Raw genomic sequence first — 57671 nt, 5'->3', positions numbered from 1 at the left:
TTAAGTAATTATGACCTAACCCGGTTTGATGGACAGCCGGTTAAAAAGTGTATAGTATAAATAACTGGGAATGCTGAAACCAGCGGGTGAGGCAAGAAGAACATATGCAACCAGCCCCCAACCATGTGTGGGCTGCCGATATCACCTGTATACCCACTGGTGAGCGGCAGCTGTACTGCATCACCATCGCGGCAGCCTACGCAAGCCGTGCATACCAGCAGCTTAGCTTATTGTCTAATTTATCAGGGAAAGATTATAAATATACTGTAAAATAAAATGTCGTCGACCCCCGGTAGTGTAATTTTCCCGGGGGATCGACGACATTTTTCAGCAGCTCCAATGTATTGATTTAACTGGTATGTTGGAAAAATCTAAGATGAAATGCTTGTTTTTGGTATTAGTATTGTGTAAACTAAAATACAGGTACTGAGCGCTTTTTAATGGGTTTCTAGCCTACCTATGAGGAATTGAAACTCTTGGCTTTGCGCTTGTCTGCTTCCAGGCCGCTGAGTTTCTAGCCTACCTATGAGGAATTGAAACTCGATTTCACAGTGGCCGACACATTCATGACCGGCCAGTTTCTAGCCTACCTATGAGGAATTGAAACCAAAATCGCAAAAGACGTGGCGGCCGCCCAGTGGCAGTTTCTAGCCTACCTATGAGGAATTGAAACTTTTGAATGGGAGTGTAAATTATTTTGTGTAAATGGGTAATTCCGTTGAATAGCGGTTAACCTTATAGACCTCGGCTTTATTATTTTACTTAAATAGGAATATTAAACTTAATTCTAGCCCCACCCATCTCATTATTTCCTGCTGTAATGCTGCCGCCTAATTTTTCTACAAGAGTTTTTACAATATATAATCCTAATCCATAATGTCCTTTTTCCTTCGACCTAGATTCATCACCCTGATAAAATCTTTTAAATACATTCTTAATATCTCTGCTGCTAAACCCGCACCCTGTATCATCTATTAAAAAACTCAGCATATTTTGCTCTATATTAACCTTTAATATTATTTTGCCATTGATTTGAGTATACCTTAAACTATTAGAGATTATATTATCTAAAATTTGACTTAACGCATTTATATCTGTGGAAATTACAAATTCATCACTTATTTTTTTATCTTTTTTCATTATGAAATCTACTTTTCTAAGATTACAAATTCTATCAAAATCACTTGATTTCTCATTTAAAAACTCTACTATATCATACTTCTTAATTTCTAACTTGAATTCTTGCTGCTCCAGCTTTACTACTTCATCTATTTTTTCTATAAGTTTTATGATTCTATCCACATTTTTATCCATAAGATTTAAATATCGCATAATTTTATCCTCATCAAATTTATCAGAATATAAAATACCTTCTATATATCCTTTTATTATAGTTAATGGCGTTCTCAAATCGTGTGCAATTGCTCCAAGCATATCTCGTCTATCCTGTTCCAGCTTCCACTGATTTTCAAGGGTTACTTTAAGCTCACTTCTCATATTTTCAAAGGCAGAACACAATTTTCCAAGTTCATTATTACTTTTATAGCTGATTTCAAATTCCAAATCCCTATTCTTTATCTTATTAGCCCCTTCCAAAAGTTCATTCAAAGGCCCACTCAATTTTCTATTAAACCTTGAAACAAAAATAGTTGTAAATAATGTTATAAATACAAATGGTGATACAACCACGACATATTCCAAATATTGAACCAAAAAATTATATTTCGGATTTTTAGCCGATGGCTTAATATAATATCTCAGTATAACCATCCCTATATCAATTCCATTTTTCGATATAGGTATATACTCAACAACTTCTCCATCAAAATATCCCTCAACCGATTTATCTCTTTTACTTATATCTTTAAACGGCAAATCAACAATATTATTTTTGTAATTTCCATATATCATTTCTCCTCGAGAATTTAAAACTTGATACTCCATACCTTGTACCGGTATTACTTTTTCAAGTTCAGTTTTGAAACCTTTATCCAGTATTTTATCACCGGCTTCCTCTAAATATTTTTCAATAAACGGCACTTTAGACTCATAGTAATCAGCTCTAAGTACAATTCCTCTTGACAAAAGAACTAAATTAATTGTAACCAATATAGCTGTACAAATAAAACTTAAAATTATTACCGCTAATATATAAATAATTAATTGTTTCTTTAAAGATGCATCATCTACATGAGCTATTTTTCCCATCTATACCCTACTCCCCATACTGTTTTAATGTAATCTCTTTTAGAATCATATTCGCTGATTTTCCGTCTTATTTTTTTTACATGTTCAGCTACCGCTGCTGCATCACCTTCAGCATCATAGCCCCATATTTTTTCATAAATCTGTTCCTTCGAAAATACTTGTCCGCAGTTAATTGCCAAAAGCTCAACTATCTTATATTCTTTTTTCGTCATGTGTATTATCTCATTTTTAAAATATACCTTTTTGCCTTTTAAATCTATAGATAAATCACCAAAATACAAACTTGATCGTTTATTATTATAACTCCGTTTTTCTCTTCTCAGATGAGCCTCTATTCTTGCTTTTAACTGTCTAAGACTAAATGGCTTAGTAATATAATCATCTCCTCCAATAGTAAGTCCTTTGATTATATCCTGCTCCTCACATTTAGCTGTCAAAAATATTATTGGACAGCTCACTATATCTCTTATACTGCCGCATACTTCATATCCATTTAAGTTTGGCATCATAACATCGAGCAATATTAAATCAGGATTACATTTAGCCTTTTCAATTGCTTCCTTACCATTATAAGCACAAAGAATTTCATAATTCTCTTTTAAAAAATCCTTGATAAAGAAAACAATATCTTCTTCATCATCAACAATTAAAATTTTTTCCTTCATTAAATATTCCTCCTAAAAATTAACCATTATAAATAAAAGAATATCATGAGCATTAAAACAATACTCATGATACTTAATTTAACTGCTGTATTATAAAACATATCATGTTTTATCATTTTATCATAATTTTCACTAAAAGTAGTATCCTTTTTTATTCCATATAATCTCACTAGATAATGCTGTTATCAGAATTATTCCGGCTGAATTTATGAAAAATTGGGCTGTATTAATTCCACCTAATACTTTAAAAATCTCATCTGTACTAAACAACAAAAATGAAAATCCATCCCACACATAAATAGAACCAACTATTACTGCAATTGTCGCAATAACAGCTAAAACTGCATTTGGTGCTAAAACACTCACTAAACTTGCTATTCCGAGAATACAAAGTAAAATCATATATTCAATCATATAGAATTTTATATTATAAATCAGTGCTGAAATTAGTCCATGTTTACCTTGAACATTAATAAGCTCTGTATATTCAGTTTGCGGCATTAAAGTAAATCCAAATACGGTACTTACAATGAAAATACTTAGCACAAATATAAAAAGTGTTATACTAAGTGCAGTCCACTTAGAAACGATATACTCAAATTTGTCATAAGCTCTAATCATATAAAGTCTAAATCCACCTGACGTTTTTTCATAATTCAAACAGTCAATAAAAATAATAGGACAAATTATACATGCAAGAATTATATGTCCTTCTCTAAGTACAAAAGGTGAAAAATTCAAGGAATTTAATTTAATATAAGCATCTGTCCCATAAAACCCTACTTTATAAAAATTAATAAACGCACATATTATAAATATAAATACTATATTTAATATGAATAAAATACCAGTTCTCTTTCTGCCCCATATTCTTTCCAACTCACTTAAAATCAACGCTTTCATGATAAATACCCCCATTTTACATAAATGAATCTTTTCTTCTTAAATATAAATATGAAAACATAGAAAATACCGCTGTATACACTAAAATAATAAACATAATCCACAAATTTAATTTGCTGCCTGATAATAAGAAATATATGCCCTTATATTGAATATGAATTATAGACGAAAACATAATCTTTGCCGGCGGTGCACATCCTAAAATCTGGGCAAAAATCTTAACTATTTCTGTACCCATAGCTAAAAACAATACAATAGCAATATTAGCTCCCACTGCAACTGTAGTACTCCTGCTTATCAAAGATACAAAAATACACATACTGGCTACAGCTATCATGGTTGCAAAAGCTAAAAGATAGTACTTTAAACAATATATGACTGCATCCTTTGCAAGAAATATATCCTCTCTAAAGAAAAACCTTGTCGTGTTATTTTTAGGCAAAAAAATATAACCTTCTATAAAACTGAAAATAAAATAGCATAATAGAAACAAAAACATTGCTGTAAGTATGACTATATACTTTGCAGACAGTATCTCACGAATATTATATCTTCGTATCATAACCATTCTCAGCTGACCACTTCTATATTCCTCAGTTATAGATAACACAACAAACAATATCAGAAAAACATTTACAGCGCTTATAAGCTGTTCTTGAAGTGCAGCCACAGGAAAATTCAAAAAATTAGTATATTCTGGACTCGTTTGTGAAATTACCATATTCTTTTTGGTATAATACGATATTGCTGCATATACCATAAAAGGAATTGCTGAAAAACAAAGCCACGTACTTTTCTTCAACCACAGTCTTTCCCATTCGCTCTTAATAAGTTCTGCCACTCTATTTCACCTTGCTTAATCCTTGATAAGTTCTATAAATGCATCCTCTATTCTATTCCCGCCGCTGGTTAAAGTAATAAGTTCATCCTTTGTTCCTTCCCATATAACTTTTCCGTTATTGATTATGATAAACTTATCGCAAAACAACTGTAATTCATCAAGTAAATGACTTGATATAAGGAAAGTTACCCCTTTCTCATCCCTAAGTTTTTTAATCAACTCTCTTAACTGCTTCATTCCTAAAGGATCAAGACCATTTGAAGGCTCATCCAATATTATAATCTCTGGGTTCCCAAGCAGTGCTTGAGCTATGCCCAACCTCTGTTTCATCCCCAATGAGTAGGTTTTCACCTTATCGTCTCCTCTGTCCCTTAATTCTACCAATTCTAATACTTCTTCCACTTTGCGAAGCTGTTCCTTTCTAGGAATATCATTATGCAGACGAGCTAAATTCCGAAGTACTTTTCTTCCTGTCATGTAAGGAAAAAATATTGGAGCTTCTACAATTGCTCCTAAATTTTTTAAAGCATTTTTTCTATCCTTAACTATGCTGTTTCCGCATATAAATATTTCCCCGCCAGTTAAATCAATTAATCCCGTCAGCATTCTTATCAATGTTGTTTTTCCTGCACCATTTGGTCCTATTAAAGCACTTATTTCTCCTTTCGATACTGTAAATGAAATGCTTTCTAATATAGTTTTTCTGCCAATTTTCTTTGTTACATTTATAACTTCGATCTTTTTCTCTTTCATAACTAAGCCTCCTGAAATCTCTAATTTTATCTGTCAATTATAATTTAAAGCTTAATTTTAAAGATTTTATAAAGATTTAAAAATTCTTTTATGAAAAGTAAAACCCCGCAGCTAAACAGAAATTATTCTGCTTATACTGCGAGGTTTTAGATTAATGTCTGAACGCTTTATGAATTTTGGCAGCATTAACATCCTAATAAATTTCGCTGTACATTTTGCAATTGAACTGAAAAATACCCTATCAGTTCACTTTCATAAGCATCTCCTATAATTTTATATCCACTCTTTTCTATAAAATCTATTAACTTTTTATAAGAAATAAAAGAAAATCGGCATCAAAAATGACTGTCAACTTTGTCGACAGTCTAAAACTAAGCTAATACTGCTTAGTTTTTTTATAATTATCTACATAATTTTTTCCCCATTTATCCATTTGCTCTAATATAGGCATTAATTTTTTTCCTTCTTCTGATAAAGAATATTCTACCATTGGAGGAATTTGGTTATAAACTTTTCTATTTATCAATCCATCTTCTTCTAAACTTCTTAATTGTTGTGTTAGCATTTTTTGTGTAATCTCAGGAATGATTCTTCTAAATTCATTAAATCTTATAATTTCATGATTACCTAAATTCCATAATATAATGGCTTTCCATTTCCCACTTATTAATTCTAAAGTAATTTCTATTTCACATCTATAATTACTACAACTCACTTTATTAGTTCTATCTTTAGGCATATATTATTATCCTCCCTCCCTTTAGGAAATTTTAAAACTTTTAAGAAATTTATCTAATGTAACACAAGAGAAAACTCCTATTATAAATTAATATTTTTTCCAAATTAAAACCTTTTAATTAGTTTCTTTTTTGTAACTACCTTACGAAAAAGTGCCTTCTTCATATAAATTTACTATGTGTATATAATCTAAGACACAAGCAAAAAAAAATAAATTAAAAAAATCTAGAGAAATTATATCAAAAATGAGGAGGAATTAAAATGGCAAGATTTACAATACCAAGAGATGTGTATTTTGGAGAAGGTGCAATAGGAGAATTAAAGAATTTAAATGGTAAAAGGGCTGTTATAGTAATTGGTGGCGGTTCAATAAAGAGAAGTGGAGCGTTAGATAAAATTGAAGGTTATTTAAAAGAAGCTGGGATGGAAACAAAACTTATAGAAGGTGTAGAATCTGATCCATCAGTTGATACAGTAATGAATGGCGTAAAAGTAATGAAGGAATTTGAACCAGATTGGATAGTTGGAGTAGGTGGAGGTTCACCAATAGATGCAGCAAAAGCTATGTGGATATTCTATGAATACCCAGAATTTACATTCGAAGAAGCTACAAAACCATTTTCATTACCAACGTTAAGAACAAAAGCGAGATTTGTAGCAATACCAACAACTAGTGGAACTGGTACAGAAGTTACATCTTTTTCAGTTATAACAGATAATAAAACTGGAGTAAAATATCCAATAGCTGATTATAATATAACACCAGATATAGCAATAGTAGATACTGATTTAGTACAGACAATGTCACCAACATTAGTAGCACACACAGGAATGGATGCATTAACTCACGCTTTTGAAGCATATGTTTCAAAAGCAAGAACAGTATTTACAGATGCACTAGCAATAAAATCCATCGAAATGATGAAAGAAAATCTAGTAAAATCATTTGAAGGAAATAAAAATGCAAGAAATGAAATGCACTTAGCACAATGTCTTGCAGGAATGTCATTTTCAAATGCAATTTTAGGAATAGTGCATAGTATGGCACATAAAACAGGAAAAATATTTAATATTCCTCATGGATGTGCAAATGCAATATATTTACCATATGTAATTCAATTTAACAAGAAAGCTGCTGGTAAAATTTATGCTGATATAGCAAGAAGATTAGGGCTAGCAGGAAACAGTGAAGATGAATTAGTAAGTTCATTAATAGAAATGATAAGAGACTTTAATAGGAAAATGAATATTCCACTTACATTAAGAGAATTCGGAGTAAGTGAACAAGACTTTAACGATAAGCTTGAAGAAATCGCTACAACTGCAGTATCAGATCCATGTACAGGTACAAATCCAAGAGAAATATCAGTAGAAGAAATGAAAAAACTATTTGTTTGTGTTTATTACGGTAAAAAAGTAGACTTTTAACTTTATAATAATAGCTTATAAAGAAAGGCTAAGAATTCTGATGAGTTCTTAGTCTTTCTTAAAATAATACTATATAATCTAATGAATATTTACTCAGGATGTGATTTTATGGCTCAATATATTATAGCAGAAGCTAACAGATGCTTACAGTGTAAAAATCCTAAATGCAGCAAGGGATGCCCTGTTAATACTCCTATAAACGAAGTAATTAATCTATTTTTAAATGGTAAGATTTGTGAAGCAGGAGAAAAGCTGTTTTTTAATAACCCTCTTTCATCTATTTGTTCCTTAGTTTGTCCCCATGAAAAGTTTTGTGAAGGTAGTTGTGTACTTTCAAATAAGGGAAATCCTATTCAATGGAGCTCTATTGAGCGCTATATATCAGATTATTATTTAAATAAAATGAATATGAAGCCAAATATTGACCCAAATAAAAAAATAGCAATAATAGGATCAGGACCTGCAGGAATTACAATCGCATTTATCTTAGCAGCTAGAGGATATGATATTACGATATTTGAACTCCGTGATAAAATAGGAGGAGTTTTAAGGTACGGCATACCAGCTTTTAGACTGCCTAAGGACATTTTAGATAGGCTGAAAGAACAATTAGTTAATATGGGTGTAAAAATAAGACCGAACACTTTGATAGGTCCTGTTATTACAATTGATGATCTCTTTAGAGATGGATATAAGGCAATTTTTATAGGCACAGGAGTTTGGAATCCAAAACCCCTAAGACTTAAAGGTGAAAGTTTAGGACATGTACATTATGCAATAGATTATTTGAAAAATCCCGATGTATACGATTTAGGTAAAAAAACATGTGTAATCGGTGCAGGAAATGTAGCTATGGATGTAGCAAGAACTGCTTTAAGAAAAGGTGTTAATGAAGTTTATATAATGTATCGAAGAGGCGAAGAAGATATGCCGGCTAGCAAGCATGAAATAGAATATGCTAAATTAGATGGAGTCAAATTTGAGTTTTACAAAACTCCTATAGAATTAAATGACAAGGGAGTTAAATACTTAGAAACAAAGAAAGTTAAAGAAGATGGAGAAGAAAAATTAATTACATTAGAAAATACCGAAGGGGTATTCGAAACAGATTCCATTATTATTGCAGCTAGTCAAGGACCAAAGGCTAATATAGTTTCACATACTAAAGGAATAAAAATAAATAAATTCGGTTTAGTAACAACAGATCGGTGTGGAAGAACTACTAGAGAAGGTGTTTTTGCATCTGGTGATGTAGTAACTGGAGCTAAAACTGTAGTTGAGGCAGTAAAATTTTCTAAGAAAGTAGCGGATGCAATAGATGAGTATGTATCTAAAAAGTGAGTGTAAATTATTTTCAGTATTTAGGAATCGCTTAAATTTAGAATCACCACCGTTCATTATAATTATTGAACTTCGATGAGTAAACCAGACAGGTGTAAGTCGTTAACACAGTAAAGACGGCTGGATAAAGCCGTCTTTTCGCGTTATTCTGTAACGGAGTGTAACCAGTAAAACAAACTAAACAGATTTAAGTAAAAACAAATGAACAATATTTATCACAAACTGCCGATTCCTGTATGATAGAGCTGGAAAAAATAAATCATATGGGGAAGAGCCAGATGAAAAAAGAAGAAAGGTGGAAAATGCACTTCAAAATTCAAAATTTCAATTACATAGCAGCCATTTTTCTACATTCTTCAGCACACTGACGGCAGATTTGTGCACACTTTTGACAATGTTCATCTTTAAACATTTCACATTCTTGTGCACATTTATCACATATTTTTGCACACAATTCACAATGCTCTTTGGAAAATTGACCGCTCATTGACATCGTCGCTGCAGACATCTGGCACATCATGGCACATTCAACCAATATACTTACACAATTTTTTCTTGCATTTAAATCTGCTTCATTAAGGCATTCATTAAAGCACTCATAACATGCTTGTGTACATTTTGTGCATGCATCTATACATGCTTGAAATTTATTAGTTTTATCTGTTACAGCACCCATTACTAACACTCCTTCATTTTTTTAATATCCTTTCAAGCATATTGTCTATTGTGCAGACGCTTTTTATACCTAATTTTTTTAAATTAAACGGGGCTGTAACACCAGTCTACAATATCAATTTAAGTGCGTTTTGCCAGTGAAATTTTAAATTTCTCTTTATCAAATTCTTTTCCATGTCCTGGATAATATTTTAGACAATTGTAACTATTTATTTTTTTCCAGCTTTCGATAAGTAATTCTTCATCATTGGCAAAAGGTGGATAAACTGAACCAGGTAATAAATTAAACATGGTATCCCCTGTAAAACAGTACTTTCCTTCTAAAATTATACATATGGAACCTCTCGTATGGCCCGGTGTATGAATAACTTCTCCTTCTACTCCATACGTATTTAAATTAAAACTATCATCTATTATAATGTCAGCCTTAATTGGTTGGAATTGTTTCTTAGAGAGAAAAAACTTATTTGAGATATTTGAGATAGCTTTTGAAAAAGCCATAGTTCCCTTTGGAAAATATGTAAAACCATTAGCTAAATCAGCTTGTTCACTTGTATGGACTAAAACCGGTGCAGTTGATTCTTTTTTAATTTGATAAAGGCTGCCAACATGATCATAATGAACATGAGTAATTATGATAAGTTTAATATCAGATAAATTAGCTTTGAATCTTTTTAAAGCACATTTAATATTCTCATGTTTATTTTGCGTACCCGCATCAATTAAAATATACCCTTTATTCCCCTTAATCAAATATGAATTAGATTTTCCCATTGGAACTCTTATAATATGATCCAAAAAAAACACTCCTTTACAGAACTCTAAAATGAAGTCCTTCCAGCAGGACTTTTACCCTGTACAAAACAAAAACTTGTTTTCCTTACTTTGTATCAGTGAGTACCCGGCAAAAGCGGGTTATGCTGCCTGTAAAGTATGGCAGCTTTCAAGGGGAAGTATTGGATAAGCTTATCTCCGGTGCATACAAATTTTGTATCGCTGAATTATCTTTTAATTATACATCGCAGCGCTGCCATATATGCAGGCAACCGGCCAAATCAGGCCGCTTTCCAGTGTGAAGCCTGTGGCTAGCAGGTAAATGCAGGTTTTAATGCAGTATGAATATTGCTGCAGCCGGCTAACATGTGGGCTGCAGTAGGCTGCAGTGAATCCAGCCCAGCTGCAAAAGGCTGCCGCCAGGTGTAAACTCGCAGGCGGTTAACCGGGGAGCAATGAGAAGCCGCCGTTCCACACAAGGCTTGGAGTTATCACCGGAAGCCGCACGACCTTGTGCCCGCGGTAGTTACTACTCTAAACCCTTGATTTTTCTAGTAAGCAAACAGTTTCCACATGGCACGAGCCGCTTGGATTGATGTCTTGGGCTGATTTTTTGCACCTTACGTTTACGGGAACATATCAATGGGTTTTTGGCTGTTTTTGAAAATCCGAGGTATACGGGAACATATCAATAATATAAAGAAAAAAATTAAAATTTTAATCCTTGTATTTTTTAGCATTCATTGTGTACAGCATAAATAGAGCTGAAGGTAATACCCCTTCACGTAACCCGATTCGGCTGATTTCATTAAAGCCTCGCATCAACTCGTCTTCATTTTTAGGATTGCCTCGTTCTTTTTGTTCTTCCAGTTCTTTTCTTACCATTGCACAAAGCTGATCCGCTCTAAATTGAGGAATGGAATTTACTTCATCGATAATCTTCTCTTTCGGAATTAGGTCAAACGATAATGCATTAAAAACCTCAATGAACTTATCAATCATTGGATCATCCGGTATCGGATATGAACAATTGTATTTTTTCTTTTCAGCGTCTAAAGATTTCCATAAATCTTCAACACTTAAAAGCTTATAAGGTTTATTAATAGAAACATTTTTATCTTTTTCAGAATAATAGTAAAAACAAACCTTATCTAATTTGCTTTCATTTATGCATTTAAATATATGGCTATCATTATTTGGAGATAGTCCTATGATATGCAATTCACCTTCTAAATTTGACAGCTTCTCAAAATGATAATCTGTACCAATTCGAAGCGTGGGGTTATGAATATATGTAATAACATACTGATAGGCATTCTTATCTTTTTCTTTCAGAGCCGCTATCTGTTTTTTAAATTCATCTACATTAAGCTTTGATAGTTCAAGCCAACGATTCAATTCGTTTGTACACTTTATAATATCTGATGCTCGTTTAAATTTGAGTTCACCACTATAGTCAAGAAGCGCATTACAAAAGCAATGACGAAATTCCTCTATGACAATCGTCGGTTCTCCTGCCTGATGGCGGATATATCCTTGGATAGTACCCGGGTCTTCACTATCAGCAAGAGAAGAATAATCTCCATGCAGATGAAACACCTCTCTACCTGTTAGCGCTTCTATATTACGATCGTAATTGAGAGAAAAAATATAATCGAAGCTTTTCAAAAACTTTTTTACCTTTTTATTCATACTTTGATAAACACTATTGAGCAGCCCTTCATTATATATTGCATCAAGAATCATTCGCTCAAATCCTTGCTTAGCTGACTGCCACTGATCTTTAATGTCTGAATTTGTAATAAAGAATAACCTTATTAATAGAAACCAATCCTCAAGCATAATCTCATAGTATTTTAGGATAGGGGCAATATATCTGTTCTTAAAATCTTTGATGGCTTCTTGGTCATCGACATTTCCAATACCATCGTAATCACCGTTTAGTATTTTGTTCGCAATGTCTACAAACGCTCTAAAGATTCTCTCAATTTCTTTTCCGGAAACTAAGCCTCCAAATAGCGGATCGTATCTATTAGATCTTGCATTGAATATTATCCTCTTCATAATAAAATCATTTGAATAAGCTTTACCGCCAAATTGAATGTTGATTCCATTTCCCAATAGAACGGATTTCATATGAACCTAAATTCCCCCTGCTAAATACTATATTATTATTTTTTTAAAGCAGCCAAAACAGTCTCCAAATATTGCTGCCAATATCCTTCGTCATCGCCTTCCATATCATGAAGCCAATAATACATAAACAGAATTTCAAGTTCCTGCTTTCTTCCTTTTATAAAAGGTTTTTTCGGCATTCTTCTGTATAGTGAATCAATATTAAAGAGATTACTTTTCTGCTTATAATCATAGTCATACTTTCTCCACGTATATTGACTCTTCTTTCTATGTGTCGAAGGCCAAATTTCCTCATTATCATAAAAACTATTTATCCAATCATATGCGAATGCGAGGAGATTAACCTGATATTTTGTCCATGTATTATTGATCCAATCACTAATTTCTTCGGTAATTGTCGGCACTCCAAACTCAAAATGCTTTTGGCTTTGAACCCGATGATAATCTTTGATAAAAAGGAAAAGCATTTCAGTCTCATCCTTAAGAAATGGCAGTTTCTTAATAAGTTTAGTATAGCAATCATATGAAATATTTCTAAACTCGCTGTCCGTATTATATAGGAAAAACAGTTCATGCTCCCTCATTATATTACCGATATACCTGTGGATCTGTTTTCCATATTCATCGTAAATACCAACCGCCCATTCTCTAACTTCAGGCTCATAATTTTGAAGTTGCTTACGATACTTGTCTAATTTTTCACTATGAAGCACTGTTTTTTCTTCGGCTTCAGTAGTATTCAAATAGTTGTTAAAATACTCAAATACGTAATCCACACAGATTTTTAAATTTTGAGAACGTGCTTCAATATCAAATTCATTGAGTCTATCCTCTTTTTTTCTACGGGCAATATACTCTTCAATACTTAGCATTTGCTCACCTCCTAAAATAGCACAGACTCTATTTGATTAGGAATTAGATTCGGCTTCTGTTTGCTTGACGAATGGTTCTTTCATTAATCAATCGCTTCACTCGATACTTTTCATTATCTCCTTCATGCTGTCGATTAAATAGTCCTTTTCAGGATCTGATGGTTCTTTGTTTTCTAGTAAACTGGTTATATAGGATTTAATAATATCTTTAGATTTGACAAAGCTAACGTTTCCAGGCAAGTTGCTGAGTATCAATTGAGCGTCTATAAACGCGCCCATACTATTAATAACTTGATTTATTAATTTTTCCGCTTGTTCGATATTCCCATTTTTCATTGCTTCTTTTGCAGAAATACTAAGGCTACGAATATCTTCTCCCCATATTGCATATCTTGATGGGGTTGCCTTGCAGTCTTCATCACATGAGTCAAAAATCGCTCTTTCTAATCTGGCCATGAACATTTCTTCACTGTCGTACTCTTTTACTCTCTTGATTACTACGGGAGCATTTCTGTCGTTAGATTTATAAAAGTTTATCACAGCCCGCATCAAAAATTCTATTTGAGCCAATATTTATCATACCTTTCATCTTAACAATCGCTTAATACTTTTTAGGGAATTTTTCCTTTCCAAGCTGCCACAGGTACTTATCTATGTCTTTCAGGTTATAGGGAGCAAGATTATAGAACTTGCCGAATTCCAGTAATATGTTTTAAACTTAATGTAATCCTTCAAATCGTCATTGCTAAACCTATAAAAGCCATCAACGTCTCTAAAATAGCGAAGAAGCCTATCCACATAACTATCATAGATAAGGAAGTCTAAATGCTTATGATGGCTGCAGTATTTTGTTGCGAAGGAATAGAAATTTTTCACTGTACCGTTATCCATATTGACTTTGGCAATATCATTTACCAAAGTCACATCCCCTGCCATAAGCCTGTCATCTATATCTAAATTGATGTGGATAAATTCCCTCAGAGTAGCCGTTTTACAAGAGGTTCTGGTATTTTGCAAATTCGCAAAATACGCAGAATCCCTTGTTTTCTATATGCACTTAATGTGTTTTTGTTAGGCTTTTTAAGATGCGTATCGCCGGCATGGGCACCTTCCTGCAGGAACAGCCCACCGCCCTGACCGAATACGACGAACCGCTTGTCCGGCAGCTGATTGAAAAGGTCACCGTCTACGAGGACCGGTTCACTGTGGAATTTAAGTCTAGTGTAACGGTGAATGTAGATAGATAATGACTTAAACGAAAAAGGTACTCTACGTCGCAATTCCATAAAGCAAGGCTCCTCATCACTGGATTTTCTCCGGTGATGAGGAGCCTTTTTGATAAGCGCAATTAACGTCCTCTGTGCTTATCTTGTTTCTTTTGCTTTTTCAGTTCAAACATACGCTTAGCTTCAGCCAGTTTCTGTTCTCGACTTTTCACCTTACGTTCCTGCTTGTTCTGTTCCTGCTTTAATTTTAGAGCTTACTGCGATTTTGTGCCAATTCCAGTATCCTGTAATTGTTTTTTCACATCTCGCTGTACTCTCTTAGGATTTCTTTTAGTTTCCTTTACAACACATGCCACAGTAGGACTGAATTGCAAACTGTAATAGTGTTTCAAAATAAACTCATAAATCTCACCATCCTTCGGTTCAGCACCAAAGGTCACTTTGCTACGGATAGCTTACCATCTTCGAATCGTTCAAAGATGCCTACCCAGAACAATTTCTCAAAATACACTGTCAGCTTGCCACTTGCTTTGCCCATGACAATCCCTCCTTACAAGATTTCGATGAGCAAAGAACGGACAACCCGGAGGGGCAAGTTACTTACCCTGCAGATGCAGGACGGCCGGGCTACCTTCCGGCTCTGGAATGCCAATGGCACTCGTTGCGTTTCTATCTTTGCTTTAAATTTGTTTTTCGCTTAGAAAAGCTGTCCCGGAAGTTTCAATTTCTCCTTATGTATGAATGCCTTATCGAACTCCTCGGCTTCTGCTTCATCTACAAAATATACCTGCGGTGTAGCATACTCTCCGGTAATTCCATCAAGATAGCCCGATATCAATTCCTTACATAAAAAGAATGATGCATCTTCACCTTCAGGCAATCCATGATAACGGATGCCAAACTCACTGGCAAAAGTAAATCCGCTCTTTCCATAGAAGTCGATATTTCCTTCCAAGCATACTGCACCCGCACCAAAATCTGCTGCTTTTTCAAGAGAATAGTCCAACAGTATTTTTCCGTAACCCTGTCTTTTAAATTCCGGCGCTATACAGATAGGCCCCATTGTCATGATGGGAATATCCCTGCCATCATCGGCTTTAATATTCGCTCTCATAAAAATGTTCTGGCCAATCAGCTTACCGTCCTTCTCCATTACAAAGTCCAGTTCCGGCACAAAAGCTACATCAGTTCGCAGCTGGTTCAATACATAATGCTCCAAGCATCCCGGACGGTATACATTCCAAAATGCCTCTCTTACAAGGTTTTCGACCTCACGGTATTCTTCTTCTCTTTCTAAACGAATGATATAGTCATTTTTATTCATTAATTTTTCCTCCTGATGATTGTTAACTGCAATACTGGGAGGTTTGTGTGAGACTGTATTTACGCAAACCTCCCGGTTAGCTTACAATCTCCAAGGTGTTGTTTTTCTTCAAACAGCAATCTCCTTTTATCAAAATTCGTGTCTACATACGTGTTAAGCGAAAAATATGCTCCAAGACTACAAGCAAACGAAGATACATGTTTCCACTTTTCAAAAACGTAATTTGCTATCACATTCAAGTCATGCATTTCGTTCCAAACATCGCATCAACATGTACATGTATTATTGTAGTTCTTTCTCTATACTCTGTCAAATCAAAGCTAAGTGTCGGGCAAAAAGCCACCGTTAATATGTTAATATAATCGGTGGATATCTTTATAATTATATTTCAATATCAATCACGACCCCAGACTTAAATCCTATAATTAACTTATCATCAAAGACCATCACCTTTTCAATAAGCCGCCTTACTAACTGCTCATCATATTCCTCCATCTCATAGGACTGCTCATTTAAGAAGGCTGTCATCTCCGCGATTCGTTGCCTTTTTCCTTCACGCTCTGCATTTTCAACCAGTACATTTTGCTTCAGTTCCCGCAAGCGGTAAATTTCATCAGCAACGTCGCTATAATCCGATTTTGAGTTTGCTAGCTTGAGAAGCTCGTTTTGCAGCTCATCCAATTTAGTATCAATATCGGTTGTAGTCTTATCATAGTTTTCATTAAGCACAGTTTCTATATTCGTTTTTAGTGTAGCAATAAAGGTACTTTTTTCACCAATGACAAGATTAATTGCTTTTATGATTTTCTCTTTTAGTATATCTTCAGATATGGTTGATGCATCACAAAATGAACCTGTATTCTCTAATCTACTAACACATCGCCAAACTATTGATTTTTTCCCTCGATTGTTCCAAATACTTTTACGCAAAGGATAAGACTATAGGAACACGTTCAAACTTTAATTATTACATAAGAAAGCATAAATTAAAAAGTAAAAACAAATCTGTAGTTCATCCAAGATATGAAACTAAGCCAGGAGAACAACTGCAGTTTGATTTCAAAGAAGACATAACTATGATTTCAAAAAATGGAGAGATATTTAAATTTAATATTCTTACAACAACGTTAGGATATTCAAGAATGCATAAATTTACTTATAGTAAATCAAAGACAAAAGAAGATGTATTTAGATGTCTTATTGAATCATTTAAATATTATGGAGGAGTTCCAAAAAGATTACTTACAGATAACATGAGTAGTATAGTAAATGTAAAAACAAAAAGTTTACTGAGGAGTTTAGACAGTTTTCAAAAGATTTTAAATTTACACCAGAAAAATGCAATGTTCGATCTCCTCAAACTAAAGGAAAAGTAGAGTCTGCTAACAGGTTTATAAGTAGGTTAATCCCTTACAATTATGAATTCGAGAATGAAGAAGAATTAGTTGAAATAATAAATAGATTAAGTGATGAAGTAAATAATGAAATAAATCAAACCACAGGAGTAAAACCTATAATGCTTATAAAAAAAGAAAAAGAATACCTTTCTCCTTTACCGAATAAAGAAATAATTGAATCTTGCTTGTTGAAAAAATAACAGGCAAATCTTACAGAGTTAAAGACAAAATATTTACAAGTAATTCAAAAAATACTTAGTCAAAAGTGTTAAAAGTTATATTTGCAAATATGTTAAAAATTATATTGACATTAACATCTCTCCTTGACAATCTACAACAACACACTCGATGTTTCAAAACTACCCAAACATATTATCCCTACCATGCAGCTACTCCTTTCAAACAATTTCGCAAATATCCAATTCTGCGAAAATCCTTACCCCCCTCAAACAAAAATCCCCCAAACCATAGTCTGAGGGAACATAAAACACACATCCATATTTAGTTAAAAACCTTCAAAGTCTTTGATTTCAAGCTATTTCTTCTCTATCTTCACGACGCACTCCACATGCGCAGTCTGGGGAAACATGTCCACCGGCTGTACTTCTTTTATTTCAAATCCATTACTGTTCAGGTAGGACAAATCCCTGGCCAGTGTGCCCGGATCGCAGGATACATATACTATCCCGGGCACTTTCATTTCTGCTAAAACACTTAAAACTTCCCGCCCGCATCCCCTGCGCGGGGGGTCCAGCACCACCACATCCGGCCGGTATCCTTCCCTGCTCAGAAGCGGCAGCAGTCTTTCCACTTCCCCCTGGTAAAACTCGACGTTATCAATACCGTTTTCTTTGGCGTTCTCCTCCGCATCTTTCACCGCTTCCGGTACTATTTCCAGTCCCATTACTTCACCGGCACAACCTGCCATAAACAGCGCTATGGTGCCGATTCCGCAGTAGGCGTCCAGCACCTTTTCCTTTCCCGTTAAACCGGCATACTCCCTGGCCTTATTATAAAGCACCAGAGTCTGGGCAGGGTTTACTTGGTAAAAGGAATTGGGGGATATATTAAACTTCAACCTACCCAACCGGTCTGTTATAGTTGGTTTTCCGGCCAGGGTTTTGTTCTTTTCTCCCATCACCACCCGGCTGCCGGACTGATTGATGTTCCGCACCACCGATGCCACCCGGGGGTGTATATGCTGTATTTCTCGGGCCAATCTGTTTTCTTCATCCCACCTGCCGCTGCCGGTAACCAGTACCACCATCACTTCTCCGGTAACCGCCCCTTTGCGCAAAACCACATGGCGGATCAAACCTCTTTTATTCTGCCAGTTAAATACCGGTACCCGGTATTTATTCAGCAGTTCTTCCACCGTTTTTGCCGCTTCATTTAATTCATCATCCACCAGCAGGCAGCGGTGTGCTGAAAGGGGCAGTAAACAGTGGCTTCCCTGTTCAAAATAGCCAAGGGTTACCCGGCCGTTAATTTCCTGCACCTGAAAATGTACTTTATTTCTATAATGCCACGGCCGTTCCATCCCCAGGGTGGGAAGAACTTTGACATCTTTTAGCTTTCCTATCCTGCTCAAACTGTCCTTTACCTGCCCGGTTTTATAACGCAGCTGGGCTTGATATTCAATGTGCTGCAGTGTACAGCCCCCGCACCTGCCGTAAACAGCGCATTGAGGTCGGCAGCGTTCATCTGCCTGTGCTATAATATCTAACAGCCTGGCATGGGCATAATTCTTTTTACGACGCACCACCTGCACCGCTGCCTTTTCCCCCGGTACAGCACCGGGGACAAAAACAGCCATGCCGTCGGGAAGGCGGCCAACCCCTTCCCCCTTGTGCGTCAATCCCGTTATATCTATGGTTATATTTTGGTTTTCCCTATTACCCAAAATAGCACCGCCTTAATTACAGATGTATAATTTGATGTATAATTTATAATAACATTATCTTAGATAATTTTGCTAATTCAGTTTAAGAAAAAGTTTAAATTCTGTACCGGGGGAGGCCAACAACATTGAGTTACTGCAGCAAAGTACTGGTAGTAGTGGCACTGACTATTTTTATTGATACTTTTATAGAAGGAATCATTGTTCCGGTTTTTCCAATATATATAGAGCAGCTGCATGCTTCTTCTTTTCACCTGGGAATAATTTTTTCCATGTATCCCGCCGCTTTATTACTGGTGGCCATCCCCCTGGGAATAATGTCGGACAGGCAGGGACGGAAAAAATTAATGGTTATTGGTATGCTGGGTTTAACTATTTCCACTGTCGCTTATGCCTTTTCTAAATCCGTTTTGGCCCTGGCATCCATCAGGTTTCTACAGGGTGCCGCGGCAGCGGCAAGCTGGACCATCGGGCCGGCATTAATTGCTGACATTTTTCCACCGGAAAAAAGAGGTGAAAAGCTGGGTCTGGCCATGGTGGGGATGAATTTTGGCTTTTTAACCGGCCCGGTGGCCGGCGGTTTTCTTTACGACTGGGGTGGGTATGCCTTTCCCTTTTGGGTATGTGCATTAATGTCGGCAGTGGTACTGCTGCTTGTAATTTTAGTTATTAAAGAACCACAGCAGAAAAAATATACCGGTAATAATATTCAAATCAACGACGTGTTTGGCAACAAATTACTGTTACTGGGAACAGGGCTGGTAATAGCTGCTTCCATAGGCTTAGGGTTTATGGACCCGTTACTGCCCGGATATTATGCCAGCAAATTTGCCGCCACTCCCGGAACCATCGGTTTATTGTTTGGAACAACCGCCGCCAGCAGCATTATCGCCCAGCCGGTTTTCGGGCGCCTGTCAGATCGCTGCGGCCGCATCCCGCTGATTACAGCCGGTTTAATAACCACCGCCATAACCATACCCCTGTTAACTTACACCACTTCTATACCGGCTGCCGTGCTGGTAATGGGTATTTTGGGTATAACATACGGGTTGATCTTTGCACCCAGCGGTCCTCTGCTGGCCGACGCGGTAATGGGTGACAAAAGTTCCATTAGTTATGGTGCTGCCTTCGGCCTGTACAACACTGCTTTTTCCCTGGGGTATGTTTTTGGCCCGCTGATAGGCGGTGGATGGGTGGAAATTTGGAGTTTAGAAAGTTTACTACTGGTTTATTCTGCAGTACTGCTCATGTACGTGGCGGTGATAAAAAAAGCGGCCTGCTCTAAATAATAAAGCCTGGGAACGGCCAGTTAAACCCAGGCTTTTATTTATTTAACTTAAAATTCGGCGCAGCCCCGCCTCTTTAGCCTTCTTTACTGCCCACCTGTGCTCGCGATTGTACACCGGCCGGTTTAACTCCGGGTACTTACCGGCTCTATGGGCAGGATAATACTGCTTCATAATATGCAGGTAGGTATCGGGCGAAATTTCATTGGCTAAAAACTGCACCACCTGCTCACTGCCGGCTAAATCTTCCGGCATTACCAGGTGCCGCACCAGCAAACCACGCCGGGCGATATTTCTATCGTCCTTCTGTAAATCCCCTACCTGCCGGTACATTTCTTTAACCACTTCTCTGGCCACAGTAAAATACCGGGGCGCCGAAGCATATTTTTTACCGTTTTGGTCATCGGAAAATTTAATATCCGGCATATATATGTCTACTATTCCATCAAGCAATTTTATCGTCTCCAGATCATCATAACACCCGGTATTGTATACCAGCGGTAAATTTAACCCCTCTTCCACCGCCAGCACCAGTGCTTCTAATATCTGGGGAACAAAGTGACTGGGGGAAACCAAATTGATATTATGGCACCCCGTTTGCTGCAAGCTCAGCATTATATCAGCCAGTTCACTGGCGGTTACATCACGTCCTTCCCCGTGATAGCTGATTTCACAGTTTTGACAAAACTCACAGGACATGCTGCAGTAACTGAAAAATATTGTACCCGAACCGTTTTGGCCCACCAGCACTTCCTCTTCTCCCCAATGACTTCCATAACTGGCCACAACCGCTTCACGCCCTGCGCGGCAAAAACCCAACTGACCTTCTAAACGATTAACATGACAATGCTGGGCACACACTGTACAATCTGCTAATTTTTCCACCGCCAGCCTGGTACGGCGCTTAAGCTCGGTAATAGACATTTTACGGTAAGCAGGTTGAAACTCTTTGGTCAAAATCCCACCACCTGTTAAAAATGTATCAGCATGAATATTTTACCCTAAAGTTTCCCAGCTTTATCCTAATTTTATGTTATACTTTTGGCTGCGATAAATTAAAGCAGACCGGGTAATGCCCAGTAACTGGGCAGCTTTGGTTTGATTACCTTTACTTTTCTCCAAGGCCTTTAATATCAACTCTTTTTCCACCTGCTCCAATGAAATACCGCTGTCCGGGAAATTTACTATCGTTTCCACAGCAAACTGATTATTATCAGCCTTTTGCTGTAATTCTATGGGTAAGTGCTCAGGTAAAATTTTGTTTCCCCGGCATATTATAACCGCACGTTCAATAACGTTCTGCAGTTCGCGTATATTGCCCGGCCAATCATAATTTACCAGCAGTTCCATAGCTTCCGGGTCAATATCCTTTACCGGGTAAGTTCCCATCATGTATTTTCTTAAAAAATTATTAGCCAGCAGCGGAATGTCATCCCTGCGCTCTCTTAAGGGGGGCAGGTGAATATGAATAACATTTAATCTATAATACAGGTCTTCTCGAAATTCCCCTTTTCGAATAAGTTCACGAATATCCCTGTTGGTGGCCGCAATAATCCTTACATTAACATGCAGCGTTTCCGTGCCGCCCACCCGTTCAAAAGACCTTTCCTGTAAAACTCTCAGCAGTTTGGCCTGCATGGCCGGGGACATTTCTGCGATCTCGTCCAAAAAGATGGTTCCTTTGTCCGCCAGTTCAAAACGTCCCCGTTTTAACGCCACAGCACCGGTAAAAGCACCTTTTTCATGCCCAAACAGCTCACTTTCCAGCAATTGTTCCGGCAGGGCCGCACAGTTAACCGGTACAAAGGGGTAGTCCCTTCTATCGCTGGCCTGGTGTATTGCCAAGGCAGTAACCTCTTTACCGGTACCGCTTTCGCCGGTTATCATTACAGTGGCGTTGGTTGCCGCCACCCGCTCAATCAACAGAATAACTTCTTTAATGGCCGGGCTTTCCCCGATAATAGTCCCGTATTTTTTACTCAGTTCCGAGCGCAAAAATGAAACTTCAGAAACAAGTTCGCTGTATTTCAGCGCTTGTTTAACCACCATTTTCAGCTCATCTAAATCAAATGGTTTGGTAATGTAATCATTGGCACCCAGTTTCATTGCTTCAATGGCGGTTTCTATGGTGCCGTGGGCTGTAATCATAATTACCGGGATCTTGGGATGAATTTCTTTTATAACCTTTAAAACTTCCATACCATCCATTCCCGGCATTTTTAAATCCAGCAAAACCAATGACGGGCCTTTATTTTTTAAAAGACTAATCCCTTTATTACCGGAGGTTGCCGTTATGGCCTGGTAGCCTTCCTGTTCCATTGCCCGTTTTAAAGCCCAACACATGTGTTCCTCATCGTCAATGATTAATATTTTAGGGATCACCTGTCATCTCTCCCCATCTCTTGGTTTAACGGCAGTTTGACAGTAAAAGTCATTCCCCCATCTTCATTACATTCAGCCGTAATAACACCATTATGCATAGATATTATTTGATTGCATATCGTCAACCCTAAACCGGTTCCTGTTTCTTTGGTAGTAAAAAAGGGGTCAAAAATATTTTTAATTTTTTCTTTGTCTATACCTGTTCCAGTGTCTTTAAAGGATATTATAACATTATTTGCATCATGTCGAGTTGTAATATCAAGTTTGCCTCCACCGGGCATTACTTCTATGGCATTTAAAATTATATTTACAAATACTTGTTTAATGCGTTCCCCATCTGCATATACCGGCGGCAGTTCCGGGGAAAAGTTTGTTACAAGTTCTATATTGCTTTGTCTAAGCTGGGCAGCAATAAAAAAAGTAAGTACAGAATCCAGCAGTTTATTGATCTGCACCATCTCTTTTACCGGCTTACTGGGTTTTCCATAAGACAGCAGTTCATGAATTACTTTGTTCTGTCTGTCCACCTGCTGTTTTATTACCTGACAGTATTCTTGAATAGAAGGATCTTTTTTTTCTGCTTCCATTAATTGAACAGTTGCTTTAATTACCCCAATGGGATTGCGCAGCTCGTGGGCAACCCCGGTTACAATCCGGCCAAGGGCCGCTAAACGCTCTTGCTTCCTTATTTCCTCTTCTAATTTTTCTTTTTCAATTAAGGCATCAGCCATTTTGTTAATGGCTTTTGAAATTTGTCCCAATTCCCCCGGTAGTACAGGCAGTTTGGCGTTAATATCATTCTCTAATTTACTTAAGCCATTTTTTATTTGTCTTACCCCACTGGTCAAATTGTTTACAACAATAAATACCCCTAACCCGCCAATCAGCAGGGCAGCAATTGAAAGATACCTGGTCATAGTTCTAAACTGCCTGGCTTGATTAAAAATTGGATGCAGACGTTCATCCGCCCACAACACAGCAACTAACTGCCCTTCTATTTTAACGGGTACAAACCGTTCAATAAACCTGTCCTCCGGCTCGCCGGCAATGGTAGCCAGCGGTTCACCGCTGGCCAGCACACTACGAATCCCTGAATACGCATTGGTGTAGATTCTCTTTTCTCTCTTTTTTTGCTCCTCTGGGGACAACTTACGATAGTTATGCAGAAAACCTCTAACTATCATTTTATCACTGTCCGGAATATACAAGCTTAATCTTACCCCGGGGTTAAACTCAATAATCGGGGTGGCGGCGTGGGAAAAGATTTGCTCAAAAAAATTGTTCCTTTCTTCAATGGTCATTTGTTTAATTTTTTCTTTATTCTCATTTATTTCAGCATTAACTTCCAATAAAACAGTCTGTACGATTGTTCCCAGACGCTCTTCCTTAGAAAGAAAAATTATCTCTTCTTTTTTACTGGCAAAGGATTCATACAACAATACCAGTATCGGTATAACCAAAATTATCAAAGTAATGGTAATCATTTGAAAACCAAAATTACGGTGTGAAAAAAATTTTTTCATAATAGTCCCACCTTTCCATCCAAACATCAAATATATTGTATGTTATCAAACACATTATTGTTCAATATCAAACAACAACCTTCAACCCCTTACCGCATCACCAAACCCCTTTGTTTACAGCCCCTGACTTCCAGGGTTTGTGAAAATAACTACATAATCAATATAGTTAATTGATTGTTTTCGTACACCTCGTTAAAATTATTGTCGTTTTTATTTCAATAAATCCCTTAAAATCAATCTTTTCCCGCTTTCATACTTTTGGCATGAGAATTGCATAGTAAAGTTTACAAAGTTATAAAAATGTATAAAAATGCCGCTGATTGGTTTTAAAAGGTTTGAGAAAATAATAACAAGTGTACGAAGCCGTCAAAACAGTATTAAAAAACATTGTATTAATTATAACATACAATTTTAGCCGCTTTTAAGCAAAAAAGCGCTGTAAAAACTTAACAATTTAAATTTAAATTTTTTAAAAGGGGGTGAACATTAATCCCGCTAGCACCTTACAATTTCAAATAGTTGGTTAATTGAGCAAAGTCAACCGTTACAGTTAAAATTCAATACTTTTAAAAAATCCTTTAGAAAAAGCACCTTGGTAAAGACATCTAGGAATAAAAAATTTTTTCTACGGGGGAAGTAGAATGATGAACACATTAATTGAAAAATTTAATGCCTTTACAGTGGCTGTATCATCGGCTATGCCCGACGCTGCTAATGCTGTTTCCGCTGCAGCGGGAAATCCAGATACTCCCTGGTGGGTATGGCCGGCAGTGCTGTTTGTAACCACATTTGTATTAGGTATTGTAGCGGTATTGGCAGGCGTTGGTGGCGGGGTACTGTTTGTACCCATTGTAGGTAGTTTCTTTCCTTTCCACCTGGATTTTGTCCGGGGCGCCGGCTTGATTGTAGCACTGGCAGGAGCATTGGCTGCCGGTCCGGGACTGCTTAAAAAGGGGCTGGCTAATTTAAGATTGGCACTGCCCGTAGCGTTAATTGCATCGACTTTTAGTATTATCGGGGCATTTATCGGGCTTGCACTGCCTCAAAATATTTTGCAAATGGCTTTAGGGGCAACCATCTGTGCCATCGCCGTTTTGTTTATATTCTCTAAAAACAGTGATATTCCAAATGTACCGGGTCCTGACGGTTTATCCAAAAAACTTAAAATTTCCGGTACTTACATTGAAGAATCCACAGGTAGACAAATTGATTGGACAGTACACCGTACTCTTAAAGGGTATTTAACCTTTATTTTCATCGGTTTAATTGCCGGGATGTTCGGACTTGGTGCCGGTTGGGCAAACGTACCGGTATTAAACCTGTTAATGGGCGCACCACTGAAATTAGCCGTAGGTTCCAGTAAGTTTCTACTCTCCATTACAGATACATCTGCTGCATGGATTTACTTAAATAAAGGTGCGGTATTACCTATTATTGCTGTTCCATCAGTGCTGGGTATTATGCTTGGTTCTCAGGTTGGTGTTAAACTGTTATCCAAGTCTAAACCTAAAGCTGTAAGATACCTGGTCATTGCAATGCTGTTATTTGCAGGTATCAACTCCTTCCTGAAAGGCTTAGGCGTAATGTAGTGTAAATTAATTTTAGGTGACTTTAGGAGGTAGAAATTATGGCTAAAGAACAACTGGCAGCTCAACAGGCGCCAAAGAGTTCGGGAAAAGTGCAGTCCAAAATGCATGTTCCGGCAGAGCAGGTTGCATATGCAAATATGATTAATTACGGACAGTGGCTGGGAGTAGGCATACTGGTTATCACATTCTTTATTTATATGAGCGGAATGATGCCGGGTTTCGTTCCCCCCAGCGAAGTAGCTCAAACTTGGCATTTAAGCTGTGAGGAATTCTTAAAAACAAATGGTATGCCGCACGGTTGGGAATGGTTGGGAATGCTGCGGTACGGTAATTTCCTCAGCCTGTTAGGTATTGCCTGGCTGGCAGGGCTGACAATTATAGCCTACTTGGCATTTTTAGTACCGGCTTATCTTAAACAAAAAGATACCCCATTCCTAACAATTGTTGCAGTTGAGATAATTGTACTTGTTTTAGCTGCCTCCGGCATATTGGGATCCGGCGGCCATTAAGCACTCTTTAATTTGTCAAACTGGAAGATTCAAGGCGACCTGTAAAAATAGGTCGCCTTAAGTTCCATTCAAAGGGAGGAGGTATCTATGTCGTCATCTGACAAAAAAGTTGCTAAAGATATTATGGTTCCTTCAGATCGTTATCCTGTTATTTACGAAGATGAAACAATTAAAAGGGTTTTGTCTAAATTTCAGTTTTCCCTATGTTCTAAACAGTCAAAAAGGCGGAACCTGTTAGTTTTAAATAGAAATGATGAGCCAATTGGTTGGGTAACCCTGAGAGATATTTTGGCAGCAGTGCATCCTTCCAATTTAGATTATACAAACAAGCATAAATGGAATTTACAGGGACTAACCGGCCCATCTGCATATTTCGCCCGCGAGTTAATGAATTGGGTATCAAATGATACCTTAAACTCCTTAGCGGATCAGTGTCAAAAAATTTCCAACCTCAGGGTAGATAAATTGGTTAGGCCGCTTGAATCAGGTGCTGTTCATGCTGAAACACCGTTAAATGCGGTGGCATCTATAATGTACGAAAAAAATCTCTCTACTTTACCGGTGGTTGAAAACGGAAAACTGGTAGGCTTTGTACGAGCAGAAGATATTATTATGGAAATGGCTTCAATTCTAATTAATACCACTGTAAACAAGAAAAACCAATCCACACCGGCGGCGAAATTCAGCGAGGTGTAAAATATATGGGTAGAGCTAAAACAAAACACAATCACGCAGCAAACCTTGATTTAATTCTTAATAAATTAAGGGAATCAACACCTGACGGTGGGGTTACTCTGGAAGAGTTATCCAGTCTATGCGGTGTAAGTAAAAGAAACATTTATCGCTATTTAAACGAACTGGAATACATGGGAATTGAAATAATCAGACCGGTGCAGCAAAAACCCGGTACACCCGGCAGGGGAAAATATTACCTCAGTGAGAAAACAATGCTTGAATCGGATACAGATGCCAGCTTAATCATGTTAATGGGATTAAACGCCCAAAAAGAAGCACAATACCGTAATTTATTGATGGCATTATATGAAATCTTCATTAGATATTTAGCAGCTAAATACCACCTAAGCCTACCCAAAGAATGGAAAATGTCTGAAATCCACCAATCACCGGTCAACGAGTTGAATGATAGTAAACAACCGTCTGCAAAAGAGCAGACCGGAACAGTTTTTTATCTTCCCACTGCTAACAAAAATAATCAACCCAAAAGCAAAAAAGAAGCAGTAAAGGTAATTTTGAGTCCTAAGGCAGCAGAAATTTACAGAAACACTCCCGAGCATTTTAAAACCATCTCCCAGGAACCTTTACCCGACGGCTCTTTATTGCTTACTTTAAGAGCCTCCTGTGATAACGAAATTTTGTCCTGGTTGTTCCACTGGAACGGTGAAGCAGAAATCATTGAGCCAATAAGAATCCGCAAAAAGCTAATTGATTTTTGTAACAATGTATTAAAAACCCACCAAAGCAAGTACTTGTCACAAAAAGCATCTTCCTAAAAATTAAAAGTTTATAATTCCAAAATAATGGCCGCAGCGGTCATTATTTTTTTATTTTCGAACACTGACAAAAAAATTTCGTAACTGAGAAAAACACAGTATATTAAAAAGATTACCGGCATAAGTGCCAAATATTTGTATGTAATAACTTTATATACAACTGTACAATTAACCTGTCTTAATTTAAAGTAGTGACAAATTAATTTTCATCGCCCGGGCAATAAAAAAGGGGCTGACATTTATGTTATTAAACTATGAAAGTGCCAGTATTTTTGTAAATCCTTACGTAATTTTATTAATTGGCTTTTGTATTGGCGTCATGGGAGCATATTTTGGTTCTAAAGCCATGTTTCTTGCCATTCCGGCTTTAAATATTAACAGTATACCAATGGTATTTGCCATCGGCACAGATATGGCTCACGCCTGCACCAGGACAATAATTGACAGCTACCATTACAAGCTATTTAAAGTTGTCAACTGGCATTTGACCGCTATCTTAAGCCTTTCCGGCATTATGGGTTTAGCTGCCGGCCATAAGTTGATACTGCTTACGGAACATTATCACATCACCGATACCGTTGTAAGGTTCCTGTATATTGCTTTATTAGTAATACTGGCCATTATATTAATACTAAAGAACAATAATCGTTTACCATTGCTGCCAAAATTCAGCATTCATTTAACCCCGCTATTTAATCCATCCGCATTAATACCGGTTTTATTTGGCATATTTTCCGGTTTTTTGGCCAGCTTTCTGGGCAGCGGAATTCTTCTGCTGCAAATTCCATTTTTAATTTACTTTTCTAACCTGCCGAATACCGTTATTTTAGCCAGCAATTTAGCCGCATTTTTAGTAACCTCAGCAACGGGTATCAAACTCTGGTCCTCAGCAGGGTTACTGGGTGTATTAACTACCACCATACTGCTGGTGGGTGTAATTGTCGGTTCTTACATCGGTTATGCAGCCTTAAACTATATTCCACCGGATAAGGTATCCAGTAAAACAAAAGATTTTTTATTACTGATGTCCGCAATGAAAACTATTTTGGCCATTGCAGTACTTATGTTTGGTTATATAAAATTTGCCAAACTGTTAATAATAGCCGCTTTATTAACTCCCACCGTTATAGTTATTAATTATATGCTGCTGGAAAAAATGGTAAGAAAAATAGTTAGCGAAGAAGAACTGGTCAAGGATGAAATAGCCTGTACCGATAAAAAAACCACTACATGATGACAAAAGTGTTGTCACCGCACAGCTATGCATGTATAATAAGCATAACCAAAATTAGCAATAACTTGGTATAATGAAGCACCTTAATAATAAACCAGGTTTTTTTGGTAATGGGGATTGTGAAAATTACATCAAGCAGTCTTTTACCTGGGGGGGAAGGAGGAGATGCTTACCAAAAATCCCTTATGGTTTAAAATTTTTTACAATTAAATTTTTTACAATTAAATGACTGACTAAGATAACTCTAAAGCACCTTTAATTTATTCCGTAAATTTATTCCGTATGTTTGGGGGTAAGTTGATTATGGAAAATAATATTGCCATTTCTGAATCTAAACAGGCCCAAAGCCAACAAAGTTTTTTAAGTAGCTTTATAAAAAACCGGAAGTTTTTCTTACTGGCTGCATTACTGGCAACCCTGGTAGTATTAATGCCAACTCCTGAAGGACTAACAACCGCAGGACAAAGAGCACTGGCCCTGATGATTTTTGTGGTGGTGTGTTTCTTTACAGAAGCAATTCCCCTGCCGGCTGTAGCCCTGATAATTGGCTCGTACCAAGTAATAATGGGTTTAACACCCTTCAGAGAAGTTCCCAAAACCTTTATGGGCGACGCAGTTGCTTTCATCATGGGCGCACTGATGATCGGTTCAATCCTGGTAAAGTATAAAATACACAACCGTATTGCGCTGTTTATTTTAAACATATCGGGAACCAATGTTACTAGGGTTATGCTGGGTATTATCACCTTCTGTGCCTTTAGTGCCGGATTTATTTCCGAGCACGCAACCGCCACTATTATGCTGCCCATTGGTGTAGGTATTGTATCCCTCTGTGGTGGTATTAAAAAAGTACCCAATCTAGGTAAATTATTGATGCTCGCCATTGCTTATGGTTGTATCATCGGCGGCCTGGCTTCCCCCTCCGGTGGAGCCCGCAACGCTTTGATGATCGGTTTTCTTTCCCAGTACGATATCTCTATTAGCTACGGTCAATGGGTCTTAATGGCCATACCCTTTACTTTGATTATGATACCGCTGACGGTACTTTGGTTGACTCGCTGTTTTAAACCAGAAGTAACGGATTTGCGGGAGCCGGTGGAAGCAATTAAAAAAGAAATGGCCACTGAAGGCAAAATGTCCACCGAAGCTAAAATGGCCCTGGGTATTTTTATAGTGGTTCTAACTTTATGGATTACAATGAGTGAACATATCGGTCTCGGCAACATCGCTGTCATGGGGGCCATTGCAGCTATGATACTGGGATTGGTAGATTGGAACTATCTGCAGAAAAACACCCAGTGGGGTGTGGTAATTCTTTACGCCGGTGCCATTTCCATGGGTTCTATGCTGCAGTCAACCGGGGCAGCACTATGGCTGGCAGAAAATCTACTGGCAGGGGTAAGTGCTCTAGGTATAACAGATGGTTTACCCCTGGTGGCCGCTATCACAACAATTACTGCCTTTACCACCAATACCATGGCAGATGGTCCAACCGTTGCAGTGCTGGGGCCGATCTTCTTAAAAGTTGCCGAGCTGGCAGAGACCTCCCCCTTTGCCATCGGTGTTGCTACATCCCTGGGATCAGCCTTTGCCTACTTGTTAATTATTGGAACGCCAGCCAACGCCATTGTATATGGCCCCGGTTTTCTTAAAGCATCAGACTATCTCAAGGCCGGGTCTGTAATGTTCCTGCTCTCTCTTTTCTTTGTAGTATTCGGTCTGGTAGGTTTCTGGTGGAAAGTACTGGGCATTTGGTAAACACCGAGCTTCTAAATTATTTAAAAAACAAATTATAATTACTGGTGTTAATTGATAAAATACTTATCAAGAACCCGTTGCCTTTCATAAATCGCTGCGGGTATTTTTTTGAGGAGGTAACCGTTATGCCAGAACAATATCACTCCTTATATGCTATCATTGTTTTTCTGCTAACGTACGCTTTAATCATGTCAGAAAAAATTCACCGGGCAGTGGTAGCACTTGCAGGAGCCATGTTAGTACTTTTTGCCGGTGTTATTCACTTTGAGGAGGCAATCCATCACATCGACTGGAACACCATCGGCCTTTTAGTAGGTATGATGATCATAGTGGGTATTACCAGGCGCTCCGGTGTATTTGAATACCTAGCCATCTGGGCGGCTAAAAGGGCCAAGGGCGAACCAATGCGTATTCTGGTGACACTGGCAATTATCACTGCCGTGGGTTCAGCCTTTTTGGATAACGTTACCACCGTGCTGCTGGTAGTGCCTGTGACTTTTTCTATCACCAGGGAGTTAAATGTTAATCCCATTCCTTTTTTAATCACCGAAATAATGGCTTCTAACATCGGTGGTACCGCCACCCTGATCGGTGACCCGCCCAATATTATGATCAGCGGTCCGGCTGGGCTGTCTTTTATGGAATTTATCTATAACTTAGCCCCCATCGCTATTTTAGTATTTATTGTCACTATTTTTATTTTGCGTTTTGTCTTCCGCATTGAGGCCTCTGAAGAATTAAAAGAAAAAATTATGCAGTTTGACGAAAAGCAGGAGTTAAAAGACATCGCTTTGATGAAAAAATCTCTATTTGTACTGGCCATTACCATCATCGGTTTTGGGTTCCACGGTGCACTGCACATTGAAAACTCTATTATTGCTTTAACCGGTGCCACTTTACTGCTGCTTATTACCCGTGAAGAACCGGAAGAAGTGCTGCTCACTGTGGAATGGCCTACCATTTTCTTCTTTATTGGACTATTTGCCATTGTAGGGGCCCTGGAAGTAAACGGTGTAATTGCCGCTATAGCTGCAAAAGCCATTGAATTAACCGGCGGGGATCTGCTAAAAACCGGGTTCTTAGTATTATGGTTGGCTGCAATAGCTTCATCATTTGTTGATAACATCCCCTTTGTGGCCACAATGATTCCCATGATTAAAGAAATGGGGCCCGAAGGCTTAAACGTTTTTACCAACCTGGATCCCATCTGGTGGTCACTGGCCCTGGGAGCCTGCCTTGGCGGTAACGGCACCATTATTGGAGCCGCTGCTAACGTCATTGTAGCCGGCTTGGCAGACAAAAACGGAACCAGGATATCATTTTTAGGTTATATGAAAATAGCCTTTCCCTTGATGATCTTATCTATTGTGATGTGTACCGTTTACCTGTACTTCTTCTACTGGACATAATTCAACAGCAAAAACTAATGAAAGACAGGTTGTTTTAAATTTACTTTAACAACCTGTCTTTTTCCGTTTTTAAATTTACTTACTGCTAAGTAATATGAGCAGGCGACAACAGCAATTTTTCCTTTCTGCCGTGAAAGCCTAATACTAACCTGGCAAGTTCAACAACAATATCCTCTTCAAAAACAAAGCCCACAAGGTGCTCATTTTTCACCACGGGCAGTATAGTTAGGCTGTTTTTAGACATCACCGACACCAGTGTACTCAGTGCCGCATCCGGTGAAACAAATACTACCTGCCAAGACCGCATTAAAGATTTCATTTTAATGTCAACACTGTTTTCCAGCCGGTGTTCAGCATATCTATATATATCATCGGGAAACCAGTTCATCATCTGCCGGGCAATATAAGCAGACGGCCCGGTTAAATTAGACAGCATCATAAAACCTTTATTGTTAATACTGCGTTCCATTACTGCCAGAATATCCGTCAATGCCACCCAGCCAACAGGCTTATCCTCAGCATTTAAAACTAACAGCACTCTACACTTTCCTTTACCGGAACAAAGCATAAATTGAATTTTTAACAAGGCCCTTTGAACGGTTTCGTCCTCATAAATAACCGTACAGTTGTCTGCGGGCATCATAATATCTCCAGCCAGTACCGGCATTGGGCACCCCTCCCATGCGAGGTAAGGCGGCCTTTAAAATAAAGGCCACCTTATATTTTACTTTTTACTCATTAATATACCTATACCATTACACAAGTAATAAATAGCAAACCCCCACAGTAGCGTATAGAATACATAGAACGCCAACAGCCCCGACAACAAGGCCATATTATCACCGGCACTGGCTTTTTGTATGCCGTAAAAATTATACCCGGGTTCCACAGCTTTTTTAGTTACTTCATTTAAAAATGCCGCTGCTTTAAATTCTTTCACCTTTTGCAGTGAATTCTGCAGCATACCATAGGAATGCCACCAGTAATACATTATTTCTTTGGGCTCAAAGCCGTATTTTTGAATTAAATATTTACCGTTGTTATCATACATGGCATCTGCATCTAAAATTGCTGCTGTGGTAATTTTCCCTAAATCACCGGATATTTGTATCTCTTCTCCCTTTATTACCACATCTGCACCAGCTTTTTGATAAAGGATGGCTACTTTTTGCGCTGATTCAGCATCATCGGCGCTGATAGTTGCCTGAATCTCCTTTCCCATTTTATCTTCGGCACTGGCCAACAAGGCAGGAATACGATAGCTGGATCCCTTGGCAATGGAGTTAAAAAATTGGTCTGAAAACTGAAAGGCATTTTTTCCATCAAAGGCCGGGGTCCACATATAAACAAACAGCCCCAAAAAAATTACCAGCATAATCAAGCCAATATTAAAATCTTTTTTATTTATTATCATTATTTAGCTCACCCCTTTTTCTCCAGCAATCACACCAGTGAGCGTAGCTTCTTTTCTCAACTGTTTAAAGTTAGACGCAAATTTACTAATCACCCATACAGCGAAAAAGGTTACAATAGCAAAAAATGTTATATTACCAATGTTCGTGAGCACTTTAGCCGTAGTTTTGCTGATGGATATTACTTCCATTTTATTTAATTTTCCCGGCAGAGCCATTAAACGATTGAAAAAGCCGGCTAAAATAGCTACAGCATAAAAACCCTTGATGTGGGAACCGGAAACCACCTTAGTGGTGATAGCTCCAATTTGAATACCAATCAATGAACCAATAAGCATCCCCATGGCCAGGGTATAGAAAATATATCCATAAAGGGCATATTGAGAAATAGAAGCATAACCGGCCGTAAAGATTATCTGCAAAATGTCCGTCCCCACAGTAGTTGCCGTTGAAACTCCTAAACCATATACAAACATGGGAAAGGTTAAGAAGCCGCCGCCAACTCCCATAATTGCTGCTGTTAAACCTACAACTGCACCACACACCGCCACAAACCAGGCGGAAATTTTTCTACCACCGGGAACAATATGCTGGTCGAACTTGATGGTCGGAGGAATGCTGCTCTTTTGCAGCCTTTTAGCCAAAACAGTTAATTCTTCATCTTCCCCGCCGTGAACAGCACCGGAAGCAGCAGCTCTTTTACGGGACTTTAAGAAATCAATTAACGCGTAAGTACCTAAAAAGCCCAGCATAACCACATAAACAATACTGATTACTGTATCGCTAAGCACCGGGTTAGCGTTATATAACGCCCTGTTTAATTTACCACCAAAGGTAACACCTGCAGTGGAACCAACCAAGAATGCAATAGCCAAACCAACATGAACATTACCCAACTTTTTGTGTACGGTAGTACCCATAATAGCCTTGGCAAAAATATGGAACAGGTCGGTACCCACCGCCAGAATACCTTTTACACCGGCACTCATCAAAGCAGGTGTGATAATAAAGCCGCCGCCGGCACCGATACAGCCGGTTATTAAACCGGCACAAAGGCCGATGGCAATTGATACATAAAAGACAAAAGGTGAAAAGAACGAAGGCGCGTAAGCACTTTTCCCGCCTAAAACCGCCGGTAAACTGGATGCTGCATGGGCCACCGCCGGCAGTATTACCGGCAAAGCCATAAGCAGCAATAAAAAGAGCTTTTTCCTATTGTGCAGGATATTCATTGAAACTTCATAATCCCACTTGGCGTGAGCAGCAGCAGCTTCCATGAAAGCATCATACAGCTTTCTCATAGTAAATTCCTCCCAACGAAAAGGTTTTCTTTTCTAATAAATAAGGTGCTTAAATAATCTTTCATTTAGTTGTTATAACAGTACAATTAATAATTTAAAAACAAATACTTACCAGCTTAATCACCCCCTTGCAAAATTATTAACAAAAAATGCCCTCTTTGATATTTCAACACCTATCAAGTGCAATATAAATAAAAATGCACTTTTAAAAACAAAGTGCATTATAGTTTGTTAGTTATATAATTTTCTTGTCAATACCATATTACTTTATTTTTCATTCAAAAACATCCATTAATTATTTATTAAAACTTCATGGAAACTTCATTTTCTATATCAAAAAAAAACATGTTAAAGTTTACTAAAAATCTACCAAAAATCTACTAAAAGTTATTTTTATTGAATGTTCGAATTCGAAGTGGATCTCGCGCGGATTTTTCGAACACCCTCTTTTATTTGCCAAAAAAAATCGTTCATTTTATCCAGTAAAATGAACGATAGATTATTAAATATTAGGACAGCGGGAATTTAATTAAATTTCTTAAACTGATTAACAACTTGTTCATCGCTTGGGTTCTTATTTTAAAACAGTTTTGTACACTATATCCCAGTTCCAATGCCGTTTTTTCAATGCTCCAGCCTTCAAAATACCTGTATTTAATAAATTTTTCTTCGTCCTCAGTTAATGCTTTTACCGCCTCATCAATGGAATTAATAATTGTTTTATATATCGCCAGCTGCTGCTGCAAATAAGCAACCTTTTCCCCTTCCAGTCTATATATGGCCGTATTTTCCGTTGAACTATTATTATTTAAACTCTCTTTAGAGTTTTCTTTCCACGAATAATCAGTGGTAATATTAGGTAAAATTTCATCCAGTGACTGCTGTATGTTCTTCATTCCCACTTTATATACTTTATAATTTTTTAAATGTTTTTTTATTTTTTCTATTTGCTGTTTCCTGGTCATAATTGGTCACCTCTTTTTCCAAAAACAGATCAAACTAAAGGTGCTTGGGGTTAATTAAAACAGATATAATTTACCAATCCCTAAATGATTCTTACATAATATTAACAGGTGCTAAAATGTGCTTAATAAAAATAACTTGGCAGCTGAAAAATTAAAACCAGCAGTTTGATTAAATAACAACAATAATATTTTTATAACCAAACAGTTCCGCATCACTCCTTCAACTTTAAAAATTAACCGGAGTATGTGCTAATTATCACAAACCCTGGTAAAAATAAAATTTTTACTAAACTGTAATTTCTGTAAGTTTTAATTGATATCAAAATTAAAATACCTATAGTATAATTATACCTTTACAGCCAAGTAGTGACAATACTTTTTTCACCACACATAAATGTAAAATTTTAGGTTGAATACCTTTACTCCGTTAAAAGATCCCTTTTATTCTTCGCGGGCAGAAAAAAATTCCCCGTAACAAGCAGGGGATTATTAAAAACGCTATTAAATTTTAAATTTACCGGCCAGCCTATTCAGTTCCTCTGCCATGCCGTTCAGCTGCTGGGCCAGAGCAGACACTTCCTGCATTGAAGCAGATTGTTCTTCCGTAACGGAGGACACATTTTGTACCCTTGCTGAAATTTCACTGGTGGATTCTGCTATATTATGTACCTGTTTTGCTAAGGCCTGTATTTTATCTATAATGTCTTTAAAATACGAGCCTACCTCTTGAATTATCCTCCGGCTGTTGGCCACCTCATCAGTGTTGGCTTTCATCACCGAAACAGCGTACTCACTTTCCTGTTTAACGTCACTAATCATCCTATATATTTCGTTGGCCGCCCGGGCAGAATTCTCTGCCAGCTTCCGCACTTCTTCCGCCACCACAGCAAACCCACGCCCCTGTTCTCCGGCCCGCGCTGCTTCAATAGTAGCATTCAAAGCCAATAAGTTAGTTTGTTCTGCAATTTCAGTAATCATATCCACTATTCTGGTTATTTCCTTAGAACTCTGGTTAAGATTGTCAACAGCTTCCGATACTTTAGACGAAACCTCACTGATATTATCCATATGCACCTCAATCTTGTCTATTCCCTTGCTGCCATTGGCCGCTAATTTCGCAGTTTGGTCGGCAGCATTTGACACCGTCCCCGCATTATCCGCCGCATTAATTACAGCGGCCGATATTTCATTCATGGCAGCCGTTACCTCCTGCACCCCGCTGCTGGTTTGCTGCGCAGCAGCGGAAAGTGTTTCCGAAGAAGAAACAACATGGCGGGATGCATCATTCAGGCCCTGTACTATCTGCTGCAAGCTTTTTTTCATGCTGTTGAAGTTGCTGGTTAAGGACCCTATTTCATCATTGGTGGCAGCGGTGATATCCTCACCAGTTAAATCCCCTTGGGCCATACGACCAAATTCCCGTTCTAACTGCACCACAGGATCGGTTATTCTTTTAGCTGTAATTAACGTGATAATTAGACTGATTATAAAGGCACTTACAACCGCTACCATTACTTTCGAACCCATACTGTTCACTAACCGGGTATTAGCCTGAATCTGCTGCTGCATAATTTCTTCCTGCATTTTTGCCAGCTCGACGCTTGTTTTAATCAACCCGTTAATTGTTCCTTTTCTATTAAGGGTAAAATCCACCACCGCTTCCGGCCCGCTGCCCATTATTTTCATCCCGTCAGCGGCATAAGCGGTAAATTCATTCAACGATTGTTCAAGCTGTACCACTTTCTGCTTTCCTTTTTCGTCTGTAACTAAATTTTGCAGTGTTTCCAGGTTATAATATGCGGCTTTCAACGCCCGCCGGTATTTTTCTTTGTAGTCCGGGTTGCCGGTAAACAAATAGCTGCGCATGTAAAGGGCACTATATTCAAAATTAATCACCAATTCTTTAGATTCGTCTTTGATTCTTACCTGTTTTTCAAACAGCCGGTTATAAGAATCGTTGATTTTTTGAATCTGTACAACAGAAAAAACACCTACAAATATCAATAACAGCAGTATTACTAAGGAATTTAAAATCAGCTTTGTTTTCAGTTTCAAGGGCATCCCTCCCAGCTTGTGATTTTTTTAACTTAATATGAGCTAATTATACCATATTTCCAGCAGCGTATTGTTTAAAAATCCCTTTTTTATTCCATTATTTACTATAAAAATAACCCCCGGCAGCTGCTGGCACTGCCGGTTGAACAAAAATTATATTAGTAAACACCTCAATCACTGCTGCCGCAAACGGGACAGTATACATCCCGGCGCACCTCAATTTGGTCAGAAACCATTTCTAATAAATTGATAGTAAACATTCTGCCCACCAGCGGGACACCTATATTAAGCAGCACTTTAACTGCTTCTGAAGCTTGTATCGAACCGATTACACCGGCCACCGCCCCCAGTATTCCTATGGTGGAAGTGGTGGGCGCATTTTTCGACGGCTCGTTTCTAAAAATACAGCTAAAACAAGGCCCCCGGCCGGGGATAAAAGTCATTACTTGACCCTGCATGGCCAGAACGCCTCCATATATAAAGGGTTTACGCTGTTTAAAGCAAACACCGTTGATAAGCTGCCGGGTGGGAAAATTATCTGTGGCATCCACCACCAGCTGGTAACCGCCGATTATTTCTTCTGCATTTTCTTTTGTCAGCGGCCGGCTGTAAGTCACAACTTTAATGTCCTTATTTAAGGCTTGTAATTTTTCAGCAGCAGATTCAACCTTTGGTTTGCCAAGGTCAAGGGTGCTGTGTATTATTTGCCGCTGCAGGTTGGACAAATCCACTTTATCGGCATCAACAAGCCCCAGCGTTCCTATACCGGCAGCAGCCAGGTAAAAAGCAACCGGAGACCCCAAGCCCCCGGTGCCCACAATTAAAACTTTGGAATTCAACAGTTTTTGCTGCCCTGCAACGCCAACACCGGCCAGTAAAATATTGCGGCTATAGCGTTTTAACTGTTCTTTACCCCATGCCGGCAATATTATCACCTCAAAAATTTGTGTTCTATCAAATCCGCCACCCCAGCGGCATCGTTCCAGTTATAAACCGGCACTTCCCGTTCCAAATCTATATCGCTGACCACTGCAATCAGCTGTTCTGCCTTTGCCGCCGGTCTTTCGGAAACGCCGTGGCGGTACACTTCAATTTGGGGAGTATTTTCTTTTTTGAATCCTTCGGTAATAACGATATCCATATCGGGTAATAAAGCAATTAATTGCTGCAGTGACCACTCCCGTTCGGTTGTTCTTACCAATCCCACCTTTTCGGGGCTGGCTATTACCACAGCATCTGCCCCGGCCCGGGCATGCCGGTAAGTGTCTTTACCCGGTTTATCTAACTCAATACTGCCATGATGATGCTTCACTGTGCCCACCCGGTAACCACGTTTTTTTAATTCAGCTATCAGTTTTTCCAAAAACGTGGTTTTACCGGTATTAGACCAGCCCACCACCGAAATAACCGGTACTTGAAGCACTTACCGCTTTTCCCCTTCCGGCATTATTTCTATTTTATCCCCCACTTTAACCGGCCCCTCTTTCAGCACTTTAATAAAAATTCCCTCCCGGGGCATTACACAGTCACCGGCCTGCTGGCGAATGGCACAACCATGGTGACACTCTTTACCAATTTGAGTTACCTCACCCACCGCTTCCGAACCAAGCTTAATTTTGGTGCCAACGGGTAGTGATACCAGATCTATTCCTTCGGTGGTTATATTTTCAGCAAAGTCACCGGGGCCCACATCCAAACCCTGGCGGCGCATTTTTTCAATACTTTCCATGGCCAACAAGCTAACCTGCCTGTGCCACGGCCCACCGTGGGCATCACCTTCTAACCCAAAATCCACAACCAGCCTGCCGCTGCCAACATTTTTCTTGCGCATTCCTTTATCGGGGCTGGTACAAACCGCTACAATTACTCCCATGTTTCTTCACCTTCCCGTATAAAATCCCCACTTTTGCCACCGGTTTTTCTTACTAACCGGATGTTTTCAATTACCATACCCTTGTCCACTGCCTTGCACATATCATAAATGGTCAGTGCCGCCACACTTACCGCCGTAAGGGCTTCCATTTCTACCCCGGTTTTCCCTGTGGTACGCACCCTGGCTTCAATTTCCACTTTATCAGGATGCTGAAAACGAAAGTCCACGTTGGCACCGGTAATATTTATTGGATGAGCCATGGGTATTAAGCGCGGGGTTTCCTTGGCCGCCATAATACCGGCCACCCTGGCCACCCCCAGCACATCACCTTTAGCCATGTTTCCCGCCTCTATCAAAGATAATGTTTCCGGTTTCATTTTCACTTCCCCCCGGGCCACAGCTTCCCTTCTGGTATCTTCTTTGGCACCAACTTCCACCATGCGGGCCCGGCCGCGGGCATCAAAATGGGTCATTTCGGCCATAATCGCTAACCTCCAATTTGTGACATAACCCTTTGATCTCTCCAGCCATAATCCATATGGTGGCGATCAGGTTTTAACAGCACTGCTTCTGATATAATTTTAGCCAAAAACTCTTCGCTGGCACCGCTTCGCAGCGGGGTTTTAATGTCAATTTCCCGTTTGTCAAAAAGACAGGGTCTCAGCCCACCGGTTGCTGTAAGGCGCAAACGGTTGCATTTGCTGCAAAAATGATCGCTCATGGCGGTAATAAAACCTATCGTACCCGGGGCATTGGCCAACCTGTAATACCTGGCCGGCCCGCTGCCGATCACTTTACTTTCTTTATTCAAACAACCCAGTTTGTCCGTTATCATATCCCGGATCTCTTCCGCCGGTACATAACGATCCCCCGCCCAGGGACTGGATGTACCAATGGGCATCAACTCAATAAACCGGACATGAACAGGTGCTTCCTTAGTCCAACGGGCAAAGTCCACCACTTCGTCTGAATTTACACCCCGCACCACCACGGTATTTATTTTCAGCGGTTTAAGATCCAGCTTCAATGCCTCTTCAATTCCCTGCATAACCTTTTTTAACTGCCCGTTGCGGGTAATGCTGCGGTAGCGCTTGGCATGCATACTGTCCAGGCTGATGTTCACCCGCTTTAAACCTGCTTTTTTCAGATCCTTACCCATTTCTTTCAGCAGGATTCCATTAGTTGTAATGGATATATCATCTATTTGGGGTAAATTGCTAATATTCTTTACTAAATCTACTATACCCAGACGGACAAGCGGTTCTCCACCAGTCAAACGTACCTTGCGTATACCAACTGCAGCAGAAACTTTTATAATTTTATATATTTCTTCCAAAGTTAGTATTTCTTCATGCTTCACCGTTTTAACACCTTCGGCCGGCATGCAGTAAACACAGCGCAGGTTGCAACGGTCAGTAACTGAAACCCTTAAATAGTTTATATCTCGCTTGTACCCGTCCAACATATTTTCACCTTCTAATCTATAATTAGTTGACCAACCGCTTAACCAAGGCATTACCCGTCTATTTACTTTCTTTAAATACAAACCCGCCAATAACAACGGCTATGCAGCTTGACACCAAATGATAATGTTTGATTTAGCCGTTGGAAGGCGGCCACCGGGAAACCCATACCCATGTTCAAAAGGGAATACGAAACTACAGCCAACCCTTATGTTTATATATACATAACGGTTGTTAATTACAAGCGGGCCCTCACCCGCCTGTAATATTGTCTAATTAACCCCCACCCACCGGTGGGAAAAGGGCCACCCGGTCACCGTCTTCCATTACATCACTGCAGTTATAATGCGTACCATTTACCAGGACAGAAAAAACCTGCTCCTGTGGAATGCCTAACTTATCTAAAAGCTGTTTCACAGTGGCACCCTCAGGCAGTTCTACCTGTATGGGCTTACCATATTGGGCATTTTCCACGTATTTTTCTAACCCGCTGTACAATCTCACTTCCAGAAGCAAGCTTTTTCACCCTCTTTTTGATAATTCTTAAGTATTATATAACATTTCACTACCAACTGCCAGTGTTTATACCTGGGTAGGATAACCGGTTAGAAATTAAACACCTCGTCCAGTTCTTCTTTCAATGCAAATTTAGTTTTGTGCGGAGTCAGTTCTTCTTCATAGAAGAATTCCGGCAGGCGATCGTCAGCCTTGGTAAAACCGGCTTTAGCATTAAACTCCCGCTCATTCTTCAGAATTTGCTGTCCCAGGGCAGTAACGTCCTCCACGGTCAGTTCTGTACCATATTGAGCGTTCAGCATTTCAACAATGGTTGGCAGCCCTTCTTCGTTATCCAGCACTGCAAAAGCTACAAACAGGCACAGACCGGTGGCATCCACTGCTGCTGTGGCCACCTGCAGGTTGCGGGACAGTTCAATCTGACCGTCATCCTTGTTAGGATCCACATATCCACCCACTTTAAGAATGTTAGCAGTTACGGCATAACCGGCAGTGTGATCCGCACCCATGGGAGTGGTGGCATAAGTTACACCATTACCCCTGCAGGACCGCGGGTCATAAGCAGGAATACTCTGACCTTTAACCGCCGGTACCCGGGTTACGCCATATACTTTACCGGCCACAGCCGCACCGGCACCGATTATTCTTCCCAGCGGGGTACCTTTGACCACTTCTTCTAAAGCCTTAATGGCCGCCTGGCCGTCACCAAAGGGAATTACTCCCGCTTCCATTAGTACACCAAGGGTACACCCTGCTTCAATGGTATCTAAACCAACATCGTTACAAATGTAGTTTAATTTAGCAACCACATCTAAATCACTGATCTCCAGGTTGGGACCAAAGCACCAAGCAGTCTCATACTCAATGGGAGCACAAACTTTGCCATCGGGCATGGGGTAAACGTTGGAGCAGCGCATTACACAACCGGGGTGACAGGCATGGGTTGCTTTGCCGCCCCGTGCCACAGCCACTTCTGCCAATTTTTCACCGCTAACTTCGCCGGCGGCATCAAAACGCCCGGTTCTGAAGTTACGGGTGGGCAGTGTACCTGCTTCATTAATAATATTCATCAGCACGTTGGTACCAAATTTGGGCAGGCCCTCACCACACACAGGATGCTTCAGCAGTATATCGGCAAATTTTCTGGCTGCTGTTTTAAAGCGTTCTTTATCCTTAACCGGGGCATCAAAGGTTTTATCACATTCCACAACAATGGCCTTTAATCCTTTGCTGCCCATTACAGCCCCAAGACCGCCACGACCGGCATAACGGCTGGAGTTGCCTTCCGGGTCGTTGTTGGTTATACCAGCACTGAGCATTTTCATTTCACCGGCAGGACCAATGCAGATAACGCCCGCCTTTTCATTGTAGCGTTCTTTTAAGATGGCAGTTAGTTCATAGGTTCCCTTACCTGCCAAATCGTCGGCGGGAATAATTTCCACACTGTCGGCAGTTACCCGCGCAATAAATGTTCCCTTCTCCGGCTTGCCTTCAATGACAATAGCTTTAATTCCCAAACTGGCCAGTTTTTGAGAGGTAATACCGCCGGCATTGGCTTCTTTAATACCGCCGGTCAGCGGGCTCTTACCGCCAATTGAAAGGCGACCGGAGGATGGCGCACTGGTACCGGACAACAGCCCGGGAGCAATTATCAGTTTGTTTTTTGGTCCCAGGGGATGACAGGTGGCCGGCACTTCATCCAGCACAAACTGGGAAGTTAATGCCCGACCGCCCAATGCCCGGTACTTTTCAGGCACCTCTTCAATTTTTACTTTTTGAGTCGTCATGTCCAGTCTTATAAATTTAGACATTTTAACCCCTCCTTTGCTAATGTTCGAAAAATTGGGTTAATATTAATGATTCGCTATTTTGTAAATAATTCCTCCCTTCTAATAAATAGAATTCAGAAAAGTTTTCTAGATAATAAAAAACGCTAATATCATTTATATTTATCAAAGCAAGAATCATGCCCACCAGCAGCTGCTGCAGGGGGGAATTATGTGTCAGAACGGGACACTTTTAAAAATTATTTTAGAACATTTTCCCTTTTTGACACATTTGTTCAACCGGTTATATAAACGTTAAAAAAGACACCTGTTTTTTTCTAATGGCTTGAAATATGGGCGTAAAATTTGCAGTATGATATATTCCAAATAACCAATAATGAAAGGATGGTAAAATTGGCCGTAATAGAATTAAGGGCTTTTGCAGATTTGCAAAAAATTTTTAAACAAAACGGGTGGAACATGCCCCACCGGTTTGAGATACCGGATGAAGGGACCACTGGAAAGCAGCTGGCCAGGCAGCTTCAAATTCCGGAAGAAAAACTGGAAGCAATATTTATTAACGGTGTGGTCTATAATCTTACTCACCCCATCAAGCCCGGTGACCGGGTAGGACTGGTGCCGCCGGGGCTGCCCAGCATTTACCGTGTACATCTTGGCTTTTACAGTAAGAATAACCGGAAATAAATTAGTTTTTAGCTGCTATATTATATTCCTTTACTTTGCGGTACAGGGTATTACGCCCCACTCCTAAAGCTTTTGCAGCAGCGGTAACATTGCCGTTAAAATGCAGCAGGGCATCTTCAATGGCCTGGGCTTCCAATTCCCGCAGTGATGGGGGTGGTTCCGGTTTAAGGCCTTTGTCCACAAGGATTTTTTTAATGTTTCTTCTTAGTTTACCTATCATTTGGTATATGTCCAGCAGTTCTTTGGTAGAGATGCTTTCACTTTCGCTGATGCTGTGATATAAATTTTTTATTAATTCCACCGGGTTTGATTCAGCCGGTGTACCGGTTAATTCTGTATTTACCCCGGTGCTTTTACCAGCCTGTAGTATTTTGGACGGCAGGTGACTGGGTAATATAGTATCACCATCACATAGGGCCACAGCCTGGTTTAAGGTGTTTAACAGTTCACGCAGGTTCCCCGGCCAACAGTAACTGCACAAGCGATTCATAACCTCTGCAGAAATATTTACAGCCCCCTCTTTCATACCCAGGCGTTTTAAAAAATGATGTACCAAACCGGGAATGTCTTCCCTGCGCTGCTTTAAGGTGGGCAGTACCAACCTGATCACGTCCAGGCGGTAAAATAGGTCTTCTCTAAACTGCTTATTTAATACTGCCTGTTCCAAATCTACATTGGTGGCGGCAATTATCCGCACATTGGTTCTAATGGGCTTTTCTCCGCCCACCCGGCAAAATTCCCCGGTTTCCAGCACCCGTAACAACTTCACTTGAATGGCTAGACTGGCTTCGCCGATTTCATCTAAAAAAAGTGTACCGTTATTGGCCAGCTCAAAAATACCCCGGTGTGTACTGCTGGCACCGGTAAAAGCCCCTTTTTCGTGGCCAAATAGCTGGCTTTCCAACAAATTTTCCGGCATGGCACCACAGTTTACAGCCACAAATTCTTTACCGGCCCGCCGGCTGGCATGGTGAATAAACCTGGCCAGCACTTCTTTACCGGTGCCGGTTTCGCCGTATATCAGCACGTTAATGTTTTTGGGCGCAATTTTGGCAGCAATATTCATTAACCGGTGCATTTCTTTATTTTGACCATAATACAGCCCCACTTTTTCTGCCGCATCCGCCCAACTTGGCCGGCCTCCCCTGGCAGCACCCGTGGTGCTGTAATCAACACCTTTTTGCACCAGGGTTTCTACTTCTAGTATATCTTCAAAGGGTTTCTCCACATAATCAAAGGCACCCAACTGAATGGCTTTTACCGCTGTTTTGGTAGTTGCATAGCCGGTCATTATTATCACTTCACAGGCAGGCTGGTGCTCTTTAATTTTTTGCAGTAATGTCAGCCCATCGACGTCGGGCAGTTTCAAATCCACCAGGGCCACTTGATAGTTGTTGTTCTTCCACAACTCTTCCGCCTCATCACCGGAGATGGCAACTCCCACCCGGTAGCCTTTACTTTCCAGCAAGCGGCGAAAGAATACACCCACCTCGGGTTCGTCGTCTATTACCAATATATTTGCTTTGTAATCCATAATCCACCACCTTTACTGTTAGCTTTGGTAAACAGGCAGTACCAGTTTAAAAATACTGCCCTGGCCGGGGGTACTGTCAACTTCAATGGTGCCTCGGTGGGCCTGGGCAATTCCCAGGCTCACCGACAAACCTAAGCCGGTTCCCTTACTGGCTCCCTTGCTGGTATAAAAAGGGTTAAATATCTTATCTATTTTATCTTCATCAATACCTTCACCGTTATCTTCCACCGTCAGCCACACCTGCTGCCGGTCTTTAGAGCCGTCTTTAAACCCGGTACTTATTTTTATAATTTTTTTCCTGGACACATTTTCTAAAGCATCCCTTGCATTTAATAAAAGGTTTATCAGCACCTGCTGTATCTGGTGGCCATTGGCTGTAATTAATGGCAGTTCTTCTTCCAATTGGGTTTTGATGGTTATCTTGCTGCGGTTGATTTGATATTTGGTAAGACTTAAAACTTTGTGCACCATATCATTGATATCGGTGGATCCCATCGGCTGCTGTTCCTGCCGGGAAAAAGTAAGTAAGTTTTGTATAATCCGTTTACAGCGCAGTCCGGAATTGACAATATCATTTAAAAATTCCGCCCGGGGGTGACCTTTTCCCATCTCCCTTAACAGCATCTGGGCCGTTCCGATAATCACCGTCATTGGGCTGTTCAGCTCGTGTGCTACCCCGGCAGCCATTTCTCCTATGGCTGCCAGCTTGGCAGACTGGATTAACTGCGCTTCCATTTTGATTTTCTCTGTTAGGTCTTGAATATGGTGTATAACGGCATATATTTCATTTGCACTGTTAAACACAGGATAATAATACACATCCAGCACATAGCCGCTGGCTTGTACCCGTCTTTTAGCCGGTTGTCCCGTCTTTACAACCTCTTCCAGCAGGCAGGTAGAACACTTGCTGTTCCGGCCCCAAATTATCTGGTAGCACTTATCAGCGCCGTTTTTAGAACTGCTGTCACCGGAAACAAAGGGTAATTTTCTGTTGTTGCTGCGCACCAGGTTGAAATTTAAATCTATTAAATAGATGGGATCAATAACGGCGGCAAAGGTTTCCTCCCATTCCCTTTTTCCCCGCAGTACCTGTTCATATAAACGGGAATTTTCTATGCATATGGCCAGTTGGTCAGCCAGCTGGCAGCAGAATTTTAATTCACTTTCAGTATAAGCATTATGAAGTTTAGCCCCCATCACCAGTACTCCGATTACTTTTCCCCGCACAAATAAAGGTATTGTTGCCAAACTGCGTATTTCGTCTTTACCCGTTTTTATGCACTGGCAGAGCTCCTGTAAAGTCCCTTCAGCACCAGAAAAGTTATATAAACAGTGCCTTTTTTCTTTAATACACTGCCAAAGCAGTGATTTTGAAGTTAGCTTTTTATTTAAACATTCATGATGGGGTACCACAGCTGTCATGCACAGCACATTTTGCTCCAGCAGCGATAAACCTAAAAAGTCACAGGGCAAAACCAGGGGAAGTTTACTGTATGTACGATTAATAATATCTTCTATGGACATATCTATGTTGATGTCTTTTACAATCTGGTGAATAATTTCTAACCGATTATTTTGCTTAATAATTTCCTCATTTCGTTTTTTTAACTCCAGGTAATAATTAAGTTTTGAAGAGTTTACACCGGTTAAGTTTTCAATTAACATTCTTTTATGTTCCAGCACCGGCTTTCACTCCTTTACAGCGCTCGTTTAAATAGTTCTATTAAGTCTTCTTTCCCGGCATCCCGGGGATTTGTTACCAGACAGGCATCTTTCAGCGCATTTTCAGCCAGTTGGGGTATTACATTTTCATCAAGTCCCATTTGCGATAAAGTTTTTGGTGTTCCAATATCCCGAAATAAATTTTTCACCCATCGGATAGACTTTTCTGCCGCCTTCCAACGGGACATACCTTCAGTTCTAACCCCTAAAGCCTCAGCCACCCGGGCATATTTTTCGGCACAGGCAATTAAATTATATTCCATAACATAGGGCAGTAGAATGCTGTTTGTTTCACCGTGATGGGAATCCAGCAAACCATCCACCTGGTGAGTCATGGCATGGGTGGCACCCAAAATAGCGTTGGAAAAGGCCAACCCAGCCTGCAGGCTGGCCATAGCCATTGCCTTTTTGGCTTCCAAATTTGTACGGCAGGCCACCGATTCCCGCAAGTTGTTAGATACCAATTGGACAGCATAAAGGGCATGCACATCGGTCAGGGGAGTGGCAGCCAAAGAAACATAAGATTCAATGGCATGGCAAAGGGCATCCACCCCTGTGGAAGCAGTAAGGCGGGCATCCTTGGTATAAAGCAAATAGGGATCAATTATCGCTATGTCAGGAATAAGGGATTTAGAAACAATAGTCATTTTAATTTTTCTGGCACTGTCTACAATAATAGCAAATTGTGACACTTCCGAACCGGAGCCGGCGGTGGTGGATACCATAACCATGGGAGGCAGCGGCCTAGTAATTTTGTTAATTCCCTCAAAGTCTTGAGGTTTACCACCATTGGTGGCCAGCACCGCAATAGCTTTGGCAGCATCAATGGCACTGCCACCACCCACCGCCGCAATGGCATCGCATTCCGATTTTAGATATAAGCTCGCCCCTTCGTTTACTTCATAGTCCTTAGGATTGCTGGTAATATTGGACCATACCTCATAGTCAAGCCCCACTTCTCTGAGGTGCCGTAAAACCTGCTCAACCCACCCGGTTTGTATTAAACCATCATCGGTAACTACAAATGCCTTTTTGGCACCTAAACGCAGCACGCTTTCCCCTGCTTGTGAAATGGCACCAAAACCAAAAATAATTTCCGGGGCGGCAAATTTACTTATTTCTAAAAGCTTTCCGTTTTTCATGCCAAACCCCCATTGTTTGAAAATAAATTTATTTCATAATATTAATTCTTCATTTTTAATTAATGTCCTTTCAGCCATTTAAAAATAAAAAGAGGTGAGGGATATACCCCTCACCCCGATTAATTTATTAATTTTAACTACATGGCATTTTTAAAGATTTGAATTACTTCTTCCAAGGTGGCTAAACGCGGGTTGGTCAGCTGGCAGGCGTCCTTCATGGCATTTTCAGCCATAATCTTCAGATCTTGTTCCTTAACGCCCAGTTCTTTCAGGCCGGAGGGAATACCTATTGATACAGACAGTTTCTTAATCGCTTCAATAGCTTTTTGAGCCGCTTCATTTACAGACAAACCTTCTACATTCTCACCCAACTCAATGGCAATATCCCGGAACCGTTCCGGACAGGCAATTAAGTTAAACTGCTCCACGTGGGGCAGTAAAATAGCATTGCATACCCCGTGGGGCAGATTATAAAACCCGCCCAGCTGGTGAGCCATGGCATGCACGTATCCCAAACTGGCATTGTTAAATGCCATACCGGCTAAAAATTGAGCATAGGCCATTTTTTCCCGGGCTTCCATATTTGTACCGTTGGCCACCGCTGCCGGTAAATACTTTGCAATTAACCTAATGGCCATCAGGGCGGCAGAATCGGTTAACGGGGTGGCAGCAGTGGATACATAAGCTTCTACAGCATGGGTTAAAGCATCCATACCGGTGGCCGCTGTCAGCGCCGGCGGCTTACCCACCATTAACTCCGGGTCATTAATAGACAGAGCCGGAGTCACACGCCAGTCTACAATGGCCATTTTCACCTTCCGGCTGGTGTCGGTAATGATACAAAAGCGGGTCATTTCAGAAGCAGTTCCGGCAGTTGTATTCACCGCCACCAACGGAACCATCGGGTTGGTGGATTTATCAACACCTTCATAGTCATGAATTTTGCCGCCGTTTGCAGCCAACAGTCCTATACCCTTTGCACAGTCATGAGATGACCCGCCGCCCAAAGATACAATGGCATCACACTTTTCATCCTGCCAAACCTTAAAACCGGCCTCCACATTACGGTCAGTGGGGTTAGGTTCTGCACCGTCAAATACAACCGCCTGCAGACCGGCATCTTCAATAATTCCCTTAACTTTTTCCGCCATACCAAGTTTGGCTAAACCCTTATCGGTAACTATTAAAACCCTTGTACCGCCCAAACCTTTCACCCGCTCACCTACTTCCTTCACACAACCTGCCCCCATCAAGTTAACGGTGGGAATAAAATAAGCGCTCACAGCCATTAAAAAATACCTCCTTAAAATTATATTTTGAATAAACTGAATATTTGTTGTATTGATACTTTTGCAATTCTTGTGCCAATTTATCCGGTAGTATCTTTACAACTTCTTCTGCCTGCTTATCAAGACAACGATTTAATTTAATACATAATCCTGTTCAATCCTGTTCAACAGCAGAACAACCCGCCCAAATATAGAACAGCAAAAAAATAAGCCGGTGCTGCCGGCGGCAGTCTCCCCCATAACGGGTGCTTTTCCGGCCTTAAAATGATGTTTTAGCAGACAAATAAAAAAACTGCCGAATCTGCCGGCAGTCTAATCTATAACAATTCCTTTCACACCCCAGGAGTATGCTTTTTCCGGTTTCACCGCTATCATATCGCCCTCTTTAATTTGTATTTTTCTTATTGGAAATCTGGTTAAGATATAATTATCAGAAAAACCTTCTGCCCAAACACCATCCTGCTGCTCTTTTATTCTCTCCACCAGCACCCTCAGCTCACTACCAATAAAACGGCGGTGAAAATTTAAGGCCAGTGCTTCCCCCAGGGAATGCATTTCTTCCACCCGGCGTTTTTTTACATCCGGCCGTACTTGTTCCGGATAACGAGCTGCCGGTGTTTTTTCCCGGGGAGAGTAGGGAAAAACGTGCAGTTTACTCAGCGCTAAGCCGCGCACCGTCTCCATACTCTGCATATGATCCGTTTCCTTTTCGCCGGGAAATCCTACAATCATATCTGAAATTATTGATATATCGGGCATTAATTCCCGGGCCTGGCATATTATTTCCGCAAATTGTTCCACTGTATACCTGCGTTTCATTTTTTTAAGGATGGAGCTGCTGCCGCTCTGCAGCGGCAGATAAAGGTTATTGCATACACGATCAATTTCAGCCATCGTTTCAAGCAGCTCAGTGCTTACCACCATTGGTTCTATAGAACTAAGGCGAATTCTAAAGGGATACTTTAAATCATCCAGCCTGCTCAGCAGGTCAGGCAAACTGGTCCTTCCCAGATCCCGGCCATAGGCACCCAAGTGAGTCCCTGCCAGCACAATTTCTTTATGACCGGCTTCAGCCAGCCGTAAAACCTCTTCAATCACCCGCCGCGGATCCCTGCTGCGGGGCTTTCCCCTGGCATGAACCACCACACAATAACTGCAAAACTCGTCGCACCCCTCCTGTATCTTAACCACCGGCCTGCAGCGCGGAAACCGGGATGTAATACTCATTTCTTCATATTCCTCGTCACGGTGGAGTTTTTGCACCAGTATCCTTTTCCCCGGTTTTTTATACTGCAGTTCCTCAGTAATAATCTGCGGTATACGTGAACGGCCGGCAGTTCCGATTACAACATCCGCCTCCGGTATTATTTCTTTAATTTCTCCCGCATCCACCTGGGCATAGCACCCAGCCAGCACAATTAATGCCCGGGGATTTTCCTTTTTGGCATGGCGTACTTCATAACGGGATTTTCGCGCTGCCGATTTAGTTACTGCACAGCTGTTGATAATATAAATATCCGCATTGCTTTCTACCGCACGGTATCCTGCTTCCTGCATAGCAGCATCCAGGGATGCACTTTCCGCTTGATTAACCGGGCAGCCCAGAGTAATTATTTTATAACTATAATCATGGCAATATTTGTTATTCAACATCTTTAAAAACCTCTTTTTAACCTAATCTAACTTGTTCCCAACAAGTATAATGCAATTATTTATATTTATCAACAGCTTAAAAACGTGAGTCAAAAATTGTTTAAGGTTGACATATATTCTTAGTTAGTGGTAAATTACTTTATGATTTAAAAAATATGTCGAACGCAATATTTATTGCCCGGAGATGTTAAACCTCATCTCCAAGACAAAACATTAAATCATAAAGGAGTTCTGGCTATGCATTTAACTAAAAAAGAAATCTTCATCACAGGTTTAGCACTGCTAGCAATGTTTTTGGGTGCCGGCAATTTAATTTTTCCACCAGTGCTGGGTTTAAAGGCAGGTGAAAGCCTTTGGCTGGCTATATTGGGGTTCATCGTCACCGGTGTGGGATTACCCCTTTTAGGTGTTACCGCTGTGGCTAAAGCAGGTGGCGATTTGCAGTACTTAGCTAACCGGGTTCACCCCCTCTTTAGTAAAATAATTACCACCATTGTTGTTTTATCCATTGGCCCCCTGCTGGCCATTCCCCGTACCGCTGCCACTACATTTGAGGTAGGCGTAGCTCCCTTTTTACAAGATACAAACTCCCAATTGGCTCTGGCCGTTACTACTGTTGTGTATTTTGCCATCACCCTGGGTTTCGTGCTGCGCCCTTCAAAAATAGTAGATAATATAGGTAAGTTTCTTACACCGTTTATTATTATTTTTTTAGCAATCATTATATTCAAAGGCGTTCTCACCCCACTGGGTACTGTTAACGCCAGTGAATACACCTCACCTTTTTCTCAAGGTTTTTTAGAAGGTTACAATACAATGGATGCCTTGGCTTCAGTTATTTTTGGTCTTGTTATCGCCAACTCCATTAAAGCCAAGGGAGTTACCGACAACGGTGAAATAGCCAAAGTTACCATCATTGCAGGAATTATTGCCGCCATAGGTTTGTCCTCTGTATATGTTGGGCTGGCATATATAGGTGCTACCACAGGCACTACATTCACCGGCGGCAATCCCGGCCAAATGCTGTCATATATAATTGAAGCCATCTTAGGTCCTGCGGGCAAAATTGTTATCGCCATAACTATGGCCCTAGCTTGTTTGACCACTTCTATCGGCTTGGTAGCTACCTGCGGCAGTTTCTTCAGTCGTTTAACCAACAACCGGGTTAGTTACAATACCGTTTGCATATTAACAGCACTTATCAGTACAGTGCTGGCAAACATGGGTTTAGCCACAATTTTAGAAGTCTCTGTTCCGCTGCTGATTACTGTTTACCCTGTAATCATTGTATTGATCCTTTTGGCTCTTTTTCACGACTTATATAAAGGAAAGCGGGCGGTGTATATTGCTGCTATCAGCGGCACGGTAATAATTTCTTTAACTACTTTAGTAACCTCTACAAGCCGTACGTTAGGATTTGAATTGACAGCCTTAGAGCAGCTGCTCTATAAGCTGCCCCTGCACAAACAGGGATTGGACTGGCTGCTGCCGGCGGTATTACTGGCTCTGGTTGGAATGTTATATAAAAGCAAAACTGAAACTTTTTAATTAGATAACCGGCTAAAAAATCCTAAAGCTTCTGCCGGCATGCTAAGGCCAGCAGAAGCTTTAGCTTTTTTATGTTATAATTTGTTATAATTGATGCAGCAAAACAAGGAGGGTACATATGAAGCAGATAAAAGAATATGTTATTAAAATCGGTATTGGTACTTCAGAAATTGACGGCCGGGAGTATGCTGTATTAATGCTGGATCATATAGATTTGGATAGTCTTTTAAGAACTGCCGCTATAATGGAGTTAATTAAACCTACTCTATCACCTCTTAAAGATCAGCACCCTAGGTTCTTTGGTGAAGATACAGAGGTTATGGGTATTGATGATGAATTAGCGGTATCGGTAGCAAAGGTGAAAAAAATAATTAATATCAAAGTGGAAAGCCGGTCAACATTATCAGAGATATTGGCAAAATTAGATGAGGCCGCGATAGAAAAGGCTAAAAAAAATCTGCCGTCAGCCTTTTTTGAATTTAAACACCAAAAAATCTTCAGCCAGCAGGCTACTATGATATACAGCGGTATGTATAAAGATTCCTACCGCGGCTTTATAAACAATTACAAGGAAAAAGGATTTTACTTTATCGTGCTCGGCAATGAAGGTTCTGCAATACCCGGTGTCCAATTAGTAAAAGAAGACCTTGAGTTAAATTAAAACCCCCAAAAGGGGGTTTTAATTTTAAACAGTATCGATTTGCCGCCGGCAGGTTTAATAATAAAAATCATGTTTGCCTATGGTGGTCATATATTTTCTGTTTTTCACAATCCAAAAGTTCTGCGATTTTTTGGGGTTTAAAAAATACAATGCAGAACCAACAGGTCTGTATCCTTTTAAAGCTGCCTTTGCCGCCTTAATACTTTCATCACCGGGGGTATTGTATATTCGCCCGTCTATTACCGGCGAAAATTGAGTACGGCCATACTGCTTGTCAAATATTACACCATAAATAGTATTGGGAAATTTACTTGAGTTTACCCGGTTCAGTATTACATTACCCACAGCAACTTTACCAACAAATGGCTCTGCTTCCGCTTCTGCATGAATAATACGGGCCAACCAGTATACTTCATCAGATAAACGGCTTGTCCCACGGTTAACTGTTGTAGTGGTTGCCCTTTTATAATTTACATCAGCCTTTTGTTTATCCGGCTCTTTCACAACTTTTTTCTGTTCTGCCGGTTTACTTAAAACCTTTTCCTTTTTATCGCCTGATTTTTTTTCTGCTGTTGACTTTTCTTCCGCTGATTTTACTGTATTCTTTGGCTTTTCATTCTTAACGTTATTTTCGGATTGCCTGGTTAATTGATCAGCAGCAACCTGATTAATTTCTTTATTTGCAATATCAACTTGATAACTAGCTGCAGCAATAACAACAACAGAAACGAAAAAAATCAGCACAATAGCAGCACTAACACTCTTCTTCATGTCTTTCCCTTCCTTAGAACTTGTCTGCAGTGGACTATATAATTATAAAATATCATTAAGAAGAGTGTTAGCTGTAATTTAAGGAAGGCTAACTAAGTTTTTCTATACTCCCTTGGGCAATATCACCCACTGTTTTTTCATAAAGTTCTCCGTTTATATATATTTTTACCCGCGCCTTATCATTTACCAGGTTTTTCAACCTATCCACGCTGCTGCTTACCCCTATCTCTCCCAGCGCCCAAGCAGCATAGCCCCTGATAACAGCATTAGGATTATCTAAAAAAGCAATGATGTCAGGCACTATTTCATTGATATAATCTACTTTACCCACCAATCTTCCCACTGCCCACAACATGCCCGGCTGAAATATTCTTTCATCCATCGATGCTGATATCATCACGGGGCCCAAATCAGCATACAAACCCGGTTCGTTGTAAATTATCTCTGCAATGGCTTGGGGCGCACTCCAACTTTGTGCACCGGATTCATCATTCATTGACCACAAAAATCTGCGTATAATATCTCTAATAACCTCCGGCTCGGTTTTAGCTATTTTACCTGCTGCCAATCCAAGGGCTTCTATGGCCCGCCATCGTAACAAGTCATCTTGGGAATACGTTAGCCGCACTAAATACCGGATTAATTTTTTAGCATCGGTTTCAGCCAACTGCAGTAATGTTTCATATTTTTTATCTGTTACCAGCTGAGCAATTTCCTGTTTCTTCATTACTTCATTTCCCCACCCCTTGATTATTTTGCCTATTAAGTATTTTCTTTAAAAATTACAATATACCTGCCGGTGATAAATTTTAGCCACCGGGGTGATCCATCATATAACACCATACTTGAGGCCAGCCAAAAGTGCTTGATAAAGATGCTGTCAGCGGCCCTGCCCCTGCTGTCCATGCTGATTTGGCCCCCGATGCTTTTTAAAATCTCTATGTACGGTGAGCTGGTAGGGATAAACCTTATATTGTTGGTTGCACTTGCTCAGGTTTGGACCGGAACAAATGCCGGCGATTCCCATTTCCCGCACATGTATATGTCGCTGTACCGCTTTGCGGCCTTGTGCCCGTAGTAATTCACAAAGGTTAATGATTACCTTATTGGGGTAAATTAGATAAAAAAGGGTGACACTGATATGCAGATGTATAGACGGTATAAACATTTAAAGCGTTACCGGGAGATTATAAATATTTTACTAAAACACGGCTTCGGTCACATTTTACATCAGCTGGGATTGGCAGAATTTTTATCTATTCGCAAAAAAATATTATTTAAAAAAGAATCTAAGATAGAAGAACTTTCTATGGCTCAAAGGGTACGATTGGCTGTTGAAGAATTAGGGCCGACTTTTATTAAAGCAGGTCAAATTTTAAGTACCCGTCCTGACCTGCTTCCTCCAGATTATATAGGTGAACTGAAAAAACTTCAGGATAAAGTACCGGCTTTTGAATTTGATGCAGCAAAACAACAAATTGAAAGGGAATTAGACCAACCTTTAACAGAGCTATTTACTAAGTTTAATCCTGAGCCGCTGGCCTCTGCCTCCATCGGTCAGGTGTATCGGGCCATGCTGCCCGGTGGACAGGAGGTAGTTGTTAAAGTTCAACGTCCGGATATTGAAAAAATTATTAATATTGATCTCGAAATAATGTATGATATAGCGCGCTTTCTTGAGAGCCGTTTAAACTGGTCGGAAATGTACAGTCTGGTCGAAATTGTTGCTGAGTTTGACCGCACTCTCCATGAAGAGCTGGATTATAACACCGAAGGTCGCAACGCCGATACTTTTAGAAAAAATTTTAATGACAATCCAGAGGTACTTATTCCTGCCGTTTATTGGGAGTATTCTTCCAGAAGAGTTTTAACTATGGAGTATGTGGAAGGAGTTAAGCTGAATAATTTACAAGAAATTAATCGTCTAAATTTGGATCGATCGATTTTGGCTCGAAAATTGGCTCAAACAATATTCAAACAAGTTTTAATAGACGGCTTTTTCCATGCTGACCCACACCCTGGAAACTTGGCAGTTCTTCCCAATGGCAAAATTATCTTTATGGATTTTGGAATGGTAGGCTTTCTTACTGAAGAAAGCAAAAACAGCATTGGTAATTTAATGCTGGCTTTAGTAAGTAAAGATGCCGATGCAGTAATGAAGGCAGTTTTAAATATGGGGGTAATTGCTAAAAATGTTGATAAAAAACTCCTGCGACGAGATATTGACTTGCTGCAAAGAAAGTATTACGAAGTTCCCTTAAGCCAAATTAGCTTGGGAGAAGCTCTTAATGACATCATGGGCATTGCTTTTAAATACCATATCCGCATGCCAACGGAATTTGCTATGTTGGTAAAAACGCTGCTAACCCTGGAAGGATTAGTTAAAGAACTGGATCCAAAGTTAAGTATCGTTAAAATAGTGGAACCTTTCGCTAAAAGATTGCTTATAGAAAGGCTTTCACCTCAAACATTATCTAAAACTATATTAAAAAACCTCCAGGGATTTGGTGATATTCTTTCCTTTTTACCAGAACAGCTTGGTGAAGTGCTGGATTTAGCCGCAAAAGGCGAATTAAAATTAAAACACCAGTTTCCTCAAATTAATGAAGTTTTAAATACACTAAACATCATGACAAATCGGATTGCCTTTAGTACTATAATAACCGGTTTGGTTATCGGTTCTGCTTTTCTTACCCAAAAAGAAAATATTTTGTTCGGACAGATACCAATAGCAGAAGCAGGTTTTTTGGTCGCCGGAATAATGAGTTTTTGGTTCCTTGTTTCAATCCTGCGATCAGGTGGTTTTTAAGGCGCACACACAAAAAACCGCTGGGTAATCCAGCGGGCTTTTGATTAATAAAATAAAATGGCTCCGCGAGCAGGACTCGAACCTGCAACCTACCGGTTAACAGC

The 57671-nt window shown here is 39.8% G+C and carries 53 protein-coding genes and 1 pseudogene (1 of these 54 running past the window's edge); 16 read left to right on the top strand and 38 right to left on the bottom strand.

The window, feature by feature from the left end:
- Positions 1 to 8: the 3' end of a VCBS repeat-containing protein gene (locus JOC37_RS01915; RefSeq protein WP_204615295.1), read on the top strand. It extends 841 nt beyond the left edge of the window; the window shows 8 of its 849 coding nt (coding positions 842-849); its start codon lies beyond the left edge, outside the window; it ends in the stop codon at positions 6 to 8.
- A gap of 754 nt (positions 9 to 762) precedes the next feature.
- Here JOC37_RS01915 and JOC37_RS01910 read toward each other — a convergent pair.
- The 6 genes from JOC37_RS01910 to JOC37_RS01885 form a co-directional block, all read right to left on the bottom strand.
- Positions 763 to 2208 carry a HAMP domain-containing sensor histidine kinase gene (locus tag JOC37_RS01910; RefSeq protein WP_204615293.1) on the bottom strand — a complete coding sequence of 482 codons (1446 nt, stop codon included), beginning with the start codon at positions 2206 to 2208 and terminating at the stop codon, positions 763 to 765.
- The gene (locus tag JOC37_RS01905; RefSeq protein WP_204615291.1) at positions 2196 to 2873 is read right to left on the bottom strand and encodes a response regulator transcription factor; all 678 of its coding nucleotides are present in this window, start codon (positions 2871 to 2873) and stop codon (positions 2196 to 2198) included. The genes JOC37_RS01910 and JOC37_RS01905 overlap by 13 nt, the downstream gene beginning before the upstream one ends.
- A gap of 132 nt (positions 2874 to 3005) precedes the next feature.
- On the bottom strand, positions 3006 to 3776 hold the full coding sequence (locus JOC37_RS01900; RefSeq protein WP_204615289.1) for a hypothetical protein: 771 nt from the start codon (positions 3774 to 3776) through the stop codon (positions 3006 to 3008).
- Positions 3777 to 3792: 16 nt separating this feature from the next.
- The gene (locus tag JOC37_RS01895) at positions 3793 to 4617 is read right to left on the bottom strand and encodes an ABC transporter permease subunit (protein WP_204615288.1); all 825 of its coding nucleotides are present in this window, start codon (positions 4615 to 4617) and stop codon (positions 3793 to 3795) included.
- A 15-nt stretch (positions 4618 to 4632) separates the two neighbouring features.
- Positions 4633 to 5370 carry an ABC transporter ATP-binding protein gene (locus JOC37_RS01890; RefSeq protein ID WP_204615286.1) on the bottom strand — a complete coding sequence of 246 codons (738 nt, stop codon included), beginning with the start codon at positions 5368 to 5370 and terminating at the stop codon, positions 4633 to 4635.
- Between the two features lie 376 nt (positions 5371 to 5746).
- A complete protein-coding gene (locus JOC37_RS01885) occupies positions 5747 to 6109 on the bottom strand; it encodes a winged helix-turn-helix transcriptional regulator (protein WP_204615278.1) in 363 nt (120 codons plus the stop codon).
- Positions 6110 to 6369: 260 nt separating this feature from the next.
- On the opposite strand from JOC37_RS01885, the gene JOC37_RS01880 reads away from it, so the two are divergent.
- Positions 6370 to 7536 carry an iron-containing alcohol dehydrogenase gene (locus JOC37_RS01880; protein WP_204615276.1) on the top strand — a complete coding sequence of 389 codons (1167 nt, stop codon included), beginning with the start codon at positions 6370 to 6372 and terminating at the stop codon, positions 7534 to 7536.
- 108 nt (positions 7537 to 7644) lie between these two features.
- Positions 7645 to 8877: an NAD(P)-dependent oxidoreductase gene (locus tag JOC37_RS01875; protein ID WP_204615274.1), complete on the top strand. Its 1233-nt coding sequence runs from the start codon at positions 7645 to 7647 to the stop codon at positions 8875 to 8877.
- A gap of 328 nt (positions 8878 to 9205) precedes the next feature.
- On the opposite strand, the gene JOC37_RS01870 is transcribed toward JOC37_RS01875, so the two are convergent.
- From JOC37_RS01870 to JOC37_RS01835, 8 genes and pseudogenes are all read right to left on the bottom strand, one after another.
- Entirely contained in the window at positions 9206 to 9553 is a 348-nt protein-coding gene (locus JOC37_RS01870) for a four-helix bundle copper-binding protein (RefSeq protein WP_204615272.1), read from the bottom strand.
- A gap of 119 nt (positions 9554 to 9672) precedes the next feature.
- The gene (locus tag JOC37_RS01865; RefSeq protein ID WP_204615270.1) at positions 9673 to 10350 is read right to left on the bottom strand and encodes an MBL fold metallo-hydrolase; all 678 of its coding nucleotides are present in this window, start codon (positions 10348 to 10350) and stop codon (positions 9673 to 9675) included.
- 693 nt (positions 10351 to 11043) lie between these two features.
- Positions 11044 to 12462, bottom strand: coding sequence for a hypothetical protein (locus JOC37_RS01860; RefSeq protein ID WP_204615268.1), 1419 nt, complete (start codon positions 12460 to 12462; stop codon positions 11044 to 11046).
- 35 nt (positions 12463 to 12497) lie between these two features.
- The gene (locus JOC37_RS01855; RefSeq protein WP_204615266.1) at positions 12498 to 13334 is read right to left on the bottom strand and encodes a hypothetical protein; all 837 of its coding nucleotides are present in this window, start codon (positions 13332 to 13334) and stop codon (positions 12498 to 12500) included.
- A 96-nt stretch (positions 13335 to 13430) separates the two neighbouring features.
- The gene (locus tag JOC37_RS01850; RefSeq protein WP_238480697.1) at positions 13431 to 13904 is read right to left on the bottom strand and encodes a hypothetical protein; all 474 of its coding nucleotides are present in this window, start codon (positions 13902 to 13904) and stop codon (positions 13431 to 13433) included.
- Positions 13905 to 14682: 778 nt separating this feature from the next.
- Positions 14683 to 15098 (bottom strand): annotated as a pseudogene (locus tag JOC37_RS01845) (YjdF family protein).
- 159 nt (positions 15099 to 15257) lie between these two features.
- Complete coding sequence (locus JOC37_RS01840) at positions 15258 to 15884, bottom strand: GNAT family N-acetyltransferase (protein WP_204615264.1); 627 nt, start codon at positions 15882 to 15884, stop codon at positions 15258 to 15260.
- A 381-nt stretch (positions 15885 to 16265) separates the two neighbouring features.
- Positions 16266 to 16814, bottom strand: a complete 549-nt coding sequence (locus JOC37_RS01835) for a hypothetical protein (RefSeq protein ID WP_204615263.1) — start codon at positions 16812 to 16814, stop codon at positions 16266 to 16268.
- Here JOC37_RS01835 and JOC37_RS13425 point away from each other — a divergent pair.
- On the top strand, positions 16775 to 17260 hold the full coding sequence (locus JOC37_RS13425) for a DDE-type integrase/transposase/recombinase (protein ID WP_204615261.1): 486 nt from the start codon (positions 16775 to 16777) through the stop codon (positions 17258 to 17260). The two genes, JOC37_RS01835 and JOC37_RS13425, sit on opposite strands and share 40 nt — an antisense overlap.
- A 556-nt stretch (positions 17261 to 17816) precedes the next feature.
- On the opposite strand, the gene rlmD is transcribed toward JOC37_RS13425, so the two are convergent.
- A complete protein-coding gene (gene rlmD / locus JOC37_RS01825) occupies positions 17817 to 19184 on the bottom strand; it encodes a 23S rRNA (uracil(1939)-C(5))-methyltransferase RlmD (RefSeq protein WP_207754851.1) in 1368 nt (455 codons plus the stop codon).
- 125 nt (positions 19185 to 19309) lie between these two features.
- Between rlmD and JOC37_RS01820 the strand changes: the two genes are divergently transcribed.
- Positions 19310 to 20470: an MFS transporter gene (locus tag JOC37_RS01820; protein ID WP_204615259.1), complete on the top strand. Its 1161-nt coding sequence runs from the start codon at positions 19310 to 19312 to the stop codon at positions 20468 to 20470.
- A gap of 42 nt (positions 20471 to 20512) precedes the next feature.
- Here the strand turns inward: JOC37_RS01820 and JOC37_RS01815 are convergent, their stop codons facing one another.
- The 3 genes from JOC37_RS01815 to JOC37_RS13560 are packed head-to-tail and all read right to left on the bottom strand — an operon-like array spanning position 20513 to position 24372.
- A complete protein-coding gene (locus JOC37_RS01815; protein ID WP_238480695.1) occupies positions 20513 to 21424 on the bottom strand; it encodes a radical SAM protein in 912 nt (303 codons plus the stop codon).
- Between the two features lie 60 nt (positions 21425 to 21484).
- A complete protein-coding gene (locus tag JOC37_RS01810; protein WP_204615257.1) occupies positions 21485 to 22849 on the bottom strand; it encodes a sigma 54-interacting transcriptional regulator in 1365 nt (454 codons plus the stop codon).
- Positions 22846 to 24372: an ATP-binding protein gene (locus JOC37_RS13560; protein ID WP_204615255.1), complete on the bottom strand. Its 1527-nt coding sequence runs from the start codon at positions 24370 to 24372 to the stop codon at positions 22846 to 22848. Before JOC37_RS13560 ends, JOC37_RS01810 begins: the two co-directional genes overlap by 4 nt.
- 641 nt (positions 24373 to 25013) lie before the next feature.
- Between JOC37_RS13560 and JOC37_RS01800 the strand changes: the two genes are divergently transcribed.
- From JOC37_RS01800 to JOC37_RS01770, 7 genes are all read left to right on the top strand, one after another.
- Complete coding sequence (locus tag JOC37_RS01800; RefSeq protein WP_238480694.1) at positions 25014 to 25961, top strand: sulfite exporter TauE/SafE family protein; 948 nt, start codon at positions 25014 to 25016, stop codon at positions 25959 to 25961.
- A gap of 38 nt (positions 25962 to 25999) precedes the next feature.
- The gene (locus tag JOC37_RS01795; protein WP_204615253.1) at positions 26000 to 26470 is read left to right on the top strand and encodes a DUF1634 domain-containing protein; all 471 of its coding nucleotides are present in this window, start codon (positions 26000 to 26002) and stop codon (positions 26468 to 26470) included.
- An 87-nt stretch (positions 26471 to 26557) separates the two neighbouring features.
- Positions 26558 to 27166: a CBS domain-containing protein gene (locus JOC37_RS01790; RefSeq protein WP_204615251.1), complete on the top strand. Its 609-nt coding sequence runs from the start codon at positions 26558 to 26560 to the stop codon at positions 27164 to 27166.
- A gap of 5 nt (positions 27167 to 27171) precedes the next feature.
- The gene (locus tag JOC37_RS01785; protein ID WP_204615249.1) at positions 27172 to 27981 is read left to right on the top strand and encodes a helix-turn-helix transcriptional regulator; all 810 of its coding nucleotides are present in this window, start codon (positions 27172 to 27174) and stop codon (positions 27979 to 27981) included.
- Between the two features lie 241 nt (positions 27982 to 28222).
- Entirely contained in the window at positions 28223 to 29215 is a 993-nt protein-coding gene (locus JOC37_RS01780) for a sulfite exporter TauE/SafE family protein (RefSeq protein ID WP_204615234.1), read from the top strand.
- Positions 29216 to 29518: 303 nt separating this feature from the next.
- A complete protein-coding gene (locus JOC37_RS01775; protein WP_204615232.1) occupies positions 29519 to 30973 on the top strand; it encodes an SLC13 family permease in 1455 nt (484 codons plus the stop codon).
- Positions 30974 to 31098: 125 nt separating this feature from the next.
- Entirely contained in the window at positions 31099 to 32382 is a 1284-nt protein-coding gene (locus JOC37_RS01770; RefSeq protein ID WP_204615225.1) for an ArsB/NhaD family transporter, read from the top strand.
- Positions 32383 to 32467: 85 nt separating this feature from the next.
- Here the strand turns inward: JOC37_RS01770 and JOC37_RS01765 are convergent, their stop codons facing one another.
- The 12 genes from JOC37_RS01765 to JOC37_RS01710 all read right to left on the bottom strand — a co-directional run bounded on the left by JOC37_RS01765 (position 32468) and on the right by JOC37_RS01710 (position 43778).
- Positions 32468 to 33049, bottom strand: coding sequence for a CBS domain-containing protein (locus JOC37_RS01765; RefSeq protein WP_204615223.1), 582 nt, complete (start codon positions 33047 to 33049; stop codon positions 32468 to 32470).
- A 57-nt stretch (positions 33050 to 33106) separates the two neighbouring features.
- On the bottom strand, positions 33107 to 33796 hold the full coding sequence (locus tag JOC37_RS01760) for a hypothetical protein (RefSeq protein ID WP_204615221.1): 690 nt from the start codon (positions 33794 to 33796) through the stop codon (positions 33107 to 33109).
- Between the two features lie 3 nt (positions 33797 to 33799).
- Positions 33800 to 35095, bottom strand: coding sequence for a sulfite exporter TauE/SafE family protein (locus tag JOC37_RS01755; protein WP_204615219.1), 1296 nt, complete (start codon positions 35093 to 35095; stop codon positions 33800 to 33802).
- Positions 35096 to 35604: 509 nt separating this feature from the next.
- Positions 35605 to 36060, bottom strand: a complete 456-nt coding sequence (locus JOC37_RS01750; RefSeq protein WP_204615218.1) for a sigma-70 RNA polymerase sigma factor region 4 domain-containing protein — start codon at positions 36058 to 36060, stop codon at positions 35605 to 35607.
- 501 nt (positions 36061 to 36561) lie between these two features.
- On the bottom strand, positions 36562 to 38115 hold the full coding sequence (locus JOC37_RS01745; RefSeq protein WP_204615216.1) for a methyl-accepting chemotaxis protein: 1554 nt from the start codon (positions 38113 to 38115) through the stop codon (positions 36562 to 36564).
- Positions 38116 to 38285: 170 nt separating this feature from the next.
- Positions 38286 to 39041: a HesA/MoeB/ThiF family protein gene (locus tag JOC37_RS01740; RefSeq protein ID WP_204615214.1), complete on the bottom strand. Its 756-nt coding sequence runs from the start codon at positions 39039 to 39041 to the stop codon at positions 38286 to 38288.
- Between the two features lie 5 nt (positions 39042 to 39046).
- Positions 39047 to 39538, bottom strand: coding sequence for a molybdopterin-guanine dinucleotide biosynthesis protein B (gene mobB / locus JOC37_RS01735; protein WP_204615212.1), 492 nt, complete (start codon positions 39536 to 39538; stop codon positions 39047 to 39049).
- Entirely contained in the window at positions 39539 to 39988 is a 450-nt protein-coding gene (locus JOC37_RS01730) for an MOSC domain-containing protein (protein WP_204615210.1), read from the bottom strand.
- Positions 39979 to 40470 carry a cyclic pyranopterin monophosphate synthase MoaC gene (gene moaC, locus JOC37_RS01725; protein ID WP_204615208.1) on the bottom strand — a complete coding sequence of 164 codons (492 nt, stop codon included), beginning with the start codon at positions 40468 to 40470 and terminating at the stop codon, positions 39979 to 39981. Before moaC ends, JOC37_RS01730 begins: the two co-directional genes overlap by 10 nt.
- A gap of 5 nt (positions 40471 to 40475) precedes the next feature.
- Positions 40476 to 41453, bottom strand: coding sequence for a GTP 3',8-cyclase MoaA (gene moaA / locus JOC37_RS01720; protein WP_204615424.1), 978 nt, complete (start codon positions 41451 to 41453; stop codon positions 40476 to 40478).
- A 274-nt stretch (positions 41454 to 41727) separates the two neighbouring features.
- Complete coding sequence (locus JOC37_RS01715; protein WP_204615206.1) at positions 41728 to 41967, bottom strand: MoaD/ThiS family protein; 240 nt, start codon at positions 41965 to 41967, stop codon at positions 41728 to 41730.
- Between the two features lie 89 nt (positions 41968 to 42056).
- On the bottom strand, positions 42057 to 43778 hold the full coding sequence (locus tag JOC37_RS01710) for an aldehyde ferredoxin oxidoreductase family protein (RefSeq protein WP_204615204.1): 1722 nt from the start codon (positions 43776 to 43778) through the stop codon (positions 42057 to 42059).
- A gap of 369 nt (positions 43779 to 44147) precedes the next feature.
- On the opposite strand from JOC37_RS01710, the gene JOC37_RS01705 reads away from it, so the two are divergent.
- On the top strand, positions 44148 to 44438 hold the full coding sequence (locus JOC37_RS01705) for a MoaD/ThiS family protein (RefSeq protein ID WP_204615202.1): 291 nt from the start codon (positions 44148 to 44150) through the stop codon (positions 44436 to 44438).
- Position 44439: 1 nt separating this feature from the next.
- Here JOC37_RS01705 and JOC37_RS01700 read toward each other — a convergent pair whose 3' ends face one another.
- The 5 genes from JOC37_RS01700 to mtaB all read right to left on the bottom strand — a co-directional run bounded on the left by JOC37_RS01700 (position 44440) and on the right by mtaB (position 51775).
- Positions 44440 to 45972 (bottom strand): sigma-54-dependent transcriptional regulator, encoded by a 1533-nt coding sequence (locus JOC37_RS01700; protein ID WP_204615200.1) that lies wholly within the window; start codon positions 45970 to 45972, stop codon positions 44440 to 44442.
- Between the two features lie 18 nt (positions 45973 to 45990).
- Positions 45991 to 47655, bottom strand: coding sequence for an ATP-binding protein (locus JOC37_RS01695; RefSeq protein ID WP_338017319.1), 1665 nt, complete (start codon positions 47653 to 47655; stop codon positions 45991 to 45993).
- Positions 47656 to 47669: 14 nt separating this feature from the next.
- Positions 47670 to 48836, bottom strand: a complete 1167-nt coding sequence (locus JOC37_RS01690) for an iron-containing alcohol dehydrogenase (RefSeq protein ID WP_204615198.1) — start codon at positions 48834 to 48836, stop codon at positions 47670 to 47672.
- 137 nt (positions 48837 to 48973) lie between these two features.
- Complete coding sequence (locus tag JOC37_RS01685; RefSeq protein WP_204615197.1) at positions 48974 to 50125, bottom strand: iron-containing alcohol dehydrogenase; 1152 nt, start codon at positions 50123 to 50125, stop codon at positions 48974 to 48976.
- 312 nt (positions 50126 to 50437) lie between these two features.
- Complete coding sequence (gene mtaB / locus JOC37_RS01680; protein ID WP_204615195.1) at positions 50438 to 51775, bottom strand: tRNA (N(6)-L-threonylcarbamoyladenosine(37)-C(2))-methylthiotransferase MtaB; 1338 nt, start codon at positions 51773 to 51775, stop codon at positions 50438 to 50440.
- A 240-nt stretch (positions 51776 to 52015) separates the two neighbouring features.
- On the opposite strand from mtaB, the gene brnQ reads away from it, so the two are divergent.
- Both brnQ and JOC37_RS01670 read left to right on the top strand, forming a co-directional pair.
- Positions 52016 to 53326 carry a branched-chain amino acid transport system II carrier protein gene (gene brnQ, locus JOC37_RS01675; RefSeq protein WP_204615186.1) on the top strand — a complete coding sequence of 437 codons (1311 nt, stop codon included), beginning with the start codon at positions 52016 to 52018 and terminating at the stop codon, positions 53324 to 53326.
- Between the two features lie 118 nt (positions 53327 to 53444).
- Positions 53445 to 53987 (top strand): hypothetical protein, encoded by a 543-nt coding sequence (locus JOC37_RS01670; RefSeq protein ID WP_204615178.1) that lies wholly within the window; start codon positions 53445 to 53447, stop codon positions 53985 to 53987.
- 54 nt (positions 53988 to 54041) lie between these two features.
- Here JOC37_RS01670 and JOC37_RS01665 read toward each other — a convergent pair whose 3' ends face one another.
- The 3 genes from JOC37_RS01665 to JOC37_RS01655 all read right to left on the bottom strand — a co-directional run bounded on the left by JOC37_RS01665 (position 54042) and on the right by JOC37_RS01655 (position 55664).
- A complete protein-coding gene (locus tag JOC37_RS01665; protein ID WP_204615176.1) occupies positions 54042 to 54758 on the bottom strand; it encodes a cell wall hydrolase in 717 nt (238 codons plus the stop codon).
- Positions 54759 to 54846: 88 nt separating this feature from the next.
- Positions 54847 to 55485, bottom strand: coding sequence for a DVU0298 family protein (locus JOC37_RS01660; RefSeq protein ID WP_204615168.1), 639 nt, complete (start codon positions 55483 to 55485; stop codon positions 54847 to 54849).
- A gap of 35 nt (positions 55486 to 55520) precedes the next feature.
- Positions 55521 to 55664: a hypothetical protein gene (locus tag JOC37_RS01655; RefSeq protein WP_204615166.1), complete on the bottom strand. Its 144-nt coding sequence runs from the start codon at positions 55662 to 55664 to the stop codon at positions 55521 to 55523.
- A gap of 235 nt (positions 55665 to 55899) precedes the next feature.
- Between JOC37_RS01655 and ubiB the strand changes: the two genes are divergently transcribed.
- A complete protein-coding gene (ubiB, locus tag JOC37_RS01650; protein ID WP_204615164.1) occupies positions 55900 to 57567 on the top strand; it encodes a 2-polyprenylphenol 6-hydroxylase in 1668 nt (555 codons plus the stop codon).
- Positions 57568 to 57671 lie beyond the last annotated feature (104 nt).

The organism is Desulforadius tongensis (genome assembly GCF_016907915.1).
Lineage (GTDB): Bacteria > Bacillota > Desulfotomaculia > Desulfotomaculales > Desulfohalotomaculaceae > Desulforadius > Desulforadius tongensis.
This window is presented reverse-complemented; position numbering and strand designations above follow the sequence as displayed.

Coding starts and splice junctions, on each gene's coding strand:
- JOC37_RS01910 (WP_204615293.1), bottom strand. CDS start 2,208: ATGGGAAAAATAGCTCATGTAGATGATGCATCTTTAAAGAAACAATTA.
- JOC37_RS01905 (WP_204615291.1), bottom strand. CDS start 2,873: ATGAAGGAAAAAATTTTAATTGTTGATGATGAAGAAGATATTGTTTTC.
- JOC37_RS01900 (WP_204615289.1), bottom strand. CDS start 3,776: ATGAAAGCGTTGATTTTAAGTGAGTTGGAAAGAATATGGGGCAGAAAG.
- JOC37_RS01890 (WP_204615286.1), bottom strand. CDS start 5,370: ATGAAAGAGAAAAAGATCGAAGTTATAAATGTAACAAAGAAAATTGGC.
- JOC37_RS01885 (WP_204615278.1), bottom strand. CDS start 6,109: ATGCCTAAAGATAGAACTAATAAAGTGAGTTGTAGTAATTATAGATGT.
- JOC37_RS01880 (WP_204615276.1), top strand. CDS start 6,370: ATGGCAAGATTTACAATACCAAGAGATGTGTATTTTGGAGAAGGTGCA.
- JOC37_RS01875 (WP_204615274.1), top strand. CDS start 7,645: ATGGCTCAATATATTATAGCAGAAGCTAACAGATGCTTACAGTGTAAA.
- JOC37_RS01870 (WP_204615272.1), bottom strand. CDS start 9,553: ATGGGTGCTGTAACAGATAAAACTAATAAATTTCAAGCATGTATAGAT.
- JOC37_RS01860 (WP_204615268.1), bottom strand. CDS start 12,462: ATGAAATCCGTTCTATTGGGAAATGGAATCAACATTCAATTTGGCGGT.
- JOC37_RS01855 (WP_204615266.1), bottom strand. CDS start 13,334: ATGCTAAGTATTGAAGAGTATATTGCCCGTAGAAAAAAAGAGGATAGA.
- JOC37_RS01840 (WP_204615264.1), bottom strand. CDS start 15,884: ATGAATAAAAATGACTATATCATTCGTTTAGAAAGAGAAGAAGAATAC.
- JOC37_RS13560 (WP_204615255.1), bottom strand. CDS start 24,372: ATGAAAAAATTTTTTTCACACCGTAATTTTGGTTTTCAAATGATTACC.
- JOC37_RS01800 (WP_238480694.1), top strand. CDS start 25,014: ATGATGAACACATTAATTGAAAAATTTAATGCCTTTACAGTGGCTGTA.
- JOC37_RS01795 (WP_204615253.1), top strand. CDS start 26,000: ATGGCTAAAGAACAACTGGCAGCTCAACAGGCGCCAAAGAGTTCGGGA.
- JOC37_RS01790 (WP_204615251.1), top strand. CDS start 26,558: ATGTCGTCATCTGACAAAAAAGTTGCTAAAGATATTATGGTTCCTTCA.
- JOC37_RS01785 (WP_204615249.1), top strand. CDS start 27,172: ATGGGTAGAGCTAAAACAAAACACAATCACGCAGCAAACCTTGATTTA.
- JOC37_RS01780 (WP_204615234.1), top strand. CDS start 28,223: ATGTTATTAAACTATGAAAGTGCCAGTATTTTTGTAAATCCTTACGTA.
- JOC37_RS01775 (WP_204615232.1), top strand. CDS start 29,519: ATGGAAAATAATATTGCCATTTCTGAATCTAAACAGGCCCAAAGCCAA.
- JOC37_RS01770 (WP_204615225.1), top strand. CDS start 31,099: ATGCCAGAACAATATCACTCCTTATATGCTATCATTGTTTTTCTGCTA.
- JOC37_RS01765 (WP_204615223.1), bottom strand. CDS start 33,049: ATGCCGGTACTGGCTGGAGATATTATGATGCCCGCAGACAACTGTACG.
- JOC37_RS01760 (WP_204615221.1), bottom strand. CDS start 33,796: ATGATAATAAATAAAAAAGATTTTAATATTGGCTTGATTATGCTGGTA.
- JOC37_RS01755 (WP_204615219.1), bottom strand. CDS start 35,095: ATGAGAAAGCTGTATGATGCTTTCATGGAAGCTGCTGCTGCTCACGCC.
- JOC37_RS01750 (WP_204615218.1), bottom strand. CDS start 36,060: ATGACCAGGAAACAGCAAATAGAAAAAATAAAAAAACATTTAAAAAAT.
- JOC37_RS01730 (WP_204615210.1), bottom strand. CDS start 39,988: ATGGGAGTAATTGTAGCGGTTTGTACCAGCCCCGATAAAGGAATGCGC.
- moaC (WP_204615208.1), bottom strand. CDS start 40,470: ATGGCCGAAATGACCCATTTTGATGCCCGCGGCCGGGCCCGCATGGTG.
- moaA (WP_204615424.1), bottom strand. CDS start 41,453: ATGTTGGACGGGTACAAGCGAGATATAAACTATTTAAGGGTTTCAGTT.
- JOC37_RS01710 (WP_204615204.1), bottom strand. CDS start 43,778: ATGTCTAAATTTATAAGACTGGACATGACGACTCAAAAAGTAAAAATT.
- JOC37_RS01700 (WP_204615200.1), bottom strand. CDS start 45,972: ATGGATTACAAAGCAAATATATTGGTAATAGACGACGAACCCGAGGTG.
- JOC37_RS01690 (WP_204615198.1), bottom strand. CDS start 48,836: ATGAAAAACGGAAAGCTTTTAGAAATAAGTAAATTTGCCGCCCCGGAA.
- JOC37_RS01685 (WP_204615197.1), bottom strand. CDS start 50,125: ATGGCTGTGAGCGCTTATTTTATTCCCACCGTTAACTTGATGGGGGCA.
- brnQ (WP_204615186.1), top strand. CDS start 52,016: ATGCATTTAACTAAAAAAGAAATCTTCATCACAGGTTTAGCACTGCTA.
- JOC37_RS01670 (WP_204615178.1), top strand. CDS start 53,445: ATGAAGCAGATAAAAGAATATGTTATTAAAATCGGTATTGGTACTTCA.
- JOC37_RS01665 (WP_204615176.1), bottom strand. CDS start 54,758: ATGAAGAAGAGTGTTAGTGCTGCTATTGTGCTGATTTTTTTCGTTTCT.
- JOC37_RS01660 (WP_204615168.1), bottom strand. CDS start 55,485: ATGAAGAAACAGGAAATTGCTCAGCTGGTAACAGATAAAAAATATGAA.
- JOC37_RS01655 (WP_204615166.1), bottom strand. CDS start 55,664: ATGGACAGCAGGGGCAGGGCCGCTGACAGCATCTTTATCAAGCACTTT.
- ubiB (WP_204615164.1), top strand. CDS start 55,900: ATGCAGATGTATAGACGGTATAAACATTTAAAGCGTTACCGGGAGATT.